General features: G+C 63.5%; 56 protein-coding genes and 2 pseudogenes (1 of these 58 only partly in view). 15 read left to right on the top strand and 43 right to left on the bottom strand.

The window, feature by feature from the left end:
* The first annotated feature begins 75 nt into the window (after positions 1-75).
* Both BMX04_RS14560 and BMX04_RS14565 read left to right on the top strand, forming a co-directional pair.
* The gene (locus BMX04_RS14560; protein WP_074787653.1) at positions 76-1,626 is read left to right on the top strand and encodes a winged helix-turn-helix domain-containing tetratricopeptide repeat protein; all 1,551 of its coding nucleotides are present in this window, start codon (positions 76-78) and stop codon (positions 1,624-1,626) included.
* A 76-nt stretch (positions 1,627-1,702) separates the two neighbouring features.
* Positions 1,703-2,314, top strand: a complete 612-nt coding sequence (locus tag BMX04_RS14565) for a GntR family transcriptional regulator (RefSeq protein WP_244888561.1) — start codon at positions 1,703-1,705, stop codon at positions 2,312-2,314.
* 107 nt (positions 2,315-2,421) lie between these two features.
* Here the strand turns inward: BMX04_RS14565 and BMX04_RS14570 are convergent, their stop codons facing one another.
* From BMX04_RS14570 to BMX04_RS14580, 3 genes are read right to left on the bottom strand one after another with little or no spacing between them, the layout of a single operon-like run.
* Entirely contained in the window at positions 2,422-3,207 is a 786-nt protein-coding gene (locus BMX04_RS14570) for an SDR family oxidoreductase (RefSeq protein WP_074787655.1), read from the bottom strand.
* A 50-nt stretch (positions 3,208-3,257) separates the two neighbouring features.
* Positions 3,258-3,614, bottom strand: coding sequence for a VOC family protein (locus BMX04_RS14575; protein ID WP_074787656.1), 357 nt, complete (start codon positions 3,612-3,614; stop codon positions 3,258-3,260).
* Positions 3,615-3,668: 54 nt separating this feature from the next.
* Complete coding sequence (locus tag BMX04_RS14580) at positions 3,669-4,649, bottom strand: NAD(P)-dependent alcohol dehydrogenase (RefSeq protein WP_074787657.1); 981 nt, start codon at positions 4,647-4,649, stop codon at positions 3,669-3,671.
* A 107-nt stretch (positions 4,650-4,756) separates the two neighbouring features.
* Between BMX04_RS14580 and BMX04_RS14585 the strand changes: the two genes are divergently transcribed.
* Positions 4,757-5,638, top strand: a complete 882-nt coding sequence (locus BMX04_RS14585) for a LysR family transcriptional regulator (RefSeq protein ID WP_244888562.1) — start codon at positions 4,757-4,759, stop codon at positions 5,636-5,638.
* 220 nt (positions 5,639-5,858) lie between these two features.
* On the opposite strand, the gene BMX04_RS19680 is transcribed toward BMX04_RS14585, so the two are convergent.
* From BMX04_RS19680 to BMX04_RS14625, 7 genes are all read right to left on the bottom strand, one after another.
* Positions 5,859-7,133: an NAD(P)H-dependent oxidoreductase gene (locus BMX04_RS19680; protein ID WP_244888563.1), complete on the bottom strand. Its 1,275-nt coding sequence runs from the start codon at positions 7,131-7,133 to the stop codon at positions 5,859-5,861.
* Between the two features lie 106 nt (positions 7,134-7,239).
* Positions 7,240-7,749 (bottom strand): YHS domain-containing (seleno)protein, encoded by a 510-nt coding sequence (locus BMX04_RS14600; RefSeq protein WP_074787658.1) that lies wholly within the window; start codon positions 7,747-7,749, stop codon positions 7,240-7,242.
* Positions 7,750-7,795: 46 nt separating this feature from the next.
* On the bottom strand, positions 7,796-8,653 hold the full coding sequence (locus tag BMX04_RS14605) for a cysteine hydrolase family protein (protein WP_074787659.1): 858 nt from the start codon (positions 8,651-8,653) through the stop codon (positions 7,796-7,798).
* 189 nt (positions 8,654-8,842) lie between these two features.
* Entirely contained in the window at positions 8,843-9,025 is a 183-nt protein-coding gene (locus BMX04_RS19135) for a hypothetical protein (protein ID WP_139194573.1), read from the bottom strand.
* 61 nt (positions 9,026-9,086) lie between these two features.
* The gene (locus BMX04_RS14615) at positions 9,087-9,695 is read right to left on the bottom strand and encodes a pyridoxamine 5'-phosphate oxidase family protein (protein WP_074787661.1); all 609 of its coding nucleotides are present in this window, start codon (positions 9,693-9,695) and stop codon (positions 9,087-9,089) included.
* Between the two features lie 11 nt (positions 9,696-9,706).
* Positions 9,707-10,171, bottom strand: a complete 465-nt coding sequence (locus BMX04_RS14620) for a nuclear transport factor 2 family protein (RefSeq protein ID WP_074787662.1) — start codon at positions 10,169-10,171, stop codon at positions 9,707-9,709.
* A gap of 86 nt (positions 10,172-10,257) precedes the next feature.
* Positions 10,258-10,806: a carboxymuconolactone decarboxylase family protein gene (locus BMX04_RS14625; protein ID WP_074787663.1), complete on the bottom strand. Its 549-nt coding sequence runs from the start codon at positions 10,804-10,806 to the stop codon at positions 10,258-10,260.
* Positions 10,807-10,973: 167 nt separating this feature from the next.
* Here BMX04_RS14625 and BMX04_RS14630 point away from each other — a divergent pair, with 167 nt between their 5' ends.
* Positions 10,974-11,576, top strand: a complete 603-nt coding sequence (locus BMX04_RS14630; RefSeq protein ID WP_074787664.1) for a TetR/AcrR family transcriptional regulator — start codon at positions 10,974-10,976, stop codon at positions 11,574-11,576.
* 42 nt (positions 11,577-11,618) lie between these two features.
* On the opposite strand, the pseudogene BMX04_RS14635 reads toward BMX04_RS14630, so the two are convergent.
* From BMX04_RS14635 to BMX04_RS14735, 22 genes and pseudogenes are all read right to left on the bottom strand, one after another.
* Positions 11,619-11,762 (bottom strand): annotated as a pseudogene (locus tag BMX04_RS14635) (transposase); the annotation flags it as partial.
* A gap of 197 nt (positions 11,763-11,959) precedes the next feature.
* Positions 11,960-12,784 (bottom strand): PhzF family phenazine biosynthesis protein, encoded by an 825-nt coding sequence (locus BMX04_RS14640; RefSeq protein WP_074787665.1) that lies wholly within the window; start codon positions 12,782-12,784, stop codon positions 11,960-11,962.
* A gap of 165 nt (positions 12,785-12,949) precedes the next feature.
* Positions 12,950-13,216 (bottom strand): alpha/beta fold hydrolase, encoded by a 267-nt coding sequence (locus tag BMX04_RS14645; protein WP_217644497.1) that lies wholly within the window; start codon positions 13,214-13,216, stop codon positions 12,950-12,952.
* Positions 13,217-13,272: 56 nt separating this feature from the next.
* Entirely contained in the window at positions 13,273-14,100 is an 828-nt protein-coding gene (locus BMX04_RS14650; RefSeq protein ID WP_074787667.1) for an NAD(P)H-binding protein, read from the bottom strand.
* A gap of 195 nt (positions 14,101-14,295) precedes the next feature.
* On the bottom strand, positions 14,296-14,583 hold the full coding sequence (locus tag BMX04_RS14655; RefSeq protein WP_074787668.1) for a DUF1330 domain-containing protein: 288 nt from the start codon (positions 14,581-14,583) through the stop codon (positions 14,296-14,298).
* 113 nt (positions 14,584-14,696) lie between these two features.
* Positions 14,697-15,749, bottom strand: coding sequence for an AraC family transcriptional regulator (locus BMX04_RS14660; RefSeq protein WP_338101072.1), 1,053 nt, complete (start codon positions 15,747-15,749; stop codon positions 14,697-14,699).
* Between the two features lie 405 nt (positions 15,750-16,154).
* Positions 16,155-17,930 carry an SLC13 family permease gene (locus BMX04_RS14665; protein ID WP_074787670.1) on the bottom strand — a complete coding sequence of 592 codons (1,776 nt, stop codon included), beginning with the start codon at positions 17,928-17,930 and terminating at the stop codon, positions 16,155-16,157.
* Positions 17,931-18,075: 145 nt separating this feature from the next.
* Positions 18,076-18,198, bottom strand: a pseudogene (locus tag BMX04_RS14670) (3-keto-5-aminohexanoate cleavage protein); the annotation flags it as partial.
* 68 nt (positions 18,199-18,266) lie between these two features.
* Complete coding sequence (dxs, locus tag BMX04_RS14675; protein ID WP_074787671.1) at positions 18,267-20,195, bottom strand: 1-deoxy-D-xylulose-5-phosphate synthase; 1,929 nt, start codon at positions 20,193-20,195, stop codon at positions 18,267-18,269.
* Between the two features lie 94 nt (positions 20,196-20,289).
* Positions 20,290-21,384 carry a photosynthetic reaction center cytochrome PufC gene (pufC, locus tag BMX04_RS14680; RefSeq protein ID WP_074787672.1) on the bottom strand — a complete coding sequence of 365 codons (1,095 nt, stop codon included), beginning with the start codon at positions 21,382-21,384 and terminating at the stop codon, positions 20,290-20,292.
* A 3-nt stretch (positions 21,385-21,387) separates the two neighbouring features.
* Positions 21,388-22,377 carry a photosynthetic reaction center subunit M gene (gene pufM / locus BMX04_RS14685; protein ID WP_074787673.1) on the bottom strand — a complete coding sequence of 330 codons (990 nt, stop codon included), beginning with the start codon at positions 22,375-22,377 and terminating at the stop codon, positions 21,388-21,390.
* A gap of 3 nt (positions 22,378-22,380) precedes the next feature.
* Entirely contained in the window at positions 22,381-23,220 is an 840-nt protein-coding gene (gene pufL, locus BMX04_RS14690) for a photosynthetic reaction center subunit L (RefSeq protein ID WP_074787674.1), read from the bottom strand.
* A gap of 123 nt (positions 23,221-23,343) precedes the next feature.
* On the bottom strand, positions 23,344-23,505 hold the full coding sequence (pufA, locus tag BMX04_RS14695; protein ID WP_050662776.1) for a light-harvesting antenna LH1, alpha subunit: 162 nt from the start codon (positions 23,503-23,505) through the stop codon (positions 23,344-23,346).
* Between the two features lie 16 nt (positions 23,506-23,521).
* A complete protein-coding gene (gene pufB / locus BMX04_RS14700) occupies positions 23,522-23,671 on the bottom strand; it encodes a light-harvesting antenna LH1, beta subunit (protein ID WP_050662775.1) in 150 nt (49 codons plus the stop codon).
* 135 nt (positions 23,672-23,806) lie between these two features.
* Positions 23,807-24,031, bottom strand: a complete 225-nt coding sequence (gene pufQ, locus BMX04_RS14705; protein WP_050662774.1) for a cytochrome PufQ — start codon at positions 24,029-24,031, stop codon at positions 23,807-23,809.
* The gene (bchZ, locus tag BMX04_RS14710; RefSeq protein ID WP_074787675.1) at positions 24,024-25,505 is read right to left on the bottom strand and encodes a chlorophyllide a reductase subunit Z; all 1,482 of its coding nucleotides are present in this window, start codon (positions 25,503-25,505) and stop codon (positions 24,024-24,026) included. Before bchZ ends, pufQ begins: the two co-directional genes overlap by 8 nt.
* A gap of 85 nt (positions 25,506-25,590) precedes the next feature.
* The gene (gene bchY / locus BMX04_RS14715; protein ID WP_074787676.1) at positions 25,591-27,141 is read right to left on the bottom strand and encodes a chlorophyllide a reductase subunit Y; all 1,551 of its coding nucleotides are present in this window, start codon (positions 27,139-27,141) and stop codon (positions 25,591-25,593) included.
* Positions 27,138-27,299, bottom strand: coding sequence for a hypothetical protein (locus BMX04_RS19470; protein WP_175477380.1), 162 nt, complete (start codon positions 27,297-27,299; stop codon positions 27,138-27,140). The genes bchY and BMX04_RS19470 overlap by 4 nt, the downstream gene beginning before the upstream one ends.
* Positions 27,286-28,287: a chlorophyllide a reductase iron protein subunit X gene (locus tag BMX04_RS14720; protein ID WP_050662771.1), complete on the bottom strand. Its 1,002-nt coding sequence runs from the start codon at positions 28,285-28,287 to the stop codon at positions 27,286-27,288. The genes BMX04_RS19470 and BMX04_RS14720 overlap by 14 nt, the downstream gene beginning before the upstream one ends.
* On the bottom strand, positions 28,284-29,225 hold the full coding sequence (gene bchC / locus BMX04_RS14725; RefSeq protein ID WP_074787677.1) for a chlorophyll synthesis pathway protein BchC: 942 nt from the start codon (positions 29,223-29,225) through the stop codon (positions 28,284-28,286). Before bchC ends, BMX04_RS14720 begins: the two co-directional genes overlap by 4 nt.
* A gap of 127 nt (positions 29,226-29,352) precedes the next feature.
* The gene (locus BMX04_RS14730; RefSeq protein WP_074787678.1) at positions 29,353-30,486 is read right to left on the bottom strand and encodes a methyltransferase; all 1,134 of its coding nucleotides are present in this window, start codon (positions 30,484-30,486) and stop codon (positions 29,353-29,355) included.
* A 5-nt stretch (positions 30,487-30,491) separates the two neighbouring features.
* Positions 30,492-31,367, bottom strand: a complete 876-nt coding sequence (locus BMX04_RS14735; protein WP_074787679.1) for a polyprenyl synthetase family protein — start codon at positions 31,365-31,367, stop codon at positions 30,492-30,494.
* Between the two features lie 95 nt (positions 31,368-31,462).
* On the opposite strand from BMX04_RS14735, the gene crtD reads away from it, so the two are divergent.
* Together crtD and crtC are read left to right on the top strand one after the other, a co-directional pair.
* A complete protein-coding gene (gene crtD, locus BMX04_RS14740; protein ID WP_074787680.1) occupies positions 31,463-33,013 on the top strand; it encodes a 1-hydroxycarotenoid 3,4-desaturase CrtD in 1,551 nt (516 codons plus the stop codon).
* Positions 33,010-33,885, top strand: coding sequence for a carotenoid 1,2-hydratase (gene crtC / locus BMX04_RS14745; RefSeq protein WP_074787728.1), 876 nt, complete (start codon positions 33,010-33,012; stop codon positions 33,883-33,885). The genes crtD and crtC overlap by 4 nt, the downstream gene beginning before the upstream one ends.
* 3 nt (positions 33,886-33,888) lie before the next feature.
* Here the strand turns inward: crtC and BMX04_RS14750 are convergent, their stop codons facing one another.
* Positions 33,889-35,466, bottom strand: coding sequence for an NAD(P)H-hydrate dehydratase (locus tag BMX04_RS14750; RefSeq protein ID WP_244888565.1), 1,578 nt, complete (start codon positions 35,464-35,466; stop codon positions 33,889-33,891).
* 200 nt (positions 35,467-35,666) lie between these two features.
* Between BMX04_RS14750 and BMX04_RS14755 the strand changes: the two genes are divergently transcribed.
* The 6 genes from BMX04_RS14755 to BMX04_RS14780 all read left to right on the top strand — a co-directional run bounded on the left by BMX04_RS14755 (position 35,667) and on the right by BMX04_RS14780 (position 41,214).
* Positions 35,667-36,005, top strand: coding sequence for a P-II family nitrogen regulator (locus tag BMX04_RS14755; protein ID WP_050662767.1), 339 nt, complete (start codon positions 35,667-35,669; stop codon positions 36,003-36,005).
* 31 nt (positions 36,006-36,036) lie between these two features.
* Positions 36,037-37,443: a type I glutamate--ammonia ligase gene (glnA, locus tag BMX04_RS14760; RefSeq protein ID WP_074787682.1), complete on the top strand. Its 1,407-nt coding sequence runs from the start codon at positions 36,037-36,039 to the stop codon at positions 37,441-37,443.
* 179 nt (positions 37,444-37,622) lie between these two features.
* Complete coding sequence (locus tag BMX04_RS14765) at positions 37,623-38,498, top strand: hypothetical protein (protein ID WP_217644500.1); 876 nt, start codon at positions 37,623-37,625, stop codon at positions 38,496-38,498.
* Between the two features lie 101 nt (positions 38,499-38,599).
* Positions 38,600-39,406 (top strand): lytic murein transglycosylase, encoded by an 807-nt coding sequence (locus tag BMX04_RS14770; protein ID WP_083398206.1) that lies wholly within the window; start codon positions 38,600-38,602, stop codon positions 39,404-39,406.
* Between the two features lie 100 nt (positions 39,407-39,506).
* Positions 39,507-40,166: a hypothetical protein gene (locus tag BMX04_RS14775; RefSeq protein WP_074787684.1), complete on the top strand. Its 660-nt coding sequence runs from the start codon at positions 39,507-39,509 to the stop codon at positions 40,164-40,166.
* Between the two features lie 88 nt (positions 40,167-40,254).
* Positions 40,255-41,214, top strand: coding sequence for a metallophosphoesterase (locus BMX04_RS14780; RefSeq protein WP_074787685.1), 960 nt, complete (start codon positions 40,255-40,257; stop codon positions 41,212-41,214).
* A 56-nt stretch (positions 41,215-41,270) separates the two neighbouring features.
* Here BMX04_RS14780 and BMX04_RS14785 read toward each other — a convergent pair whose 3' ends face one another.
* Entirely contained in the window at positions 41,271-41,993 is a 723-nt protein-coding gene (locus BMX04_RS14785; protein ID WP_074787686.1) for a heme-dependent oxidative N-demethylase family protein, read from the bottom strand.
* Positions 41,990-42,397 carry a DUF6314 family protein gene (locus BMX04_RS14790; protein WP_074787687.1) on the bottom strand — a complete coding sequence of 136 codons (408 nt, stop codon included), beginning with the start codon at positions 42,395-42,397 and terminating at the stop codon, positions 41,990-41,992. Before BMX04_RS14790 ends, BMX04_RS14785 begins: the two co-directional genes overlap by 4 nt.
* A gap of 88 nt (positions 42,398-42,485) precedes the next feature.
* On the opposite strand from BMX04_RS14790, the gene purB reads away from it, so the two are divergent.
* Together purB and BMX04_RS19475 are read left to right on the top strand one after the other, a co-directional pair.
* The gene (gene purB, locus BMX04_RS14795; RefSeq protein ID WP_074787688.1) at positions 42,486-43,793 is read left to right on the top strand and encodes an adenylosuccinate lyase; all 1,308 of its coding nucleotides are present in this window, start codon (positions 42,486-42,488) and stop codon (positions 43,791-43,793) included.
* Positions 43,794-43,827: 34 nt separating this feature from the next.
* Positions 43,828-43,986: a chitin-binding domain-containing protein gene (locus BMX04_RS19475; RefSeq protein ID WP_175477381.1), complete on the top strand. Its 159-nt coding sequence runs from the start codon at positions 43,828-43,830 to the stop codon at positions 43,984-43,986.
* Between the two features lie 72 nt (positions 43,987-44,058).
* Here BMX04_RS19475 and BMX04_RS14800 read toward each other — a convergent pair whose 3' ends face one another.
* Positions 44,059-45,219, bottom strand: a complete 1,161-nt coding sequence (locus tag BMX04_RS14800; RefSeq protein WP_074787689.1) for a M20 aminoacylase family protein — start codon at positions 45,217-45,219, stop codon at positions 44,059-44,061.
* Positions 45,220-45,380: 161 nt separating this feature from the next.
* Between BMX04_RS14800 and BMX04_RS14805 the strand changes: the two genes are divergently transcribed.
* Positions 45,381-47,462 carry a DEAD/DEAH box helicase gene (locus BMX04_RS14805; RefSeq protein WP_074787690.1) on the top strand — a complete coding sequence of 694 codons (2,082 nt, stop codon included), beginning with the start codon at positions 45,381-45,383 and terminating at the stop codon, positions 47,460-47,462.
* Between the two features lie 86 nt (positions 47,463-47,548).
* On the opposite strand, the gene recN is transcribed toward BMX04_RS14805, so the two are convergent.
* From recN to murB, 7 genes are all read right to left on the bottom strand, one after another.
* Positions 47,549-49,198: a DNA repair protein RecN gene (gene recN, locus BMX04_RS14810; RefSeq protein ID WP_074787691.1), complete on the bottom strand. Its 1,650-nt coding sequence runs from the start codon at positions 49,196-49,198 to the stop codon at positions 47,549-47,551.
* 39 nt (positions 49,199-49,237) lie between these two features.
* The gene (locus BMX04_RS14815) at positions 49,238-50,086 is read right to left on the bottom strand and encodes an outer membrane protein assembly factor BamD (RefSeq protein ID WP_050662756.1); all 849 of its coding nucleotides are present in this window, start codon (positions 50,084-50,086) and stop codon (positions 49,238-49,240) included.
* Between the two features lie 279 nt (positions 50,087-50,365).
* Complete coding sequence (gene ftsZ, locus BMX04_RS14820; protein WP_074787692.1) at positions 50,366-51,964, bottom strand: cell division protein FtsZ; 1,599 nt, start codon at positions 51,962-51,964, stop codon at positions 50,366-50,368.
* Positions 51,965-52,138: 174 nt separating this feature from the next.
* On the bottom strand, positions 52,139-53,473 hold the full coding sequence (gene ftsA, locus BMX04_RS14825; protein WP_050662754.1) for a cell division protein FtsA: 1,335 nt from the start codon (positions 53,471-53,473) through the stop codon (positions 52,139-52,141).
* A gap of 2 nt (positions 53,474-53,475) precedes the next feature.
* Positions 53,476-54,345, bottom strand: coding sequence for a cell division protein FtsQ/DivIB (locus BMX04_RS14830; protein ID WP_074787693.1), 870 nt, complete (start codon positions 54,343-54,345; stop codon positions 53,476-53,478).
* Positions 54,333-55,211 carry a D-alanine--D-alanine ligase gene (locus tag BMX04_RS14835; protein WP_244888566.1) on the bottom strand — a complete coding sequence of 293 codons (879 nt, stop codon included), beginning with the start codon at positions 55,209-55,211 and terminating at the stop codon, positions 54,333-54,335. Before BMX04_RS14835 ends, BMX04_RS14830 begins: the two co-directional genes overlap by 13 nt.
* Before the next feature lie 81 nt (positions 55,212-55,292).
* Positions 55,293-56,025, bottom strand: partial view of a UDP-N-acetylmuramate dehydrogenase gene (gene murB, locus BMX04_RS14840; RefSeq protein ID WP_074787694.1) — the 3' portion only. It continues 224 nt past the right edge of the window; the window shows 733 of its 957 coding nt (coding positions 225-957); its start codon lies off the right edge, out of view; the stop codon is at positions 55,293-55,295.

Below are 56,025 nucleotides of genomic sequence, written 5' to 3' on the forward strand. Positions count from 1 at the left end.
GGTTTGATCTTGAAACGCTTGATGCAGATCTGAAGATTTCGTGTAGAAACGCGTAAAACTGGGCTATGCTGTATCATGGCTTGGCTTTTCGGTGATCACCGGCTCGACCCGGACCTGTTCGAACTCGCCCACAAGGGTGCCGCTGTGCGCGCCGAGCCTCAGGTTCTGGAACTGATCATCCACCTCGTGCGAAATCGTGGCCGAATCGTCAGTAAGGACGAGATTGCCAGAACCGTCTGGCCCGGCCGCGTCGCGTCAGATGCCAGCATCTCCAGCCGGATCCGGTCGGCGCGGCAGGCGCTCGGCGATGATGGCGGCGCGCAGGCCGTCATCCGCACAATCCACGGCAAGGGCTTCAGGTTCGTGGCCGAGGTCAAAGAAACCAGCCCTGCCCAGCCCGACCATGCCCTGTCTTTGGCGAGTGAAACCGGCGCAGATCTGTCCCGCCCATCGGTTGCGGTACTGCCCTTCCGGCCTCTCGGCGCGTCGCCCGAAGTCACGATTTTGGCGGAAGCAATTCCGCATGAGATCATACAAGGGCTTTCACGCCTGCGCTGGATTGCGGTGATCGCGCGTGGATCGTCGTTTCGGTTCCGTGAAGGCAGGGGCGATCTGGATCTGGTCGGTACGGCGCTGGGGGCTGGCTATGTCATGACAGGTGTGATCGAAAATCTGGCCGGCACGGTATCCGTGGTCATTGAGTTGGCCGATGCAAGCCGCGGCGAAGTGATTTGGGGCGACCGGCTGACCGCCCCGATAGACGGGATCGAGGACTTGCGCCAGCGGGTCGTCGCACTCGTCGTGACCGCGCTCGACATGCACGTGCCGCAGAACGAGGTGCGCCTTGCATCACAAACCGGGTCAGACCGGCTGGATGCATGGAAGACCTTTCACCTCGGTCTGACCCAGCTTTACCGGTTCACGCCCGACGCAAATCAGGTCGCGAAAAGGCATTTTGAGCGCGCGGTCGAACTCGACCCACGATTTGCACGCGCGCATGCTGGCTTGTCGTTCACTCGATTCATCGACGCATTTCTGCATCTCGGGCCGGATGACCAGGAGGCGGCCACTGCGGCCAGACGTCATGCCGAGCGTGGCATGGAACTGGATCCGATTGATCCGTTTACCCATTACACGATGGGCCGTTCTTATTGGCTTACCGATCAGCCTGAGATCGCCAAGGGTTGGTTCGATCGTGCGATCGAGCTCAATCCAAATTACGCCCAGGGTTTTTACGCCAGCGCCTTCACTGCGCTGATGAACGACGACATCACCACAGTCGACGCGGGACTTGATGCAGCACTCCAGCTCAGCCCACTGGATCCGCTACTTTACGGAATGCACGGCGTGCGTGCGCAGGCGCTGATCCAGGTCGGAAACATGCGGGCTGCTGCCCGACTGGGTGATCGCGCAGCCTCGACGCCCGGTGCGCATTACCTCATCTCGATGGTGGCGGCAGTGGCCAACGGGCTGGACGGTCGCTTCCAACAGGCCAACCGCTGGCGACAGGACGCACGTCGGCGCAAACCGGATGCCTCGGCCTCCCAGTACTTTGCGGCCTTCCCGATCCGCAACGAAGAGGCGCGACGCCGGATCGCGGAAGAACTGAAGCGACAGGGATTCTGATAGACGACCGAGATGGCGGTGACATCGAAGAGGATGAACTTTCTCCGGACGACCGAAGAGTCATGCACTGACCAAAGTGCCGACCACGGCAGCTGTCCGGTTGAAGGAGGCTGAACTGGCCACTGAATTCGGTGTCAGCCGCACCCCGGTGCGCGACGCGCTCAGCCGGATCAGCCATCTGGGCCTGGTCGAGACCCGAAATGGCGTCGGCACGGTGGTCGTCGCCCTGACGGATACGCAGATCCGCCATGTCTATGACATGCGGCTGGAACTGGCGGGGCTCATCGGCCGCGTATCGCCGAATGCCATCACCGATCGGCACCGACAGTCGGTCAAGGCGATGCTGGCAACCGCACACGCCCTGAGCGGGCACTTCGACGTCCGCCGATATGTCGAGGTCAACCATGACCTGCACGAACTGATCGCCAGCCTGATCGGCAACGAAACGCTGCGGGCGTTCTGGTGGCAGACCTACTACCAGGCGGCCAGCACCTGGCACCGCGTCGGCACCCTTTTGGGGGCAGATGCCGCGCAGGCACTGGAGGCGGAATTGCTCGATGTCGCCACCGCGCTGGACCATGACGACGCAGAGGCCATCGGATACATCCAGCGCACCCATATCGGATACGGCTACAAACGGATCAAGACGCATATCCTCGGGTCCGAGGAGGTTTTAGGGCAGTCTTAAGGCGATGGGCTGGGACTTTCCCAGAGCGGACTTTCGCCAAGATGTCCACTGCTGCGGCTCAGCCACTCCTGAGTGGACTTTCGGCGAAGATCAAGGCCGACAACATATCATTCTGTCTTGGGCGCCGCTGCCGATCCGGCGAGCAGGCCTCCGTCGATATTGAGCTCGGCCCCGGTCATGTAGGCCGCCTCATCCGAGGCCAGCATTACCGCAAGCGCCGCGACCTCGTCGGGCTCGCCGAACCGGCGCAGGGGCGTGTCCGCGACGAAGCCCGCCATGCGCGCCTCGCGGTCCGGGCCGGTGCCCAACATCGGCTCCCACATGGGCGTCAGGACGGCGGCGGGGTGAATCGAGTTGCAGCGGATATTGAGCTCCTGTTCGGCGCAGTAGAGCGCAACCGACTTCGTGTGGTTGCGCACCGCGGCCTTGGACGACGCATAAGCCGCCGCTGCCGGGATGCCCACGAGGCCCGAGCGGGACGAGATGTTGATGATCGACCCCGCGCCCCGGGGGCGCATCGCGCGGATCGCGTAGCGGCATCCCAGGAAGGTCCCGTCGAGATTGACCGCATGCACCGCGCGCCAGTCTTCCAGGCTGGCAGTCTCGGGGTCGTGCGGGCGCAGGGCCTCCTCGAAGCCGGTGATGCCGGCGTTGTTCACCACCACGTCGCATGCGGGCCAGGCCTCGGCCAGGGCCTCCCAGTCCTGCTCGGATGACACGTCGAGCTGCCGCGCCTGCCCACCAATCTCGCGGGCCACGTCGGCGGCGCTATCTGCATCCTTGTCGGTCACCACAACGGTCGCGCCCTCCCGGGCGAAGGCCCGCGCGATCGCAGCGCCAATACCGCGCCCCGCGCCCGTCACGACGCAGGTCTTTTTGCTCAATCGCCGCATGGCCATCCTTCCCGGCTGAGTGACTGCAATTTCATCCTACCCAGTGGCGCTTAATCGGATAAGCACAGTTTGTTGCCATCAAGGTCTCTCACGTAGGCCGAAAATTTCGGCCCTCGCTGATTTGGCGCGCCCTCGCAGGTGACGCCAAGCTCAAGCACCAGACTGTGCATCCTTTCTACGTCTTCCCTGACACCAACGCAAAAGCCGACCATCGTGCCATTCCCGTTGGTCGCCGGCATTTCGTCGAAGGGTATCGCAACGGCGAAGGCAAAACCCTCGCCAAGCCAATAGGTCATCCGGTCCGAGGGCGACATGCTCTGTAGACCCGCGCCTTCGAAAAAAGCGTCGTAGAAGGCCTGGGATGCGTGCATGTCGTTCGTTCCGACGACGAAGTAGTTCATTTTCATGGTAGTCTCTCTGATAGAGTTGGTGGTTCTGGCACTGACTGTCCTGCGAGCCTATCACACCACGACGACATTGCCGCGCTTGTGCCCGGCCTCGACATAGGCGTGCGCCTCGACAAGGTCGGCAAGCGGGTAGACCCGGTCCATCACCGGGGCGAGACGATCCTGCTCGATCTGGGTCAGGATCTCGGACAGCATGGCGCGCAGGCGCTGGGGCTTTTCCAGGCCCGCCGCCGCAAACAGGGCGCGTTTCCGGCCCACAAGTCGGGAAAGCAGGATCGCGGGCAAACGCCCCAGCGTCAGCACCGGGCATAGGTAGCGCCCCGCCTCGGCCAGCGCAGGCTTGGCGGCCGAGAAGGACGCGACCCCCAGCGTGTCAAAGATCACGTCATAGGCGGCAGCGGGCTGCAAGGCCTCTTCCCTTGCGTAGTCGATCACGTGCGTGGCCCCGAGCGAGGCGACGGAGCCGGCGTTGCGCGCGCTGCAGGTGGCCGTCACCTCTGCGCCCAGGACAGCGGCGATCTGCACCGCGGCGCTGCCGAGGCTGCCGGCCCCGCCCAGGATCAGGACACGCTCGCCGCTCTGAACATGGCCGAGGTTCCGCAAGAAATGCCAGGAGGTCAGCACGCCGTCGCACAGAACCGCCGCATCCTCATGCGACAGGCTGTCGGGCTTCGGCATCAGAACCCCGTCCTCGTCAAGGCAGATGTGGCTCGCATTGGCACCGAAGCGCATCCCGGCCTCGCCAAAGACCATATCGCCCGGCGCAAAGCGGCTGACCTTGTCACCGACCGCGATCACCTCGCCCGAGAGGCCCGTTCCGGACAGCCCGTTGCGCGGACGCCGCAGGCCAAGGAACGGGCGCGCAAACAGCGGTTCGCCCTTGCGCATCATGCCGTCGGCCCGTGTCACGGCAGAGGCATGGATGCGGATCAGCACCTCGGTTGGGCCGGGCTGCGGCATGGAGAGCGTGACGGGCGTGAGGGTTTCGGGGCGGCCATAGCGCGGGATATGCCAGGCGGTGCGTGTCGCAGTCATTGGGAACCTCCGTGGTCTCTGGGTCTGCTGAAAGGAATAGAGGTTTCTTTTCGATCCGAAGAGTGACTAAGGTGGACCACAGTGGTTCATTAACGATCCGGGTGATCATGGATTGGAAATCCCTTCCGGCCTTTCTGGCTGTTGCGCGGAACGGTTCGCTTCGAGCCGCAGCCGAGCAAATGGGTGGTACCCACGCGACCCTGCGTCGCCAGGTCGAGGCGCTCGAGTCGCAGCTCGGCACCCAGCTCTTCCGGCGGGGCGCGGACGGCTTGTCCCTGACCGCCGCCGGGCAACGCCTGCTACCGCAAGCGCTTGACGCCGAGGCGGCACTGCTAAAGGGGTTCAACGCGGTACAAGGGCTCGACCGCGAGGCGTCCGGCCGCATCCGCCTGTCGGCCGACCCGATGACAGCGCATTACCTGCTGGCCCCGGTTCTGGCGGAATTCGCCGCGCTGTATCCCGAGATCGAGATCGAATTGCGCCTTGCCTACACACTGGATTCGATCGCCCGGAATGAGACAGATGTCTCGATCCGCCACGCCGCCGAGATCGAGGACGATGCGGTCGGCCGGAAACTCTTTCCCTTGTCCATCGGCGTCGTAGCCTCGCGCGACTACATCGACCGCGCCCTGCCGGAAGCGGGTCGCAAGGGGCAAGGGTTGAGCTGGATCGGATATGGCGACGTGCCCGAGCTTGCGGCCATGATCGCAGCCTCAGCCTTCCCCGAGGCGCGGATCCGCCACTCTGTCCCCGACCCGGAAATGCATCTGCACCTTGTGCGCGCAGGCGCGGGGATGACGTTCCTCGCGACCTGGGTCACGTCGGTCTTCCCCGAGTTGCAACGCGTTCCGGGCACTGAGCTCGACCAGCGGCGCGCGACCTGGATTCTCCTGCACGGCGAGCTCCGCCGTGTGCGCCGGGTTCGGCTCTTCGTCGACTACCTGTGTGACGCGCTCCTCGAACGACGCGCGGCATTCTTGGGCTCTTGATCCGGTGGGGAGTCCCCTTGGTGCCGGGTTGCATAGTCAGGCTACTTTCAGCCGCAAGCCGACCTCGTACTGCAACATGTACGAAGGTCCATGAATTTCTGATGCCGCCATTCAAGAGCAGTCTTCTTCGTTTAACTCGTGATTCTCCGGGGAGACAGCGGCACTGGTCGGCTGCCGCTGCCCCGTTTCATTAACTGGATATATGGTTCGCCTTCGGCGCCTACTCCGCTGCCTGGGCCGTGGAAGAGGTCCACACATTCGCTGCGAACGCCGGGTCGAGATCCGTTTCAGCGACATGGTTCGTGTAGTTCGACAAGGTTTTCAGTGCTGTGCCGAGAATAACTTCGAGGATGGTTTGCGGTGTGTATCCTGCCTTCAGAAACGTCCCGATCTGATCCTCGGCGGGCCACCCACGGCTTTCGTTGACTATGATTGCGAACTGGCGCAAGGCCTCCAGCTTGCTGTCCGCGATGGGTGTATCATTCCGCAGCGCCATGATGACGTCCTCAGGAACCCCGCTCATCTGTGACAGTGTTGTATGGGCGGCCATACAGTATTTGCAGCCGTTCAGCCGATTGTTGGTCATCAGGATGATCTGGCGCTCGGTTTCTGACAGATCTGTTTTGCCGAAAATGGCTGACAGCGTTGTGTACCCCTCAAGGATGGCAGGGGCTTCGGCCATGGTGGCGTAGAGGTTAGGTACGAAACCATAGCCTTTCAGGGCGGCCTGGAGGATTGGTTTTGCGTCTGCGGGAGCGGAATCCATCGTGTGCGTAGGAAAGTTTTTCATTGTTTTGTCCTTGTTTCTGGATTGGTCAGTCAGGTGAGAAATCGTTTGTTTGGCAGACCTGCCAAACTGCTGTGCCAGTGCGCGGGTCGCCTCTTTCGCTGCGATGACCGAACGGTCATGCCGTGCGTCCTTGAACTCCTGATACTCGATGGCAACGGTGTGAATGTTCGCGGCGTCGACGCCGAAGTAGTGAGCGCAAGCGGCAATGGCGGGGTCCAGTGCGTTCATGTGCGCCCGCGGCCCGCCGGGTTCAAACCCGAACTCGCCACGCGACGACAGCACGACGAGCTGCTTGTCCTTCAGGATCGGTTCAATCGGGAAATCGCCGCGCGCCAGATCAAACGAGAAGGTCCGCCCGATCCGTGCAATGTGATCGATCCAGCCTTTCAAAGCGGCAGGCATCCCGTAATTGTACATCGGAGCACCCATCACGATGATATCCGCAGCCACAACCTCGTCGATCAGCGCATCGGAAAGTGCCAGCCGGTCGGTCATCCAGTCTTCGCGTTCTTCGGGCGGGGAAAAGGCCGCGTGAATAAAGCGGTGATCGATTGCCGGAACCGGGTCCTGCCCGATATCGCGGGTAATCACCTTTGCGTCCGGATTGGTCTGCAAGAATTCGGTCGTGAACAGTGTTGTCAGCATGCGCGTCAGGGACCGGTCTTGCTGTTGAGCGCTGGCGTCAATGCGAAGCAGGGTCGTCATGGTTTTCTCCTGTGGGTGGGGGCGATTTATTTCGCGCCGGTTGCCATGAAAGAGGCGGGCGACCCAGGCATCTGTGCGGGCCGCCCCCCATTTCCGAATTTCTGGATCAGAGATCGCTCACGGGGGAGTTCACGATACCGGGCCATTTGGCGTTCGCGCCCGCGATAACCGCCTCCGGCTCTTCGCGGTATTTCGCCAGAATCGCGGCGTTCACGAAGAGATAGAGCTTGCCATCGACGATATCGGCATAGCGGACATCACCATCAAGTTTCTTTCCGACGAAGACGCCAAAGGCGCAGAATCCGCCGAATTGAGGCAGGTAGCGTGTCGGGCTCGCTTCGAACGCCTGCTTTGCCGCCGCAGAGGCGAAGTAGTAGTCGATGCCGTCATGGCTCGCGGTGAGTGAGGCGTCGCCGGTCAACGGCCCCTGGTCGCCGAACATCGACACCGGGTCGACCCCGTGCAGGCCCAGCGGCTGCCCTGCAAGGGTGTGGCCGTTGACGACGTTGTATTCGTCCGCGGCATAAGCCCATGTCGCAAGGGTGAGCGTGGCCGCCGAGGCGACCGTGAGGATGGTTGCCCAGTTCGCGATGTCCTTGATGAGTTGGGGTTTCATTGGACGTCTCCTTCTTGGTTGATTGATTGGGTATGGGGAAGAAAGCTCAGCTTGCGGCGGCGATGCGTTTCACGGCATCGTCCGTCCACCACACGCCGTTGGCGACCATTCGGAAATTGATGATGGCGGCGAGATATCCGTCGCCCTCGGGCACCTTGGCCCCCGCCGTGGCATCACGGACGACGGCCACTTCGTAGCCAAGCTCCAGCAACTCGTAGAGATGCGCCTGCGTGCAGAGGTTGGCGGACATGCCCGCGAGGATGACCTTGTCGATGCCGCGCTTGCGCATCTGCAGGTTCAGGTCGTTCTGCGCGGGGCCGTAGATCTTGTGGGGCGAGCAGACGATGGTTTCGCCGTCCTCGATGTACTTCTTGTATTGCGGCATCCAGTCAGCGCCAGAGCCTTCGAAGTTGTCGAGGTTCAGTGGGCCGAGACGGTCGAACATGCCGATCGAGTGCATGGTCTTTTCCAGCGTGCCCTCGAAGTGCCAGTCATGGTCGTGCGGATAGTAGTAGTGGGGTGAGATGAAGACCGGCATGCCGGCCGCCTTGGCGGCGGCGAAGAGGCGCTCGATATTGTCCACCGTGCCCTGCTCGGTCACGCTTTCGCCGACGACGCCCCAGGTGACGCCATCCTCGGACAGAAAGTCGATCTGCGGGTCGGTGACGACGAGCGCCGTGCGACCGGGGTCGATCTCCATGTCGATCTGCGGCAGGCCCGGTGTCTCGGGATCTGCGTAATAGGCGCGGGCCTCGTCGGTGGCCGCCGTGGCGGTCCCGCCGGTGAGAGCCGCGGCCCCGGCGGCGGCTCCGGCCGCAGCCCCGGCAAGAACCCGGCGGCGGGCGAGGTCGACATGCTCGTGCGTGATTCCGCAGCCGCAGTCGTGGTCATGGTCGTGTGTCATGGTCAGTCTCCTGTTCAGGGGTGAGGACAGCGCGGCGGCCTTGCCACGATGCCAGGTTGGCGGGATCACACCGACCGCATCAGGAGACAGCCGTCACCTGGTCGCGGTCGTGGGTCACGCCGCGGGCGAGAGGGAGCAATGTCCGCTTTCCTTCGGGGTCGGCACCGTCAGGGGGTGCCGAAATCGGGGTCAGTCCGTCGGCAATTCGGTCAATGCGAGGGCGCAGGCGGCTGTTTTCATGGGCGCGCGGTGGTCGGGGGCGGCCTCTATCCGGGCTCGATCGGGTTCCGTCATGGCCGACGGTATCGCGATGTTGCCGACGGTAATCGCCATGGCGAGGGCCGAGATGAGAAGCGAGTTTCTGTCTTTCATTTTAATAATCCACTTCCTGGCTTGAAATCCGGGCCTGCGCCCTTGGGTTTGATCCTTCCGCTCAGGTCGGGGAAATCCCGGCCTTGGTCCGTGTGTCTTCCAATGCGTCGATACGAGCCTGAAGCCGGGCAATCTCGTCGCCATACTCGGCATCGGTGCGACGCACCGGGATGTGCTGGGGGCAGTTCCAGTCATAGGCCGCGATGCGGATGACGATGGCGCGTTCGGCCGGCGGGGCATCCGCAGATGACAGCAACTCGATGATCCTGGCATCCTCGGAGATTTCAACCTCACCCCACAGCTTGAGCCGCTTGCGCGCCGGGTAATCGACCGCGATGATCGCCACGCGGGGATTGGTGCGCAGGTTTCCGGTGCTGATATATTGCCGGTTGCCGCGGTAATCGGCATAGGCGACGGTCTGCGGGTCAATCACCCTGAGAAACCCGGGCGCGCCGCCACGGAACTGGACGTAGGGCCAGCCGGTTTCCGAGACGGTGGCCTGAAACACCCCGTCGCGGGCCTCAAGGAAGCTGGCCTCGCGCTCGGTCAGGGTGCGCCCGCCATCGCGGTCGGGCGAGAGGGCACTCGCGTAGAGCGCTGCGGAGCCAAGACGCTCCTGCTCGGCACGCACGGTCGGGGTGAAGGCGATATCGGCAACTCCGAGAGGCATGGCTCAACTCCTTAGAGGCCAAGGGCCGACAGGCCGGGGTGGTCGTCGGGGCGACGACCAAGCGGCCAGTGAAAGAGACGCTCCTGCTCAGTGATCGGCAGGTCGTTGATCGAGGCGATGCGGTGGCGCATCAGACCGTTTTCGGCAAACTCCCAGTTCTCGTTGCCATAGGCGCGGAACCAAGAGCCATTGTCGTCGCGGTATTCATAGGCAAACCGCACGGCGATCCGGTTGCCGTGGAAGGCCCACAGTTCCTTGATGAGCCGGTAGTCGAGTTCGCGGGCCCATTTGCGGGTGAGGAAATCGACGATCCGGTCGCGGCCCTGAAAGATTTCCGCACGATTGCGCCACTGGCAGCCGGGCGTATAGGCGAGCGAGACTTTCTCGGGGTCACGGCTGTTCCAGCCATCCTCGGCCATGCGGGTCTTGGTGACGGCGGCGGTTTCGTCAAAGGGCGGCAGCGGGGGGCGTGTCATCGGGCGGTCTCCTGTGTGGTGGAATTCTGGCGCCCCGACCGGGACAGGGAGCGATCCGCGTGGGGGATGCCGGGGCGCCGCCGGGGTCAGGCCACCTTGGCGCTGACCACCGGGAAGTCGATCGGCGTCTCGAACGCCGAATTGATGTAGTTGGTCAGCGTGTTGAGCGCGACATGCGCCACTATCTCGACGATCTCGGCCTCGGTGTAGCCCGCCGACTTGAGCGCGGTGATATCGGCGTCCCCGATATGGCCGCGCTCGGTGACGAGCTTGACCGCGAACCCGACGGCGACATCAGCCTTGGGGTCGAAGGAGGAAGCGTTGCGGTTGGCGGCGATTTCCGCCGCGTCGAGCTGGGCCACATGGGTGCCGAGATAGGTGTGCGCGGCAAGGCAATACTCGCAGCCATTCACCTGCGCCACGGCGAGTGCGATGCGCTCGCGGGTCTTGGCGTCGAGCCTGCCCTTGGCGAGCGCGCCGTTGAGCCCGAGATAGCCTTCGAGTGCGGCGGGGCTGTTCGCGGTGATGCGAAAAAGGTTCGGCACGCTGCCGAGCATTTTATGCACGCCGTCGAGCAGCGGTTGAGCCGCAGCAGGGGCGGCGTCCGTCGAGGTGGGGAGAGAAATACGTGTCATGAGGGATCTCGCTTTGGTTAAGTTAGTGGAATATTATATACAGATCGGTCTGTACGTATGTCAATTGTTCGAGATACTTTTTGTTGCGCGACTTGTGAAACCGACCATTGAATTCCCGCACTATTTCTGTGATAAGCATACAGAACTGTCTGGTAAGGTTTATAAATATGCCGAAATCCCGCCGCGACGATCTGGTGGATACCGCCCTGAAACTTTTTTACGCGGGCGGCTTCAACGCCACCGGGATCGACAAGATCCTGGCCGAATCCGGCGTCGCAAAGATGACGCTCTACAAACATTTCCGGTCCAAGGACGAACTGATTCTCGCCGTGCTGCATCGACGTGACGAGCAGTTCCGCAATTGGCTGATGGGCGAGATTGAGAAAGCCGCACCCGACCCGCGCGGGCGGTTGCTGGCGATGTTCGACGCGTTGGCGCTGTGGTTCAGCGGGCGTGCGTTCAAAGGCATGGGGTTCTACGGCTGCGCTTTCATCAACGCCGCCGGTGAGTTCGGCGACCACACACACCCCGCGCACCGCGCCGCCGCCGAACACAAGCGCAGTATCGTGGATTATCTCGAACGGCTGTGTTCCGAGGCGGGCGCGCCGGAGCCACGGCATCTGGCCGAGCAACTGGCCCTACTCAAGGAAGGGGCCATCGCAACCGCCCATGTCCGAGGCATGCCTGAAGCGGCGCAGATCGCCAAGGACATGGCTGCCGGGATGATCGAAGCGGCCCTCGGGGAGACATCGCAGCCTGCAGAGGATTGATTTCCCTCACCCGGCGACAAATTGCGGCCTGCGACGTCACAGGCCGAAACTGAAGTCGGACCATCGGTGTGGGCGCATCATGATCACTTTCGCCGCCTGCACGAACAACATCCTCAGATAGCGGCTGCCGCGTTTGGTGATCCTACCGAGAATGGTGCGCCCGCCGGTCCTGAATTGTCGGGGTAACTCAACGGCGTGTAAGCAGCCGACACATCCCATTGCCGGACATTCGATCAAACTTCGGCGAATTACAGAGAAGAGCCCGTCTCTACCGATCCTGCGACATGTACGAATGGCAGCGAAAGCGCTGCGCCCTCGCTCTGCGCTGCCCATCGAAAAAAGACGTATACGCGGCCCGAGACTGGGAGGCGGGATGCCTGATCTTATCCTTCTATGATCCGTGTCGCTCCAGAGACGCGGATTCCCTCGCCTCGTGACTGGCCGATCTCTGCGCGCAGCAACGATGTCGCGCCCATGTCTTCGCCTTGCACGATATCGATCCCGCCTTGGTGTGGCCAGCCGATGTCGCGCAAATAGCCCGACAGCGCGGCCGCGGCCGCTCCTGTCGCCGGGTCTTCGAGAACGCCGCCGACTGCAAAGGCATTTCGGCTGTGGAACCGGCGCGGCGCTTCAACCCACAGTAGGTTTATCGTGGTCAGACCACTCTGCCGCATCAGGCCTGCGCCATCCGACAGATCGTAGGACATCTCTGCAAGCGTGGCCCTATCCCGGAGTGCAAGGATCAAATGATCGTTCCCTGCATGAGCGATCGCAGGTGGCAGGGCAGGGTCGAGATCGCAGGGCTTGAGACGAAAAAGATCAAGCGCAGCGTCGATAAGAACCGGGTCCGCCGCTGCACTACGCGTTGGGGGCGACGTCAGTGTCACACCGCCTTCGCGACCGACTTCGACGCTGATGCGGCCCGAGTTGAGTTCGAGCTGGAACGCACCTTCACCGGCGCGCTTGGCCAAAACACTGCCAAGGGCAATGGTGGCATGACCGCAGAATGCAACCTCCTCCTCGGGCGAAAAATAGCGCACACGCCAGCCGTCGCCTTCCGGTGCTGCGAAGACAGTTTCGGAATAGCCCACCTCGGCGGCAAGTCTCTGCATGTCCGCCACAGAGGGCAGCATTTCCCCGACTACGACACCTGCCGGGTTGCCCCCTGAAGGACCGTCGCAAAAGGCCGCGAGACGGAGGATTTCCATTCTGGTTCTATCTGTCATTTCCTTGATCCTATCAAAAATAGAATGATGCGACTGGCCGGAACGATCCGCAGGATGACACTCGCCACGAATTGACGAAGTCCGGCAATCACTGTTCAAACCCTTCGTTTCGGCCCCGCCGGATATAACCGCCGGGGCCTGTTTCGATCAGTCTGTGATTCGTTTCAGGAAGTCTTTCATCTCGGCGGCGATCAAGTCGCCATACTCCTCAAGGGCGAAATGGCCGGTATCGAGGAGATGGAACTCCACGTCCTTCAGATCGTCCTTGTAGGGATGCGCGCCCTCCGCTGGGAAGATATGGTCGTTTTTGCCCCAGACAATCAGTGCCGTAGGCTGATGCTCTCGGAAAAGGGTCTGCCATTTGGGATATTCGCCGACATTGGTGCCATAGTCCAGGAAGATCTCCAGTTGCACTTCCTGGTTTCCCGGGCGGTCAAGCAGGTACCGGACATGCCAGAAATTGTCAGGTGTCAGGCGGCAACCGGCCATGTACCAGCTTGCGCCGCGATCCTCGCGAATTCACTGAAATCACGGGGCGGACGGCCGAGCGCACGTTGTACGCCGTCGGTCAGGTGCGCATTACGCCCGTCCAGTGTCTCGCGCGCGATCGCGGTGAACACGTCGGAGATGAACGTGTCTCCGGATTTGGCAATCTCGGCGTGGAAGTCCTCGAAACTGATCGGGATGTGGCGGATCGGGCGGCCTATGGCATGGCTCAGTGCGTCTGCCATGTCAGCGAAACTCATCAGCTGCGGGCCGGTCACTTCGTAAAGCTCGCCCTTGTGGTCGTCTTCTGTCAGCGCGGCCACGACAACGTCGGCAATGTCGTCAATGTCGATGATCGGTTCTACGATATCGCCGCCGGGCATCGGCAGGACCCCGGCGAGGATCGGGTCACGCAGATAGCCTTCGGAATAATTCTGCGCGAACCACGCAGAGCGAACGATGGTGAAATCCACGCCCGAGTTACGCACGACCTCCTCGCCCAGACGGGCATGGTGCTCGCCCCTTCCGGACAGCAAGACCAGATGCTCGACGCCCGCGTCCTTAGCGGTTTCGCAGAGTGAATCCAGCTTATCGACGGCACCCGGAAAGGCGAGATCGGGGAAGTAGGTGACGTAAGCGGCGCGTGCGCCCTTGAGGGCTGGCGTCCAGGTTTCTGGGGCCTCCCAGTCGAAAGGCGTGGCTGAGTTGCGAGAGCCGCGGCGGACGGAATAGCCCTCGGCCTCCAGCTTGGCCGCAACGCGGCCGCCAGTCTTTCCGGTGGCGCCGATGACGAGGATAGGTTTTGTTTGCATGGTCTCTCTCCTTGGTTTGGGTTTGATGACCAAGGGATAAGCCCACTGCGCGCAGCGGTATTGACCGACGTTGCCAAGGTTTTGACCGAGGCTGCCACTGTGCCGCGCAAGCCCGTCAGCACAAATACAAAAGCGGCGCCGGTCACACCAACGCTGCCTTTGCATTTGAGAATTTCCGCGCCTCAGGCGTGTGGATCAAGCTGCCTCAAAAAGAGCGAACTGCATATCTGCGGCAGCTGTTCGGAGCGTGGCAAGCGCTTGATACTCGGGCGATGCGAACCAGGCATTTGCCGCATCGAGGCTTGGAAAACGCATGATGGCGACGGCCTGTGCGCTCTCGTCGCCGAGAAGCGAACTGGCGAACTTCCCCCGGGCGATGAACTCACCCCCATGTGCGGCAACCGTCGGGCCGGCGGCCGCGCCGTAAGCTTGCATGCTTTCAGGGTCCAGAACGTTGATCCGTGCAATGAGAAGAGCAGTCATTTGGGTCTCCTTTCGACCTTTGCGTGTGATGTGCAGAAGCGGAATAGGAGCTTGGCGACTTGCCGTATTGACCGACCCTGCCAGCTTTTTGACCAAAGCCGCCAGGGCGCGCTTCAAGGCTGGCGGCGCAGCTTGCGGTAACTCGCCGGGGTCGTGCCCGCCCAACGCTTGAAAGCGCGGGTGAAGGCGCTCTGCTCGGAAAACCCGGTCAGGAAGGCAATCTCGGCCAGCGAATGGCGCTCGTCGCGCAGCAATCCTTCGGCCAGGTCGCGCCTTGTGTCCTCGGTCAGGGTCTGGAAGCTCATCCCGTGCTCTGAGAGCCGCCGGTGAAACGAGCGCGCGCTGAGACCGAGGCGGCGCGCGATCTCCGTCATTTTCGGCGCGCCTTCGCTCAGGGACTGGGCGATCGCGTCCTTTGTCTGGCTGACGAGCGGGGTATCGCCCGCGATCTGCGACAGTTCCACATCGAGATGCGAGACCAGATAACTCGAAATGCCCTCGTCACCAAGGATGTTCGGCTGCTCCAGCGTCTCCGGCGAGAACAGGAGCGCATCGAGGTCCGCGTCGAACTGCAGTGGGCAGCCGAACCAGTCCTCATGCGCGTCGACTCTCTCAGGAGCGGGGTGCTGCACGCGAACTTCCAGTGGGGCGACGGGCACCGGGCAGACCTGACGCGCAATCGCCAAAGCACTCGCCAGCGTCGCCTCGTTTGACAGCCGCATGCCAAGGCGCCGGTCCCCCGGGCGATGCAGGATAAAGAGTGTCCCGCGCGGGTCAGGGCGCAATTCGTACTCCACCACGCTGGTCCAGAGACGGGCGTAGCGCTCCACCCGTGCATATGACGCGCCCAGGGTCGTTGCCGCCTTGAACGCGAGACCCAGCGCGCCATACTCATCGAGCCGCATCGATGCACCTGTGCGCACCGGCAGAGCGGTCACGTCGATCTGCGCTGCAATGCGTTCAAGCATGTCGTAATAGGTCGCGGCGGGGATCATCACCTTGGGCTCCCAAGGACCGTCCGGGTCAATCCCGGCTTCCGCAAGGAGCATGGATGCATCGACGCCGCTGCCCGCCGCGGCAACCATCTTCCGCGCGAACAGAGACGTGACATAACCCATACCAGGCAGCTTAACCTGCGCCCGGCAATGAACAAAGCGTATTGGCATCGGTGATCACCTGATGCAAGAGGCCGGATTGATACTTGAACTCGTGTCTCGAGTACGTCACGATCACGTACACATCGTAGAGTCGATGCAATTACCGACTGAAAGCGCACTAATAAATTCCTTTGAAATCAATGGCTTTTGGCATTGGAGAGCGATCCCTACCGCCGGAGCCAATAAAATCAAACATTTAGGATCGGCATCTTTGGCCGAACTGTGAGCGGCGCGTGGTCCCGGCAGAGTTCGGATGGCACGTGATCGCCATATCACGGCCAAGATGTCGCTCTCGGCCGACGCAAAACAGGGCATCGAACTGGCCGACGCGGTTTGCGACGGGATTTGCAAGGCGCATCCGGGGCCGCGATGATCAACGCCAGGGCGTGCGCCGGCCCGTCCTGACAGCACATTTCAGAACGGAAAGAACAGCGGGATGATGATCACCGCGACCACGGCGAACAGGATGTTGAGCGGCAGGCCCACCTTGATGAAGTCGGTGAACTTGTAGCCCCCCGCGCCGTAGACGAACGTGTTGGTCTGATAACCGATGGGCGTCGCGAAACTGGCCGAGGCCGCGAACATCACCGCCATGATGAACGGGCGCGGATCGAAACCGAGCTCGAGGGCGAGCGCGATGACGATGGGGCCGATCAGAACCGCCACCGCGTTGTTCGACACCATCTCGGTCAGCGCATTGGTAAGGACGTAGACGGCGGCGAGGATCGCCAGCGGGCCGACGCCGCCCGATGCATGCACCACCGCCTCGACGATCACGCGCGCGGTCCCGGTCGCCTCCATCCCCATCGACAGGCCCAGCATCCCGAAGATCAGGAACAGGATGCGCCAGTCGATGGCGTCGAACGCCTCTTCGGGATCGACGCAGCGGGTCACCATCACCACCACCGCCCCGATCACCGCAAGGCCCGCAATCGGCATGATGCCGAGTGCGGCCAGCCCCATCACACCAAAGATCGTCGCAATCGCAATCGGGGCCTTGGCGCGCCGCTGCGGGCGCTCGGTGGGCGCGGACAGGTTGACGATGCCGCCATCCTCCATCATCCGCTGCAACCCCTCGGGTGGCCCTTCCAGCAGCAACGTGTCGGCGAATTGCAGGCGCAGGTCCTGCAATTCCTGGCTGATATTCTGCTCCTGCCGATGCACGGCCATGAGATAGACGCCATATTTCCGGCGCAGCTTGAGATCCTTGATCGGCCGTCCGCGCAGATGCGAGTTCGGCCCCACACTCGCCTCCATCGTGATCGTCTGATCGGCGGTCACCGGCTCGACATCGTGATCGTCGCGGTCCCGAAAGGCGATCTGCCCGTCCTCCTTGAGGCCGAGGATCTCACCGGTGCCGGTCTTGAGAACCAGCCGGTCACCGACCTCCAGCACCAGATCCTTCATCGTGCGGCGCATCGAGACCTCGCCGCGCACCACGTCGAGGATCCGCGTCTCGGCCGTGTTGAACGGCAGGTCCGACAGCCGCTCGCCGACATATTTCGATCCGTTCGGGATCAGCAGGCGGGCCAGGAACCTGCGCTTGCCTTCCTGTCCCAAAAGCCCCGACAAGGACGCGCGATCGGGCAGCAGAAACCGACCCGCAAAGACCATGTAGAGCATGCCCGTCGTGGCAAAGATCAACCCCGGCAGCGTCATCTCGAACATGGTGATCATCGGCTGCCCGGCCTCCTGTGCGACGCCGCTCATCAGGATGTTGGTCGAGGTGCCGACCAGGGTCAGCGTGCCTCCGAAGATCGCCGAGAACGACAGCGGAATCAAAAGCCGCGACGGGGCCACCCCGATCGAGGCCCCGACCGAGATCATGATCGGCGTGAGCAGGATCACCACCGGCGTGTTGTTCATGAACGCCGAGGCCCCCATCGTGCCCGCCATCATCAACAGCATCGCCCGCAGGTACGATCCTCGCGCCTGCCGTTTCAGGACATCGCCGATGATCGTCAGCACCCCGGTGCGTTCCAGCGCCGCCGAGATGATGAACATCATCGCGATGGTGATCGGCGCGGAGGAGCTGAACACCGTTAGAAAATCGCCTGTCTCGATGATGCCCGTCGCCAACAGTGCCGCCGAGGCCGCCAGCGCGGTGACCTCGGGCGGATAGATCTCCTTGAAGAAGCTCAGGAAAACCACGCCGACAAGCGCGAGAACGAAGATCTGGTCGAGACTCATGTATGACCCTCTCATGGGCGATGGCACTCGACAGGTATAAACGATAAAGGGTCTCTCGGTTTCAATCGCAAACTGAAGGGTTTGCGCGATCTGATGCCGATATGTCCATGTCAGGGCAAGGAATTCCTCGCCATGGCCTCGGCGTCACGCCCATCACGAACTGAATATAGGGCGTGCCGGCCAACTGCCCCTTGGCGGCCATGTCCTGGGCCTTCAGGATATGGCTCAGATCAAACGCCTCGATCTCGGGCTTGCCGCCGTGGCTCGCGGCCCGTTGGGGCGCGTATCGCGCGGGTGCTTCAAATCAAAGCCCGCGCCATCCCAAAACCTACCCCGTCACACCCCGCGCAGCGGCACAACCTGTGCCTGGCCCGGCACCGCCACCTGTCGGATCGTCGCCGCGATATCGCCCGCCGTCATGCCCGCATCCGCGTACATCTGCGCCGGGCTCGCCTGATCTATATACCGATCCGGCAGACAGATATTGCGGATCGCCAGCCCCCGGTCGAACGCCCCGCGCGCCGCCAGCTCGTGCATCACGATGGAGCCGAACCCGCCCATCACGCCTTGCTCGACGGTGATCAGCGCCCGGTGATGCCGCACAAGCTGCATCAGAAGATCGGTATCGAGCGGCTTGGCAAAGCGCGCATCCGCCACCGTCACCGAAATCCCCTCCTCAACCAGCATGTCGGCCGCCACCTGACACTCAAAAAGATGCGCGCCGAAACTCAGGATCGCCACATCCGTGCCTTCCTCGATCACCCGGCCCTTGCCGATCTCCATCACCCTGCCCCGTTCGGGCAGTGCCGCGCCGGTGCCTGCCCCGCGCGGATAGCGAAAGGCAATCGGGCCTGCGTCATGCGCCGCCGCCGTAGCGACCATATGCACCAGTTCCGCCTCGTCCGAGGCCGCCATCACCGTCATTCCCGGCAGGTTACTCAGATAGCCAATGTCAAACGCTCCGGCATGGGTCGCGCCATCCGCGCCCACCAGCCCGGCCCGGTCAATCGCAAACCGCACCGGCAGACCTTGCAAGGCCACGTCATGCACCACCTGGTCATAGGCACGTTGCAGAAACGTCGAATAGATCGCGCAAAAAGGCCGCAGTCCGCTCGCCGCCATGCCCGCCGCAAAGGTCACCGCATGCTGTTCGGCGATCCCCACATCAAACACCCGGCCCGGAAACCGCTCAGCCATTTTCGACACGCCGGTGCCGTCCGGCATCGCCGCCGTCACGGCGACCACGCGCTCATCGCGCGCCGCCTCATCGGTCAGCGCCTGCCCGAACACCGAGGTGTAAGACGGCGCACCGCCCGAAGATTTCGCCTGCGCCCCGGTCATGGGGTCGAATTTCGACACGCCATGCCCCTTGTCGGCGGCATCCTCGGCGGGGGCATAGCCCTTGCCCTTGACCGTGCAGCAATGGATGAGCACCGGCCCCGTCGCCCGCGTCCGCGCGGCGCGCAGCACCGCCAGCAATTGCCCCATGTCATGCCCGTCAATCGGGCCGACATATTGAAACCCCAACTCCTCGAAGAGCGTGCCCGAGCCCGTGAGCCCCGTCACCAACTGCCGCGCCCGCCGCGCGCCGTCGCGCATCGGCGCAGGCAATGCGGCCTCGAACCCTTCGGCCAATGACGCCACGCGCGCCAAAGGCTCGCTGGCATACATCCGGCTCAGATAGGACGACATCGCGCCCACCGGCGGCGCGATGCTCATCTCGTTGTCATTCAAAATCACGAACAGCCGCCGCCCCTCGGCGCCTGCGTTGTTCAGCGCCTCATAGGCCATGCCCGCGCTGATCGCCCCGTCGCCGATCACGGCAATGGCGTCGCCCGTGGCCTGCCCCATGTCGCGGCCCACGGCAAAGCCAAGGGCGGCACTGATCGAGGTTGAGCTATGCGCAGCCCCGAACGGGTCATGCTGGCTCTCCGACCGCTTGGTGAACCCGCTCAACCCGTCCTTCTGCCGCAGGGTGCGGATACGGTCGCGCCGCCCGGTCAGTATCTTGTGCGGATAACATTGATGGCCCACGTCCCACACCAGCTTGTCCATCGGCGTGTTGAAGACCGCGTGAATCGCCACGCTCAACTCCACCACCCCAAGGCTCGACCCAAGATGCCCGCCGGTCTCGGAGACGGCCGAAATCACCTCGGCGCGCAACTCGTCTGCCAACAGGGCCAGCTTGTCATCCGGCATCTGCCGAAGGTCAGACGGCCCGGCGATCCGGTCCAACAGCGGTGTCTTGGGGGTCTCTTGGGTCATGTCGGCCTCCTCCTCGGTGGCGCATCGCCACCCGCGCGAGGGCGGCGCAAACTCTGCGGCGGGGGCGCAATCATCCGCGCCCCCGCGCCTTGGATCAGTTGCCGTAATCCGGCTCGCCACTCGTGGTGGCAAGCTCCGGCCAGTCCTTGATCACGTTGGTGCCCTGCAGGGGCTGCTGATAGCCCTTGTGGCAGGTCTTGCAGGCGGCTTTCGGCGCGTCGGCATAGACCGGGCCAAGCCGGTTCTCGGGCAAGAGGCCCTCGAGCGGCACCAGGTAGGTGTTGTTCAGCTCCAGAACCATCTGGATGCCCAGCATCTCGGTGCCCCATTGCGGCGTCACTTGGGACCCGTCGTAGAAGGCGCGGGAATTGTGACAGAACACACAGTTCACCCCGAGCGAATTGCTGACATAGTTCATCAGCGAATAGGTCCGCTCAGCCTGCTGAATGCCCGGATAACCATCCGTCCCCGGCACACCCGCGACGCGGCTTTCAAGGTCGTGGACATTGATCGGCTCACCGTCGAGCAGGTACTTCTCCAGCGCATCTGAGGGCAGCGAGGTATATTGCGACTGCATCGTCACACGGTTCTGATTGGCCGACCAGCCTTCGACGCTCTCGTTTACCGGGCTGATCTTGTACCAGACATCCGAGGGCACCGGCTGACCACGGTGGCAGGTGTAACAGGTCACACCCACCTCCTTGTTGGCCATCACGTGACCGGCCCATTCCTCGTTGAGATTCTGGGTCATCCCGATCATCACATGCCCGACGCTGGTCTGATAGCTTGCCGGATCGTCGAAGAGATCGGGAATGCCCGTCCATTCGCGCATCGCCGCCAGCAGCCGGTCATAGTTCTCGACCGTCAGACCCTCCAGCCCCGGCGGCACGTTCTCACGCGCCGCACCGGCCGTCTCTTCACCGCCCTGCGGCACCACCGGCGCGGAGGTCGAGGCGAAAAACGCCTCGATCCCCGGGTCCGGCTTGGCAAGATCGACCTTGAACTCGGGGCGCGACATGCCGGTGCCACGCGGGCCGGTCTGCAGACTATCCGTCGCATTGGGCTGCCCGAAGGCGATCAGCATGGTCGCGGTGAACACCGCCCCCCCGATCACCCCGATGGCAATGGCAGGGCCGTAGATGTCCTTGGGGTTCTCGCGGTTCCATTTGTCAAACCATCTTGGAAACATGACTCACTCTCCCTGTCCGATGAAGGCTTCGTAGGAGCCGTAAGCCTCGTAGCCGTAAGAGCCGTCATACATGGGCGCGAAATTATGCTCCTGTGCCCAGATGAACCAGTTATCCACCACAGTCCCCGTGAGCAGGATACCGATCCCGCCAGTTATCGGGGTCAGCACCGCGAACCACCAGGCCCACCGGTGAATGCCTTCCATCGTGGCGTTGAAGCCCATGGTCCAGCGCCAGAAGAGGGCGGCGCGCTCCGAGGCGGTGCCACGGTCGACGATCTGCTCCAGCTCCCGGTCGCCGCCGTAGCGGGTGACAGCCAGAATGGTCGCCCCGTGCATCGCAAAGAGCAGCACCGAGCCATAGAGGAACACGATCGAAAGACAGTGGAACGGGTTGTAATAGAGGTTGCCGTAGCGGATCGAGAACGCCGTGGTCCAGTCGAGATGCGGGAAGATCCCGTAAGGCACCGCCTCCGACCAGCTGCCCATAAGCACCGGGCGAAAGAGACCCAGAACCAGGAACAGCCAGATCGCCGAGCCGAACGCCCAGAACACGTGCTTGCCCATCTTGTGGCTGACTGCGAGCTGATAGCTGCGCGCCCACCACGCGAGAACCGCGACCAGCAGGAAGAACGAGGAGATGATATACCAGCCCCCGTCATTCAGCGGCGGCATCGACAGCCCATGCTCCGGCCCCGGCGGCTCCAGCGCCAGCCAGAACAATTGCCGCAGGAACTCCGGCAAGGACCAGCCCACCTGCGCCAGCATGTTCATGCCAACGATGAAGAACCACAGCAGGCCGCTGGCAAGGCTCAACACCCCCAGCATCCCGAGGTTGATCGGCCCCAGCTGCGCATTGCCCAGCCAGCCCAGCAGCTTCGAGAAGCCGGGCTTGCCGACACGTTCCTCGGTCAGGCGCCCACCGGTGTCGTCCATGCCCATCTCGGGCGTGCCCTGCACCTGCACCTGGGTGAAGATATTCTGATATTCAATCATCGGTCACATCCCTACCTGAGAGGGCCAGATCGGCAGTTCGAGCCACCAGTTCCACCATTCGGGCCAGCCCTTGGTCCAGACCGGGCCGGAGATGATGATGCAGATGGCCGACCAGAACCCGGCATTGAGCGCGAGCAGCAGGCCCACACGGTGAATCCCCAGCGTGCCGACCGAATAGCCGATGAAATCGCGAAAGAACGTGTCCTCGTGATCCGGCGTCTTCATGTCCTCGCCCTTTTCAGGGTTCGCCGCCGACAGGATCAGCCCGCCATGCAGCGCCAGCGCCAGCGTCGTGGTGAAGAAGAACGTCACCGCCAGCATATGCGCGGGGTTGTAGTGGAAGTGCAGATAGGCATAGCCGGTGTTGCTGACCCAATCGAGATGGCTGAAGATGCCATAGGGAAAACCGTGCCCCCAGGCCCCCATCAGAAACGGGCGGAACACCACCAGCGTCACATAGGCGAAAATCGCCACGCTGAAGGCAAAGGGCACGTGATAGCCCATACCCAGCTTGCGGCAGATTTCCACCTCGCGCAGCGCCCAGCTGCAAAAGGCACCGATCGCGCAGATCGTGATGATCTGCCACAGACCGCCGTCCATCAGCGGCGCCAAGCCCAACCCGTATTTCAGGTCAGGCGGCGCAATATTTATGAGCCATGGGTTGAAGGTGCCCTGTTGCGAGGCCCCCCAGAAAATCAGGATGGTCCCAAGGAGGGCGAAAAAGGCCGTCGTGACCCCGAAAAAGCCGACATAGAAAGGTCCGACCCAGAAGTCGAACAGATCGCCGCCAACGAGCGTCCCCCCGCGGACCCGGTATTTGCGTTCGAAACTGAGCAAAGCCATCGTCTTAAGTCTCCGCGTTCGGCCACGGGAGCGGAATCCGCCCGAGAGGCCAGTTTATTTTGATCTTGATAGCTGCGGGCGATGCACCGGGCCGCGCCCGCAGCGGGCTTTAGAACAGCGTGATCACCCGCCGTACTTGGCAGTCGCGATTTCAAGCCAGTTGAAACCGTCGGTGCTCAGAAGCACGAGGTGAATCATCACCGCCAGCAGAAACAGGAATACGCCCTGCGCCACGAAAACGCGGCGGGGGTCGAAGATCAGCCAGATCTTGTAAAACTTAGCCATTTTCTAACCCCTTTCTTCAGAACCACGGGAACCAGATGAAGGTTGCGATATGTGCAACCACTGCAATTGCCGAGAACAGCCAAAGGCCGCTCATATAGACAGAATGCAGCTCCTGGGCCTGCTCGTCTGTGAGACCTGTGAAGGACAGGTCGGATTTATCAGCCATGAACTTTCCTCCGGAATGTTATGCTGACGCCGCGTTCCCCGCGGCCGGGTCCTTTGGGCCCTTCGTGGTCCCTCAGGTTTCTGTCCACCCGTTGCCGGGCAGGCAGCTCGTGTCTCGGTCATGGGCCATTACGGCTCAGACCGAGAAAATCATTGGCGTCACCCGGTCCGCCTCTAGCCATGCGCGCGCCAGCGGGCCGCGCAAGTTGAGGGTGCGGTGACGGATCACGTCGCGCATCCAACGCAGGGTTGCGAAGGGGATGGCGACAAAGAAGATGCAGAAGAAATACACATGGTATTCCGCGCTGCGCGGGCGTCCCGCGCGGCTCCGCTGCGGCGGGTTGGATGTCATGTCAGTCATCGGTCAGATCCTCCTTGTCGGATGCTGTCGGAAGTGTGGAAAACGCCTGGATGGTCTCCAGAACGACACGTTCGTCGCCCTGACGCAGTGCTGCCTCCTCGGCGGCATCGCGCAGTGTCTTGGCGGCGGAAATACGGGTAAGCACGGGATGGCTGGACACGATCCGCTCCAGCTCGCGCGCGGCATCCGAATCCCACGGAAAATCGCGGCGCAGCTGCGTCGGCGTGGCCGATCCGGCGTCCATCTCGGACCCGAGGGGCAGGATGTGGAACAGCGCATCGAATAGCCCGTTGCACACCTCCTGCAACAGATACGTGGCCCCGGCATAGCCCATCATCGGCGTGCCCGTGGCGCGCCGGATGGCGGCACCGGGAAAGGATGCGGGAATGAAGGTCGGGCGCGGGCCATGCCCGGCCTGCATCTCGGCGAGATACATTTTCTCGTTGATCGACCCCATCAGGATCAGCGGGCGCTTGTTATGCACCAGCGATCGCACTTCTTCATTGTTCGTCTTGGTGCCCGCGCACCGCGCCACCGCAAAGGCGCAGGGCAGTCCCAGATCACCTTCGAGGTAGTTGCGAATCCCGCGCGCATAGGTCTCGCCCGCGACGATCCCGAAATTCGCGGTGGCAAAGAAATCCTGCGTGACGCTGCGCCACAGATCCCAGACCGGCTTCAGCGTGGAATGCTTCTCACGGGCAATGAACGGTTCCGGGTCAAGCCCCAGCATCTCGCCGAGTTTACGCAAGAACAACGTAGTCGACTCGACACCAATCGGCGCTTGCAGATAGGGCTTGCCCAGAACCTCGGCCAGACCGCGGCCAAACTCACGATACATCACGATATTCGCATCGGCGTTCACCAGGTTGCGCATCTCCGCGAGATGCGCGCCCATCGGCATCACCATGTTGACCTCAGCCCCGAGGCCTTCGACCAGACGCCGGATCTCGGCCAGGTCCGAGGGCATGTTGAACGTGCCGTACATCGGCCCGAGGATATTGACGCGGGGCAAACTGCACTCCTCGCGCTTCTTCTCGGGCGGCATGCGCCCCTTGGTCATGCCCCATTCGGTGAACAGCCAGGTCATCGCCCGGTCGGCGGCCTGCCATTGATCCTCGTCGATGGTGCGCGGCAGGAACCGCTGAATGTTGGTGCCCTGCGGCGTCACCCCCCCGCCGATCATCTCGGCAATCGAGCCGGTGACGACCACGGCAGGCAGCGCCGGGTCGAGCGTGCCCCAGGCGCGTTTCATCGCCTCTTCGGTGCCCGAACCCATTTCGCCCTCACCGAGGCCGGTAACCACGATGGGCAACTCATGCGGCGGCAGCGCGTCTGTATAGTGCAGGACGGATGTGACCGGCAGGTTCTCGCAGCCCACGGGACCGTCGATCACCACCTGCAATCCCTTGACGGCGCAGAAGGCATAGACCGCCCCCCAGTATCCGCCCGCGCGATCATGGTCCTGAATCAGCATGGCGCACCGCCTTGCCGCGCACCGACGCAATACCGACGTGATACCGACGCGATACATACAGCGATATGTTGAGCCATCCCGCGCATCAGATCATCTCCTGCGCTTTGGCCGCGCGGGCCTTCTTTTCGATCTTCTTTAGGTTGGTCGCCCGGAAATCCTCGCGGATATTCGGATCGCCTTCCCAGACACCCGCGGTGTCGCCGGTGCCCACGCCCTCGAAGAACGCACGCATCTTTCCCATGCGGTCCTTGTTGCCCATGGCGGCATTGACCACCTCGGCCAGACTACCCGGCCCTGCGGGGCCCATCAGGGGGCGCGCCGACATGAGGTTCGTGAAGTAAAGGCTTGGAATACCTTTTTCTTTTGCCTTTTGCACAACAGGCGTCGTGCCGATGGCAAGGTCCGGTTCCAGCCCTTCCATCGCGGCGCAATCATCCTCCAGAGAGGCCCGGAATTTCACCGTCACACCGCGCGACGTCAGCCATTCGGCATCCGCCGCCGACCAGGGCGTCTTGGGACAGGCGGTGCCCACATACGGCACCTCCGCCCCGCTCTCGATCAAGAGCCGCGCAACGAGCAATTCGCTACCTTCATACCCCGACAGCGTGATGCGCCCCTCGATGGGCGAATTGGCCAGCCCCTCACGGATCGCTGGCAGGAAAGCGTTCTGCGCAGCGGCAATCTTTTCCTCTGACAAACCAAACGCTTGCCCGATGTTCTTCAACCACTCAGAGGTGCCATCATGGCCCACCGGCGCAGAGCCCACGATGGGCCGACCGGCGGCCTCGAACTCGCGCACAGCAGCCGTGTAGAACGGATGAACCGCCGCCACCGCCCCGCAATCCAGCGCCGCATAAAGCTCACGCCATTCACGGCACGGCACCACCGGCCCGGCCGCCAACCCCATCGGCGCCAGCATCGCGCCGATCATCATCGGATCAGCCGGAAACATCTCGCCCAGAAGGGTAACCGTAGGCCGATCCGACACGCCCGATTCCGGCGCCGCCACCGGCCCCGCCTCGACCTCCTGCCGCGCATAATTCAGCATCGCCCCCGCCAGCACATCCTTGGCCTCGGCATGGGTGGGAATACCAAATCCCGGCACGTCGATGCCGACAACACGCACCCCGTTGATTTCATTCGGCAAAAGGCGCAGCGGCACACCGCTCGCCGTGGGCACGCAGAGATTGGTCACAACGATGGCATCGAACCGGTCCGGGTCCGCCATCTCATGCACGCTCTCGCGGATATCCTCAAAGAGCTTGCCAGTGACCAGCGTCTCCGAATTGAACGGCACATAGCCGACCGAGCGCCGCGCACCGTAGAAATGCGAGACAAACGTCAGGCCGTAGACGCAGCAGGCCGACCCGCTCAGCACCGTCGCCACCCGTTTCATCCGCAAGCCCACACGAAGCGAGCCGAAGGCGGGACACATGCTTTGCGGCTGATCATGCGGCCCCTTGGGATAGTCCTTGGCATATTGGTCGAGCAATTCGGACTGCCCCGCCATGCGCGCGGCCTTCTCCATCTCGGACCCCGAATGACAGCCCATCCCCTCCTGCGGTGCAGCCTCAGCGGCGGGATCAGTGATCACAGGCGCGTCGGCGGTGCCGTCATATGTGACTTCATCGCTCATGACGCCCGCCTTTGGGGGGTGTCCTCACCCCGGTCGTTGATCGTGCCTGCGTCATGGATATCGGCCATTAGGCGACGCAGTTGATCCGGCCGGGCGCGCGCCAGCATGCGCTGCACCTGGGTCAATGTCTCGCGGCGGGGCTGTTCAGGCGTCGTCATAAACCACCTCCAGCGATGCCTTGGGGGCGGCGTATTTGCCGCGCATGTCCTCGTCCGTCGCAGGCTCCAGCACGTAGTCGCCGCCGGTGTCCTTGCTGTCGAACAGCCCCAGAAGCCCGTCCTGATCAAGCGGCGTGGGCCGCACCGGCGGCGCGATGGAGACCGCATCGGCCAGTTCGGCGAACAGCCCGCCCCACTGGCTCTGCGATGTGCCGACAATCTGGTAATTCGCGGATTTCTTGCGCAGGTCGTCATCCTGCGGAATGGCGGCCAGCACCGGGATATCCACCGCCTTGGCAAAGGCCTGCGCCTCGCCGGAATGGTCGTCCTTGTTGATCACAAGGCCCGCGACACCGACATTGCCGCCCAGCTTGCGGAAATACTCCACCGCCGAGCAGACGTTATTGGCGACATAGAGCGATTGCAGGTCATTGGACGCCACCAGAATGACCTTCTGCGCCATGTCCCGCGCGATCGGCAGGCCGAACCCGCCACAGACCACATCGCCCAGAAAATCCAGCAGCACGTAGTCGAAATCCCAGTCGTGAAAGCCCAGCTTCTCCAGCAGTTCAAAGCCGTGGATGATGCCGCGCCCGCCACAGCCCCGGCCCACTTCCGGGCCGCCCAGTTCCATGGCAAACACGCCGCCGCGCTTGAAACACACGTCGCCGATCTTCACCGGCTCCCCGGCAAGGTTCTTCTTGGTCGAGGTCTCGATGATCGTCGGGCACGCCTTGCCGCCAAAGAGCAGCGAGGTGGTATCGGATTTCGGGTCGCAGCCGATCAGCAGCACCCGCTTGCCCTGTTCGGCCATCATGTGGCTGAGATTGGCGAGGGTAAAGCTCTTGCCGATCCCGCCCTTGCCGTAGATCGCGATGATCTGGGTCTTGGAGGTCGGTTCCTCGGTGATCAGATCGGCCAGATCTTCATGCGCCTCATCGCGCAGCCGCTGGTCGAAGTCCTTGAGATTCGGCACGTCGTCCTTCACGCTGCATCCTTCCAGTTGAGTATCATTTTCAGGCAGTCGGGGTCACCGAAAGCCGTGCGGTAGGCGCTCGGGGCCTCTACGGCGGGGGCCTGATGGGTAATCAGTCCGCCAAGGCTAAGCGCCCCCTGGTCGATGAGCGAACTCACCGCTGCCAGGTCCTCTCGCGCCCATTCGGCTGCCACACGCAGCCGTGCCTCCTTCATGAAGGCGGGCGGAAAGGCAAAGCTGAGCGCCTCGGGGTAAAACCCGGCAAGGACGATCTCGCCGCCCTTCTGAATGCGCCCGATCAGGTCATTGAGGATCGCGGCATTGCCCGACGCGTCATAGATGGTGCGATAATCGCGGCGCGGGTCGTCTGCCGGATCGATGACCTCGTAGCCCCGCGCGCCGTCCCGCCGTCCCGGCTCGGTCTCCCACACGGTCGGCGCAGGCGCGCCCGCCGCAAGGGTGAGCCGCGCCAGAAGGCGGCCAAAGACGCCGTGCCCGACGATCAGATCAGGCACCGCCTTATCCAGTCCCGCCATCGCATGCCGCGCCGTGGCCGCAAGCGCCAGAAGCGCGCCCTCTGGGCCCATTTGCGAATCGATTCGAGTAACACGCGATGCCGAGGTGACCAGACGCGACGCCGCGCCGCCAAAGAGCCCATACGCCCCGTCAAAGCAATCGGCGCCCGGAACGAACACATGATCGCCGGGGCGATAGCCCGTGCCCTGTGCGGCTTCGACCACCTCGCCGGCGGCCTCGTATCCCGGCACCAGCGGATAGCCCATGCCCGGAAAAGGCGGCATCGTGCCGTTCCAGAACAGCTTTTCGGTACCGGTGGAAATCCCTGAATGGGCGATCTCGACCACAATATCGCCCGCGCCCGGCGCCTTGAGCGCGAGGGTGTCGAGATGAAGATCCTCGGGACCGTTCAAAAAGACAGCGCGGGTTTCCATGATCGCCTCCCAGCTGTGGCCCGTTTCCTGCGCGAAAGACTCAGCAGGTGGATACGGGTTCATGATGTCAGTCTACTCGGACATGTTTATGTGTCAAGTTTGCGTTACACATTTGCCTGAAATACTGTCATTCCGCCTTAACGCAGCTCAGCGCCCCGGTGATGTAGGGGCGCGGCGCGCGCGGGATCGTGACGGTGTCAAAGCCCGCCGCGCGACACATCTCGGCGATCCGCGCGGCAGAGCGCACGCGCCCGGTGCCCATGGCCATGGTATAGAACGAGAAATATACGTCCCCTGCACGCTCGGGCCGGGCCCCGCCCGACATCGGCTCGGCCACGATCAGTCGCCCGCCGGGCGGCAGGGCGGCATGGCACTTGGCCAGCAGGTCGGTCACCGTGTCATCGGCATGATCATAGAGCACGCGGATCAGCGAAATCGCATCTGCCCCTTTTGGCAGCGCCTCGTCGCGGAACGAGCCGCCGCAAAGTTCGACACTGCCCGACAGCCCCGCCTCGGCCATACGGCGCGTGGCCTCTGGCATCACCTCGGGCAGATCGAAGAGTTGCAGGTCCAGGCGCGGATGGCGCTGCGCCACCGCGCGCAGAAACGCACCCGATCCGCCGCCCACATCCATCAGGCAAGATACCCCGCGCAACGGGATCATCCGCAGCACATCCTCGGCCACCAGAACCTGGCTCTGCGCCATCAGGTCGGAATACCGCTCCGCCACATCGGGGGCGATGTCGCCGCCGGTGCCAAACACGTAAGGCCAGAACCGCGCGAGTTCCGTCTCCCCCTCGCCACGCAAAAGCGCGACCGGATCAGCCATGTCGGCATAGAACGCCCGGTGGTGGCGAATCATCGCCTCCAGCCCCGGCACCCCCAGCAAGGCCGCCCCGCGCCGGGCCAGTGCAAACCGCCCGTCGCGCCGACGCTTCAGCAACTCGAGCGCCGCCCCCGCCTGCAACAGATGCGCCATCCGGTCAGCAGGGATGGCGGTGGCGCGGGCCAGCCCCTCGGGCGTTTGCGGGCCGAGATTGAAGAGACGGCGCAGGATATCCAGCTCGATCAGCGCGAACAGAACCTGCGATTGCACGAAGCCCTGCACGACATCAAAGAGCGCCGCACCGTCGCTGCGGGCAATCCCCCGGCTGAATGGTAACCGACTGGCAAGGCTCTGGAATCCGGGATTGGCAAGCAGCCGCGCGATGAGCCCCGCGCGCGGGCGACGCGGGGCGGGGGCTGCGTCCTGCACCGCCATGCGGCTCAGACCGAGCTTCGGGCGCGTGTGGGCACCTTGGGCATGATCTGTTGCGCCTGCTTGCGCACCATCTGCGCGAGCGCCGCCTCACCGGGGCAGGAGGGAATCGAGGCAATGGCCCCGGCCAGAATATCACCCAACCGCGCCATCGCACCCTCGACGCCCAGTTCCGCAACCGCATTGGGCCGCCCGTGGAGATCATCCTGTCCCACCGGCTTGCCAAGGCTCGCCTCATCGAGCAGCGCATCGCGCAGATCGTCGGCAACCTGAAAGGCCTCGCCGATCAGCGCGCCCAGATCGGTCCAGTTCTCGGGCGCATGCCCCGCCGACAGCGCCCCCATCTCGGTCGCGGCCATGAACAGCGCCCCGGTCTTGGAGCGGTGATAGGCGCGCAGATCGATTTCGGGCTCGCTCTCCCATCCCTGCCCGGCGCAGATGCCGTTGGGCATGCCGGTCCGGTCCGAGAGCGCGCGGATCAGCCCGAGCGCACGGGCCGCATCGTCCGCGTCGGCGCGCGACAGCACGTCGAAGGCCATCACGATCAGGCTGTCGCCGGTCAGCACCGCCAGCGGCTCGGAATAGGCGCGATGCACGGACGGCTTGCCGCGCCGCAGATCGGCATCATCGAAACAGGGCAGATCGTCATGCACGAGGCTCGCGCAGTGAATAAGTTCCAGCGCCGCCGCTGCCCGATCGGTGAGCGCGGGGCGATCGTCGCCGCAGGCCATCGCGACAGAGACCAGGATCGTCGGCCGGATACGCGCGCCGCCGGGCGTTGTGGCGTAGTCGAGCGCCGAGGCCAGTTGGCGCGGGGCAAGCCCGCCCTGACCCCGCCTGATGGCATCGCGCAACGCGCTGTCGATCCGGTCGCTGAGTGGCATGCAAGCCTCCTTCGCTCTGCGTATGTCACTAATGTATGACATATCATGTGTAAATCATACTGGACACATTGCGCATTCGAGTCAACAATCGCCCCATGAGCAAAAGAAATTTCCCGGAGCACAGCACCCCGCCCGTGATCGTCGTGGGCGCGGGCGTGGCCGGGCTTGCGGCGGCGGCGCGGCTGGCGCAGGCACGGCTCCCGGTCACGGTGCTGGAGCGCCACGCCGCCCCCGGCGGCAAGATCCGCGCCCTGCCCTCGCGCGCCGGTCCGGTGAATACCGGGCCCACCGTGCTGACCATGCGCGCCGTCTTTGACGATCTCTTCGCGCAGCTTGGCACCCGGCTGGAGGATCACGTGACCCTGCATCGGCAAGACGTGCTGGCGCGGCATTTCTGGCCCGATGGCAGCACGCTCGACCTCTATGCCGACCACGAGCGCAGCGCGGCGGCGGTGCGCGATTTCGCAGGGTCCCGTGGCGAGGCGCAGTTCCGCCGCTTCTGCGCGCGCGCGAGGACGCTGTTCGACGGGTTCGACGGCCCGGTGATGCAGTCTGCCACGCCATCGCCCGCGCGGCTGATCGCGCATGTGGCACGACACCCGCATCTGATACGCGCAATGGCCCCCGCTTCGTCGCTCGCGGGGATGCTCCGGCGCAGCTTCGACGACCCGCGCCTTGCGCAGCTGTTCGGGCGCTACGCCACCTATGTCGGCGGCGCGCCGGACAAGGTGCCCGCACTGCTCGCGCTGATCTGGGAGGCCGAGGCGGCGGGGGTCTGGGTGGTCGAGGGCGGCATGACGCAGCTTGCGCAGGCGCTCGCCGATCTGGCCGTCAAACATGGCGCGGTGTTCCACTACAACGCCCATGTCGCGCAAATCGAGACGGAAGAGGGACGCGCCGCGCAGGTGGTGCTGGCAGACGGCTCGGCGATGGCCGCACAGGCGGTGCTCTTCAACGGCGACCCCCGCGCGCTTGCCACCGGCGCGCTCGGGCCGGATGTGGCGCGCGTGGCCCCGCAGACCGCCCGTGCCGCGCGCTCGCTCTCGGCGGATGTCTGGGCCTTTGCCGCCACCCCGCACGGCCCCGATCTCGCCCATCACAACGTGTTTTTCCGCGAGGACGCGCAGGCCGAATTCGACGCCCTCGCCAACGGCACCCGCCTGCATGACCCCACGCTCTATGTCTGCGCGCAGGATCGCGGTTTGCCCGCGTCGCCGCCAGAGATCGAACGCTTCGAGATCATCGCCAACGCGCCGCCCCTGCGCCCCGGCCTTGCCCAATCAGAGGATATCCACGCATGTCAGACACGCACCTTCCAGATGCTGCGCCGTTTCGGGCTGCGCTTCGATCCCGCGCCGGGGCCGGAGTGCCTGAGCACCCCGCAGACCTTCGAGAAACTCTTTCCCACGACACTCGGCGCACTCTACGGGCAGAGCCCGCAGGGCATGTTCGCGGCCTTTCAGCGGCCGACGGCGCGGACGCAGGTGAAGGGGCTCTATCTGGCGGGGGGCGGGGCGCATCCGGGGGCGGGTGTGCCGATGGCGACCCTCTCCGCGCGGCATGCGGCCGAGGCGATCTTGAGCGACCGAATTTCGACCTCGACGTGCCCGAGAACGGCTATGCCTGGTGGTATGTCGACGGCCTGAGCGACGACGGTAGCCGCGCGATCAGCGTGATCGGCTTCATCGGCTCGGTGTTCTCGCCGTGGTATGCGTGGTCGGGGCGCAAACGCCCGGCGAACCATGTCTGCATCAACGTGGCCACCTATGGCCCCGGCGGTCGCTTTACCATGACCGACCGGGGCGAAAGCGCCCTGCGCCAGAGCCGCGACTGCCTGACCGTCGGACCCTCCTCGATGCGGTGGCAGGGCGACCGGCTGGTGATCGACGTGAACGAGATCGGCGCGCCACCGATGGTGTCCCGCGTGCGCGGACGGATCACCGTCACACCCACGGCGCTGACACAGGTGGAACTGCCCCTCACCCCCGATGGCAGCCATATCTGGCGCCCCTTCGGCCCCACGGCAGATATCGAGGTCGATCTGGAGACCCGGGGCTGGCAATGGCGCGGGCATGGCTATTTCGACGCTAATTTCGGCACCCGCGCGCTGGAACAGGATTTCGGCTTCTGGACCTGGGGGCGCTACCCCGCGCGCGGCGGCAGCACCTGTTTCTACGATGCCACCCGGCTTGACGGTTCCGACCTCGCGACGGCGGTGCATTTCGATGCTCAGGGGCGCGCGCAGGTGATCGACGCAGCCCCCAAGGCGCGGATGCGCCGCAGCCTATGGGCCGTGGCGCGCGAGACGCGGGCCGATCCGGGCTATCAGCCAAGGCAGATCAAGCCGATGCTCGATGCGCCCTTCTATTGCCGCTCCGCCGTGCGGACCTGTCTGGATGGCGAGGAAACGGTGGGCGTGCATGAGGCGCTCGATCTGCGCCGGTTCCGCGCCGCCCTGCTCAAGCCGATGCTGGCCGTGCGGGTGCCGCGCCGGGCTCAGTGGCAGTTCGAGGACTGAGCGTCAGGCCCCGAGCGCGCGCAAGACCGATGGCAGTTCCTCGGGCAAGTCCTCGGCGATCAAGCCGGGACCAAAGGAGCGCGCGCATTCGACATGCAGCCAGGCCGCAGTTTCAGCCGCCTGCATCGGATTGAGCCCCCGCGCCAACAGTCCAGTGATGAACCCTGCCAGAACGTCGCCCGATCCCGCAGTGGCAAGCCAAGGTGCTGCGCGCTCATACTGCGCGGAGTTGATGCTGCATCGCCCGTCAGGCGCGGCGATCACCGTATCGGGGCCTTTGAACAGCACCACGCAGCCCGCCCTTTTGGCCGCCTCTCGGGTGGCATCCACCTTGGAATAGGCCGGGCCCTTTGTGGCCGGGGCGTTCAGCTTTTCAGCGATATCCGGGAACAGGCGGGCGAATTCCCCACCATGGGGCGTCAACACACAGTTCTCGTGAAGCATATCAAAGAGCGTCTCCGGCGCGTCCTCGAAAGCGGTCAGAGCATCGGCGTCCAGAACCGTCGGACGGGGGCCATTCCCGCCAAGCGCGACGGGCACCAAATCCCGCGCGCGCTCCACGCCCATGCCCGGTCCCAGACACAGCGCATTGATCCGGGTGTCCTCAAGCACCTCAGCAAGGGCTACGCCATCGTCAACCCGTCGCAGCATCAACGCGGTGATCTGCGTCGCCACCTCCATCTGTGCCGCCCCCGGCACGCCAAGCGTCACCACCCCCGCCCCGACCCGCAGCGCGCCGCGCGCCGCCAACCGCGCGGCACCGGCCTTGCCCGCACCGCCGGACAGGATAAGCGCGTGGCCGTGGGAATACTTATGACCCGCGCGCTTCGCGACGGCGCGCAGCGTTTGGCATGCCACAGCGTTCACAATCTCCGGCCCGGCCCGGTGCCTCAGGCCTATGTCCTTGACTACGACCTTGCCGCAGGCAATGGGACCGTCCTGCAACACATGGCCCAACTTGAGGCAATGAAAGCTCACCGTCAGATCACTGTGCACGCTTGCTGCTTCCAAACGATCGGGAAGACCAGTGAACTCCTCGGACGCCAATACCCTGCCGCTATCGCTGCACAGACCGCTTGGCAGATCGACCGACACGATCACCGGGGTCCAGTCCAGCCTGTCACCTTCGGTGATATGCGCGCCCCAGCCACGGCTGTCGCACAAATCCAGAAGCACGCCTCCAAGACCCCGCACCGGGCGAGTGAGACCCGTGCCAAAGATCGCATCGACGACCAGTGACGGCTTGCGCATCGAAGGCTCAAGCGTGGCGGTCAACGTTGCCACCTCACCCATCTCTAGCCATTTCTCGTAGTTCACCTTCGCATCGCGCGACAGCTTGGCAGGCTCACCGTAGAGATACACCTCTACCTCCCAACCCCATTCCTTCAGCAGCCGCGCCACCACAAATCCGTCGCCGCCATTATTTCCCGGCCCGCACAACACAACCGCCCTGTACGGCGCCTTGGCAAGTTCCGGCCATTCCTCGAACACTGCCTCGACCACGCCGCGCCCGGCGCGCTCCATCAGTTCCAGCCCGGTGACCGTACCCGACTCGATTGCCGCCTGTTCGATGGCGCGCATTTGCGCGGCTGTGAGGATTTCGAGCAATACCTGACCTCTAGTGATTCATTTTCGCCTCAAAATGAGGCGATATGCATAATTATTAGGCAAAACACATCCGGCGACGCCTGGAACCTGCCAGTTGCAACCGTAACCGATTGAGCCCCCCGCTGAGAAGTGGTCTGCACGTTGCGAAACGACAGCCGAGGAGGCCCGCGCCCATGAAAAAGATCGAAGCGATCATCAAGCCCTTCAAACTCGACGAAGTGAAGGAAGCGTTGCAGGAAGCTGGTATTCAGGGCCTTTCGGTGATCGAGGTCAAGGGGTTCGGTCGCCAGAAGGGCCATACCGAACTTTATCGCGGAGCCGAATACGTGGTGGATTTCCTACCCAAGGTGAAGATCGACGTCGTACTCGACGACGATCAGGTCGATGCCGCCATCGAGGCGATCATCGACGCCGCGAAGACCGACAAGATCGGCGACGGCAAGATTTTCGTCAGCCCCGTCGAACAGGCGATCCGCATCCGCACCGGCGAGCACGGTCCGGACGCGCTCTAACCCATTTCCCAGCAAGAAAAGGAAAAAGAGAATGAGCAAAGACGCGATTCTCAAGCAGATCAAGGACGAGGATATCGAGTATGTCGATATCCGCTTCACTGACCCGCGCGGCAAGCTGCAGCATGTGACGGTGATGGCCGATCAGGTCGACGAGGACTTCCTCGATGAAGGATTCATGTTCGACGGCTCCTCCATCGCAGGATGGAAGTCGATCGAAGCATCGGACATGAAGCTGATGCCAGCATTCGACAGCGCCTATGTCGATCCGTTCTACGCCGAAAAGACGCTTTGCATCCATTGTTCGGTTGTCGAGCCCGATACCGGTGAACCCTACAACCGCGATCCGCGCGGCACTGCCGAAAAGGCCGAGGCCTATCTGAAGGCATCAGGTATCGGCGATGTGTCCTATTGGGGCCCTGAGGCGGAATTTTTCCTGTTCGACGATGTGCGCGTCTCGAACTCGATCAACAAGGTGTCCTATGAGGTCGACGCGCTCGACGCATCCTGGAACACCGACACCGAATATGAGATGGGCAATACCGGCCATCGTCCCGGCGTCAAGGGTGGCTATTTCCCGGTGAACCCGATCGACGACGGTCAGGACATCCGTTCGGAAATGCTGTCCACGATGAAGCGCCTCGGCATGAAGGTCGACAAGCACCACCACGAGGTGGCCTCGTGCCAGCACGAGTTGGGTCTGATCTTCGGCACGCTGACCGAGCAGGCCGACGAGCTTCAGAAATACAAGTATGTCATCCACAACGTGGCGCAGGCCTATGGCAAGACCGCGACCTTCATGCCCAAGCCGATCTATGGCGACAACGGCACCGGCATGCATGTCAACATGTCGATCTGGAAGGACGGCAAGCCGCTCTTTGCCGGTGACAAGTATGCAGATCTGAGTCAGGAAGCGCTGTGGTTTATCGGCGGCATCCTGAAGCACGCGAAAACGCTCAATGCCTTCACCAACCCGTCGACCAACAGCTACAAGCGTCTGATCCCCGGCTTCGAAGCCCCTGTGCTGCGCGCTTATTCAGCCCGCAACCGCTCGGGCTGCGTGCGTATCCCGTGGACCGAGAGCCCCAAGGCCAAGCGCGTCGAAGCGCGTTTCCCCGATCCGTCGGCGAATCCCTACCTGTGCTTTGCCGCGCTGCTTATGGCGGGTCTCGACGGTATCAAGTCGAAAATCGACCCGGGCGAGGCCATGGACAAGAACCTCTACGACCTGCCCGCCGAAGAGCTTGAGGGAATTCCCACCGTCTGCGGGTCCCTGCGCGAGGCGCTGGATGCGCTGAAGGCGGATCATTCGTTCCTGCTGGCCGGTGACGTCTTCACCAAGGACCAGATCGACGGCTATATCGACCTGAAGATGGAAGAACTCGAACTTTATGAGCACACGCCGCACCCGGTTGAATTCCTGATGTACTATAGCTGCTGAGGCGGCCGGTCGGTCACTAGCGGCCACCATGCTAACCAAGAAGGCGTCCCCATCCGGGGGCGCCTTTTTTCAGTTCGGTGCCATCGTTGCCGTTCAGGAACCAAAACCACCAAAAAGTAAGGATTGCCCCAATGTATCCTCATTTGAAACAAACTGGTTCCGTTTTCTTGGGTCAACTTATGAGTGTGAAAACACGAATGGACCCGACCATGACCCATACCACTCACAAGGTTACGGCAGGGCTAGTATTTCTCGGTATGAGAGCACTCGACATCACTGCGATCACCAAGCGGATCGCGCACACGCTGGACCAAATCGGCGTGGAATTGACCGCGCAGCGATGTCTTTCAGAAGAGGCGGCAGTCTTGCGAACGCGCGACTTCGACCTGCGCGTCACGATCGAACGCAAGCGGCATATCCCGAAACTGGATTTGCCGGCGGATCACTATATCGGCCTGACGCTGATGCGCGAAGACGGCCCGCTCTGGACCGATCCGGAAGCATCGCAGACGGTCTTGGCGCAGACACTTGCGGCCCTGCATGTGCCACTTGCACCCGACTTCGTGCAATGGACAGAGCCGGACGCGCTGTTGACACGGGCCGAATTCCGCGCCGCCATCAGCCCGCCACAGGACGCGGAAACACGGCGCGCTCGCAGGCGCCCCGGACGAGAGCGCCTGCCGGATGTCGAAACCGCCTATTCCGGGCTACAACACAGCATTCCCGGTGCGGGAGATTACAGCGAAGCGGATGAAGCGCGCCTGCGCGCACTGCACGCAGCGTTCTGCGACCCGGAGCCCGAAGAGGTCGACGATCCCGGTGAAGGGATTCGCGAGCCAACGGCACCATTGCGACTGAGCGTCTGGATGATGACGATCACGCTTGGGCTCTTTGCCCTGCCGGTGGCCGCAGCCCTGACAGTGTTCAACCTCTTGCGCGGAGAGAACCTTCGGCTTGCCTCGCATACCGCCGCCCTCACCGGCATGTTCATGGCCCTTCAGGCACATGGCGCAGTGGCAGAGGTTCTAGAGATCGTGCAGGGCATCGGAACATGACCCATCCAGGGGCCTCATGCCGCTTTGTGATGTGCCACGGGCGCGGTATGCTGCACCCCGAACACAGTCTGTTTGGGAGAATTCGGATGCTGAAGACCGCTATGATCCGCCGCGTCGTTCAGGGCCTCGGGCTCGGGTTTTGCCTGATGGGGGGATCGACCGCACTGGCCGCCCCCTGCGGCAATACAGGCCAGGGCTTCGAGAACTGGAAGGCAGCGTTCGCCCGTGAGGCCGCCGCCGAGGGCGTGGGGCCGCGCGGGCTGGAGGCGTTGCAGGGCGCGCGCTACGCAACCCGTACCATCGCGGCGGATCGCAATCAGAAAAGCTTTCGCTATAGCCTGGAGAAGTTCATGCAGGTGCGCGGGGCCGACACCATCGTGGCGCAGGGCCGCAAGCGGCGCGCCCGCGACGCGGCCTTCTATGATGCGCTCGAGCGGCAATATGGCGTGCCCTCCGGGGTTCTCATCGCGATTCACGGCATGGAGACTGGTTTTGGGGGCTTCATGGGCGACACCTCGGTGGTCTCGGCTATCGTCACGCTGACCTATGATTGCCGCCGCTCTGACTTTTTTCGTCCGCATGCCATCGGCGCGCTCAAGCTGGTGGATCGCGGGTCGATCACGGGCCAGACAAAGGGCGCGCGACATGGCGAGTTGGGCCACACGCAATTCCTGCCCGGCAATGCATTGGCTTTCGGCGTCGATGGCAATGGCGACAGGCGTGTCGATCTCTACAACCTGACCGATGCCATGGCCTCCACCGCGTACTTCCTGCGGCAGAAGGGATGGCGCCCCGGTGCGGGATACCGTCAGGGCGAGCCCAACTTCGCAGTCATCGAGCAATGGAATGCGGCCACCGTCTACCAGCAGGCCATCGCCCTGATGGCGGCGCGGATCGACGGGGGCTGATCCCCACAACACAGGTCGGGCATGTATGTGCGCCCGGCCACTGGTTTCAGAGTGCCAAATACGTGCGGTTTAAAAGACCCAACGATAATCGAGGCATGACATGAACAAGCAGAACTTCGGCGAAATCGCCGCCTTGGAATATCACCATCCACCCGAGATGGAGTTCCCGGATATCGTCGAGGAATTCGACATCGCCTCGCATGCATTGGCGACGCAGGTGCGCCGTTTGACATGGGATGGCGAGGATGTGGCGATCATCGACCGCGAATCCGTGCGCATCGCCCTTGGCTGGTTGCCACCGGAACGCGCGCAGCGCCCGCATTATCTGGTGATCGCCGTCGGCCCGCCGGGGCGCAGGGCCCGCGCCACGCTTGATCCCTCAGCCTATGAGATGCTGTTGCGCCGGGCGGTCGAGCGGGTACGCGATTACCTGCCCTATGACGCAGAGCTGACCGGCCCTGCCGCACAACCGATCGGCTCGGCCCTGCTGGACAGGACTTTCGAACTGTTATCGGCGACCGCACCCAAGACCGCGAAGGCCAGCACCCGCAAGAAACCCCGCCAACCGAAAGGAGAAGACTGGTCCGACGGGGCAATGGATGCTAACGAGGCGCGCAGACATCCGCCACAGGCCTCTGTGCCCATGCGACTGACAATCATCACCTTCGGTTTGACGCTTTTCATCCATGCGCCGCCAGTAGGGGCCGCGCTGCTGACATACACCACGCTGCGCGAGGCGCAGCCGCTGCTGCTTGGCTAGACGGGCGCGGTTGCGCAACCGACATTGAACTGTCGCAACCAGCGGATATGCTACTAGGCGAATTCTTCACAGACCGCCGAGGGTCCGCATGCTCAAAGCCGCGCTACTCGCCGCTGCCGTTTTCGCCCTTCCGCACATGGCGGCCGCGCAGCCTTTCGATCTGGTCATCCTCGGCGACATGCCCTATGGCCCGCCCGAGGCCAGCTACCCGCCTTTTGAGGCGCTTATTGAACGGATCAACGAAACCACACCCGATCTCGTTATCCATGTGGGCGACACCAAGTCCGGCGGTAGCCCCTGCACCAACGCAGTACTGGCAGAACAACTCGATTACATGCAGCGGATTACCGCGCCCGTACTCTACACACCCGGCGACAATGAATGGACCGATTGTCATAGTGCGCGGGCCGGTGGCTTCGATCCGCGCGAACGCCTCGCCCATATCCGCAGCACCTATTTTGCCACACCCGGCCAGAGCCTGGGTTCCCGCCCGTTGCCCGTCGATAGCCAAGCCGAGGCCGGCTATCCCGAGAACGCCCGCCTGATGCTGCAGGGCGCGATGGTGGTGACCGCGCATATTGTCGGCTCCAATAACGGGTTTGAACCCCATGACGCGGAAACAGCACTTGAGGCGCTTGCCCGGGATGCCGCCAACCGAGCATGGCTGACCTCCGCCTTTGCCGCCGCGCAAGAGGCCGGGGCGGGAGCCTTCATTCTCGCCATTCACGGAGACATGTTCGAATTCGGCTTTGGCCCGCCATGGAATGCCGAGGCCTTTCTGCGTCATTCCGGTTTCGCCCGTTTTGCGGAACTGCTCATTGAGGAGGCCAACCGCTTCGCTCGTCCGGTCCTGCTGACCTATGGCGACAGCCACCGGTTCCGGATGTTTCGACCCTTTCCCAAAAGGGCGCCGGGGATCATGGCGCTGGAGACCTTCGGGGCCGCGCATATGCATGCGGTCGCGGTCACGGTCGATGCATCCGCGCCCTATCCGTTCAGCGTGCGACCCTTGTTGAACCCGGCGCAACCCTTGGGGTCACCCGAATGAAGCAGCCCTTCTGGCGGCCATTCATAGGCAGCATCAGGCCAACACTTGCCCCTTTTTCACCGCGCCAGAACGTAACTATGGATCGAGAAGACACAGGCCCGCGTCTCGGGAAGGCGCAGCACACATTGCCGCTCGGTCCGCAGATAGGGCAAGTCCGCGGTCTCGCTCGGCTGCACGCGAGAGCGCGGTTGGTGTAGCACCGCATCAGCATAGTTGAGCGCGTTGAACCGCCAGAGCGGGCGGCCTGGCTGCACGCCGTCAAAAAGCCGCTGCACCCGCCGCGCGATGCCGTCGTCATATTCGGGTACCGGCACATGAATCCCGGTCAGGGGGCGGCCGATCTTTTCAGCCAGCCGCCAGCTTGCCGGAAAACACAGCACCGCCGCGCTCAGAACATGCTCATCGCCACGCTTTTCCAGCAGGCACAGATCCTCCTGCACCAGATGCCCCAGCGTGCCCATCGGATCATCGCGGTCGATGGGCACGGTCACACCATCGGGCCGCCGCACCTCTTTTGCGGAAATGACGTAGCCCACAGCATTCTCTGCCAGCCAATCCAGCACATATTGCAAAAGCTCGGCCGTCGCAGGCCACGCCCCGTCGGTCACGGCCAGTACATCATCGCGCCGCTCCGACAATAACCGCGCACGTTCGGCCATTTGCGCGCCGAATGCCTCGTCCACCAACAGCCACTCCGCCATATCAAGCGGCGCGATCCCCGGCAGCGGGCGCTTGGCCTCCACGTCATAGGGCAGGCGTTTCTGCAATATCTCCGTCATTCTGCCTCCGATCTGTAGCGTGTCACCATGCGGTAATCCTTGCGCGGGCCGTGCACCCGCCATGTCACGGTGAACTCCGGCCAATTGCCAAAATCATAGAAGCCATCATACTGATCCGGGTCGCACCAATGCGCAGTCTCGCCGCCCTCGGGTGGCACATGATGGAAAAACCTCCCATCCTCGAAAGTCACCGCCAGATCGCTGCCCCAATGATACCGCCGCTCCACCTGCATCGGCGCATGGCCCTCGATCCGCATCTCGCCGGTCTCGGTATAGGCCAGCCCCGCGTCATCAGACATCCAGAGCGCGCGCCCCGTAACGGTGGCCCTGCGCCCATCTGCCTCGACCACTTCGCGGGTGAAACCCCACGCCCCCTCGAAATCCTGCAATCGCCTTGGCCGCATGCGCCGCTTGCCCCCGCCTTGCCGTGCTGTCCCTTAGCCACTACAAGCGCGCTCAACCGCTTTCCATACCAATCTGCAAGGACCGCCGATGATTCCCCGCTATTCCCGCCCCGATATGGTCGCCATCTGGGAGCCCGCCACCAAATTCCGCATCTGGTACGAGATCGAGGCGCATGCCTGCGACGCCATGGCCGATCTGGGCGTGATCCCGCGCGAGAACGCCGAAGCCGTCTGGAAAGCCAAGGCTGTGGAGTTCGACGTTGCCCGCATCGACGAGATCGAGGCCGAGACCAAGCATGACGTGATCGCCTTTCTCACTCACCTGGCCGAGCATGTGGGCAGCGACGAGGCCCGGTTCGTGCATCAGGGCATGACCTCGTCGGACGTGCTCGACACCTGTTTCAACATTCAGCTGACGCGGGCCGCCGATATCCTGATCGCGGATATGGAGGGATTGCTCGCGGCATTGAAACGCCGCGCGTTCGAGCACAAGGACACAATCCGCATCGGGCGCAGCCACGGCATCCATGCCGAGCCGACCACGATGGGGCTGACCTTCGCGCGCTTCTACGCCGAGATGGACCGCAACCTCACCCGCCTGCGCACCGCGCGCGACGAGATCGCGACCGGGGCCATCTCGGGCGCCGTGGGCACTTTCGCCAATGTCGATCCGCGGGTTGAGGAACATGTCTGCGCGCAGCTTGGCCTCGCGCCCGAACCGATCAGCACGCAGGTCATCCCGCGCGACCGCCACGCGGCCTTTTTCGCCGCGCTTGGCGTCGTGGCCAGCAGCATCGAGAACGTCGCCACCGAAATCCGCCACATGCAGCGCACCGAGGTGCTGGAGGCGGCAGAATTCTTCTCGATGGGGCAAAAGGGCTCGTCGGCGATGCCGCACAAGAAGAACCCGGTGCTGACCGAGAACCTGACGGGGCTTGCCCGCCTCGTGCGCATGACTGTGGTGCCCGCAATGGAAAACGTGGCGCTTTGGCACGAGCGCGACATCTCGCATTCCTCGGTCGAGCGCAATATCGGCCCCGATGCCACGATCACCCTCGATTTCGCCCTCGCGCGGCTGACCAATGTCATCGACAAGCTGATCGTCTATCCCGACAACATGCTGGCCAACATGAACAAATTCCCCGGACTCGTAATGAGCCAACGGGTGCTTCTGGCCCTTACGCAGGCCGGTGTCAGCCGCGAGGACGCCTACCGCCTCGTACAGCGCAACGCGCTCAAGGTCTGGGAGACGGGCTGCGACTTCAAGACCGAGTTGCTGAATGACACGGAAGTCACGGCGGCGCTGTCACCTGCGCAAATTGATGAAAAATTCGACTTGTCCTATCACACCAAGCATGTCGACACGATATTTGGCCGGGTTTTCGGGGAATCGTGATATAATATGACCCTGTCCAACAGGGAGACATATCATGAAGTTGAAATTCGGACTTGCCGCCCTCGCCCTCGTCGCGATGCCGTCACTGGCCATGGCGGCCTGCAGTTACGGCAAGGAGAAGCAGGCGTTTTCCTGCGCCCAAGGCTCCATCTGGGATAGCGCGACCAATACTTGCGTGCCCACATCGAGCTGATACAAAAAAGGGGCGGGATGATACCCCGCCCCTGCTTCATCTTTCCATAAACACGCAGCTACCTTGGCACGTTCAGGCTGGCATGCGCTCTTCGACAATACCCGCCCACCAGCTGCACCCGGCCGGAATGGCGTCGTCGTTGAAGTTGTAGTCGGGGTTGTGCACCATCGCCGTGTCACCATTGCCAACAAGGATATAGGCCCCGGGGCGTTCTTCCAGCATGAAGGCGAAATCCTCGCCGCCCATCACCAGCGGGGCCTCGGAACACGCGCCGCTCACCTTGGCCGCGACCGAGGCGGCAAAATCGGTCTGCTCCTCGTGATTGACCATCACCGGATAGCCTCGATGATAGGTCACCTCGGCCTGCCCGCCAAAGCCCGCCGCGACATGCTCGGAAATCGCGCGCAGGCGGCTCTCGGCCAGATCGCGCATCTCCGGGCTCATCGTGCGCACCGTGCCGCGCAAATGCACCGATTGCGGGATCACGTTGAACGCGTTCGAAGAGGTCTGGAATGAGGTGACCGAGACCACGACCTGATCTACCGGGTCGGCATTGCGGCTGGCGATGGTCTGCAACATCGTCACCATATGCGCGGCCATCACCGTGGGGTCGACCGTCTCCTGCGGCTTGGCGGCGTGGCCGCCCTTGCCGGTGATTTCGATATCGAACTGATCGGTCGCGGCGAAAAACGCGCCGGGACGGATGGCAAAGCTACCCACCGGACGGCCCGGCCAATTGTGCATGCCGTAGACCTCCTGAATGCCAAAACGCTCCATCATGCCATCGTCGCACATCGCCTTGCCGCCGGCGCCGCCCTCTTCGGCGGGCTGGAAGATCACCACGACGGTGCCGTCGAAATTACGTGTCTCGGCCAGATAGCGCGCGGCACCAAGCAGCATCGCGGTATGCCCGTCATGCCCGCAGGCATGCATCGCGCCGGGGGTCTTGGAGGCATAGTCGACTCCGGTCGCCTCGTGGATGGGCAGCGCGTCCATATCGGCGCGCAGCCCGATCACCTTGCCCGAGCCGGTCGCCTTGCCCTTGATCACCCCCACCACGCCGGTGCGCCCGATGCCGGTCACGACCTCGTCACAGCCAAACGCCCCCAGCTTTTCAGCGACCAGCGCGCTGGTGCGGTGCGTCTCATAAAGGATCTCGGGATGGGCGTGGATATCGCGTCGCCATTCGGTGATGTCGCCATGCAATTCGGCAAAACGGTTCTTGACGGGCATGCTCTGCACTCCTGTTCGCATTTCGGGATTGCCAGCAAGGTGGCGTATTCGCGCGGGGTCTACAAGGGGGGCGATTTGCGATATACATTGGCGCGCGGCTCAGTTATGCGTCGCGGCTTGCGCCACGGGCGCACGACTCATGCTCAAGGCCCTTTTCTCTGATGATCCCCCAGACACTTTCCTCCGCTCTTGCCGCACGCGGCTATGACACGCTCACCCCCGTTCAGGAAGCCGTGACCGATGCAGCCCTCGGGCAGGCCGACCTTCTGGTTTCGGCGCAGACCGGCTCGGGCAAGACGGTCGGCTTCGGCCTCGCCATCGCTTCGACGCTGATGGGGGATGAGCCCCGGCTGCCCCCTGCCGCCGCGCCGCTTGCGCTGATCGTGGCACCCACGCGGGAACTGGCGCTCCAGGTGATGCGAGAGCTGAGCTGGCTCTATGCCGAAACCGGCGCGCGGCTGGTGTCCTGTGTGGGCGGCATGGATGCCCGCGACGAGCGGCGCGCGCTGGAGCGAGGCGCGCATATCGTGGTGGGCACGCCGGGGCGGCTGTGTGACCACATCAACCGTCGCGCTCTGGATATGACGTCCCTGCGCGCCGTGGTGCTGGACGAGGCCGACGAAATGCTCGATCTCGGGTTTCGCGAGGATCTCGAATTCATGCTGGCAGCGGCCCCCGAGGGGCGGCGCACGCTGATGTTCTCGGCCACCGTGCCGCCGATGATCGCCAAGCTGGCCGAAAAATTCCAGCGTGACGCGCAGCGCGTGACCACTCTGGGCGGCGGCAAGCAGCACAGCGATATTGCCTATCAGGCGCTGCGGGTTGCCCCGCAGGATGCCGAGGGCGCGGTGATCAACCTGCTGCGCTATCACAATGCGCAGAATGCCATCGTCTTCGCCAATACCCGCGCCATGGTGGCGCGGCTGACCGCGCGGCTGGCCAATCGCGGCTTTGCCGTGGTGTCGCTCTCGGGTGAGCTCAGCCAATCCGAGCGCACCCATGCGCTTCAGGCGATGCGCGACGGGCGGGCACGCGTCTGCGTCGCCACCGATGTCGCCGCGCGCGGCATTGATTTGCCCAATCTCGATCTGGTCATCCATGCCGAACTGCCCACGAATTCCGAAGGGCTGCTGCACCGCTCGGGCCGCACGGGCCGGGCGGGACGCAAGGGCGTCTCGGCGCTGATCGTGCCGGTGAAAGCGGTAAAGAAGGCCGAACGCCTGCTGAAATTCGCCAAGATCACGGCAGAATGGACCACCCCGCCCACAGCACAGGATATTGAGGCGCAGGACCGCGCACGGCTTCTGGCCGACCCGGTCTGGTCCGAGGCCCCGTCCGAGACCGAAACCGCCTTTGCCGACGAACTCCTGACGCTGCACAGCCCGCAAGAGATCGCCGCCGCCTATCTGCGGCTCTATCAGTCCCGCTGGTCCGCGCCTGAAGATCTGAGCCCGCCCGACGCGGCCCCTCCGGCACGCGAGCGCACAGCCTTCGGGCCGAGCACATGGTTCGCGCTCTCGGTCGGGGCCGGCGACCGGGCCGAGGCGCGCTGGCTTCTGCCGCTCCTGTGCCGCGCCGGAAACCTGGACAAATCTGCCATCGGCGCGATCCGGGTGCAGGACAAGGAAACCTTCGTCGAGTTGTCCGACGCGGCAGTACCCGGTTTTCAAAGCGCGCTCGGAGCAGATGGCGCGCTTGACGAAGGGATCACCGCGCGCAAGATCGACGGCGCCCCCGATCTGGGCCCTGCCCCACGCGCCCCGCGCGAGGAACGGGACACGCGCGCGCCACGCCCAGACCGTGCCCCGCGTGGCAAGGACACCTCCCGCCCCGCGCCCAAACCGCGCGCTCGACCGGCCCCCAAGCCTGATCGTCTGGAAAAGGCAGTCGAGAGCGGCGCGGTGACGCCCGCGCGCAAGCCCCGGTCAGATGCGCCTAAACCGGCGGAGAAAAAGCCATGGGCCGACAAGAAGCCGGGCAAACCCGCTTATGACAAGAAGCCCGGCAAGCCGGGGGCCAAGCCGTTTGACAAGCCGAAGGCCAAACCCGCGCCGCGCCCCGAGGCCCCTGCCGCCCCGGCCAAACCCAAACCCAATCTAGCCGCTGACACCTCCAAACGCTTCATGCCGCCGGGCAAGCCTGGGAAACCCGGCAAGCCGGGTAAACCCAAAGCCAAAGGCGCACCGGCCAAGTCACGGGCCGGGTTCGGCGGCAGCACGCCACCGAAGCGGCGCAAACCGTGAGATAGAGTGCACGGTGAAAGACGGTCTGAAGCGGTCACCCGGTTGAAGCACCCGCGCGCTACACGGCCGTAAGGCTGGCGCGCTTGCTACCCCGCCATCAACGCCCGCGCCGCCGCGCGGGCCTCTTCGGTGACCCGGTCCCCCGAAAGCATCCGCGCGACTTCGTCGATGCGATCCTGCCCGGTCATCGCGCGGACGGTCGAGAGTGTCATCTCATCCTCAACACGTTTCTCGACGCGCCAGTGATGCGTGCCGCGCGCGGCAACCTGCGGGGAATGGGTGACCACCAGAACCTGACCGCCATCGGCCAACTGCGCCAACCTGCGGCCGACGGCATCTGCCGTGGCCCCGCCGACGCCCCGGTCGATCTCGTCGAAGATCATGGTAAGGCCGCTGTCAGTGCCAGTCAGACAGACCTTGAGGGCCAGAAGAAATCTACTGAGTTCGCCGCCCGAAGCGATCTTGTTCAAGGGCCCAGAGGGTGCGCCGGGGTTGGTGGCAACGGTAAAGGTCACCTCGTCACGGCCCGTGGGGCCGGGCTCTGCAGGCCTGATGGCGGTGGTGAAGATCGCGCGCTCCATCTTGAGGGGCGCCAACTCCTCCATCACAGCCTTATCAAGCGCGTGCGCCGCCGCGTGACGCGCGGTGTTCAGCACCCCAGCCTCGGTGTCGTAAGCGCAACCCGCCGCCTCGAGCGCCGCCCGCAGGTTTGCCAGATCGGCATCACCTGCATCGAGTGCTGCGATCTGTTCGCGCAGGTCTCCGGCAAAGGTGCCCAGATCATCGGGCAACACCCCATGTTTACGGGCAAGGGCACGGATGGCGAAGAGACGCTCCTCGGCCTGCTCCAGTTCCAGCGGATCAAAGCTCATCGCCTCAAGCGCACGCTCCACCCCGCGCCCAGCTTCGTCGAGTTCCACGAGCGCGCGGCCAAGGGCGACGACGGGACCGTCGAGCGCACCTTCCGCCTGATCGGACACCCCTTCCAGCCAGCGCAAGGCATCACCCGCCGCGCCTTCGGCACCGTCCGAACCAATGAGCGTCGCGGCGCGCGCGATATCCTCGCGGATGCGCTCGGCCCCCTGCATCAATCGGCGGCGGATATCCAGTTCCGCCTCCTCGCCCGGCTGCGGATCGAGCGCGTCGAGTTCCTTGACGGCGTGGCGCAGGAAATCCTCCTCAGCACGCACTTTTTCCAATTCAATCTCGGCCTCTTCCAATGCCTTGCGTGCCTTGGACCGGGCACTCCATGCTGCGCGCACCGCATCACGCTGAGGCCCAAGGCGGCCGTAGGTGTCGAGCATGTCGCGGTGACCTCTGGGGTCGAGCAGCCCGCGATCATCCTGTTGACCGTGCAATTCCACCAGCGTTTCAGACAGCCGACGCAGCACCTCGCCCGAGGCGCGGCGGTCATTGACCCAGGCGGTCTTGCGCCCATCGGCTGTGTTGACCCGCCGCAGGATCAACTCGTCGCTGTCGGGAAAACCCGCGTCCTCCAGAACCGCGCGCGCGGGATGACCAGGGGCGAGATCAAACACCGCAACGACCTCTCCGCGCTCGGCCCCGGCGCGAACGAGATCGGCCCGGCCGCGCCAGCCCAGCACGAACCCGAGGCTGTCCAGAAGGATGGATTTGCCAGCCCCGGTTTCACCGGTCAGCACGTTGAGGCCTGGCTGAAAGCTTAGTTCAAGCCGGTCAATGATCAGCATATCGCGGATTTCAAGCGCGCCCAGCATCCAGTCCACCCGTCGGGCAGGGTATGTCCCCGCCGCCCTTTACAGCCAGCGCCCCTGAACCGTCTGACGATAAATCTGTCGCAGCCAGTTATCACCCGCCGCCTCAAGCGTCAGGCCACGCCCGGTCAACAGCTTATAGCTGTCCTCGTACCACTCGGTGCTGCGGAAGTTATGGCCAAGAATGGCCCCTGCAGTACGCGCCTCATCGACGAGGCCAAGCGAGAGGTAGGATTCTACCAGCCGGTGCAACGCCTCCGCAGTATGCGTCGTGGTCTGGAAATCCTCGACCACAACACGGAACCTGTTGATCGCCGCCGGGAAATGATCGCGCTTGAGGTAATAGCGCCCGATCTCCATTTCCTTGGAGGCCAGATGATCGAAGGCAAGATCGAATTTCAGGATCGAGGCATTGGCATATTCACTGTCGGGATAACGCTCAATCACCTCACGCAGAGACTGCAACGCCTGAAAGGTCAGACCTTGATCGCGCCCGACCTCGTCGATCTGGTCATAATAGCTCAGCGCGAGAAGATACTGCGCATAGGCCGCGTCCTCATCGGTCGGGTAAAAGTCGATAAAGCGCTGTGCGGCGGCACGGCTCTGCTCGTAATCCTTGTCCCGGTGATAGGCAAAGGCCTGCATGATCACCGCCCGTTTGGCGAGATCGGAATAGGGATAAAGCCGTTCGACCTCGGCAAAGCTCTTGGCGGCCAGAGCAGGATCGTTCTGCGCGAGATCGTATTCTCCGCGCTCGAAAATCTGCTGCGCGGTGTAATTCTCGTAATTCACCGTGCCGCGCTCGACGCTCTCTTTATCCCCGCATCCGGCCACCGCCAAAGCCACCAAGGCGGCACCGATCAGCGTGGCCCGGGACTTGCCCTTACTCATGCGCGTTCTCACTCCAGATTCCTGTAGGCGGGTCCAACCCCGCACGTTGCCTTGGTCCTAGCACAGAAATTTCCGGTGCAAAACGCCTTTGGCGCATTTCGCGGCGCATGCGTGTCAGGCGACTCACGAAATTTCACCTACATGCGCCCGGCTCCCGGCAAACAGGCGGCAATTTCGGCGTTGCATGCCTTTTCGCCCAACCCTGTGGCCCGTTTCGATCAATCAAAAAAGGGCCACCCTCATGGGCGGCCCTTGTTCTGGGGTTCCGTCGGCGAGAGGTCAGTTGGCCTGACGCCTCAGAAACGCCGGGATCTCAATCTGCTCGTCCTCATCCTGCGCGCGCGGCGAGGGCTGAGGCGCGGCTGCGGATTGCACCTGCGGTTGCTGGCGTGCCGGACGCGGTGCTTCGGCAGCGCCGCCATGCCCGGTCATGCGATTGATCAGCGAATTGATGCCGAACCGCTGCTGGCGTTCTTCGCTCGCTGTCGGCTGGGGTGCGGGCGCAGACTGTTCGACGCGACGCGGGGCCGGCTGCGCCGACGCCCGACCGACGGCAGCCTGCAAGCGTTGCAGCGCCTCGGGTGAGGGCGTTCCGGGAGCCGGTGCACGCGGAGCCACAAAGCTCTCGGCCTCATCTTCGGCTTCAAACTCTGCGGCGGGCGCAAATTCCTCGACCCGGGGCTGGTAGGCGGGCAGCGGCAAACCGGCGTCATCCTCTTCAAAGATGTCTTCCATCTGATCCTCGGCGGCGGCGCGCTGTGCGTCTTCCTGCTCGAACAGCGACGGCTCTTGCGCGTCCGTGCGGGCCGCGACGGGTTCTACAGCGTGGTCGGCTGCGTCCACTTCGACTGCCTCGGGCTGTTTCAGCGGCTGCGCCAGGGAGCGGCGCGGCAGCGGCGTCTCGAGCGTCTCGGTCGCATCGATGCCGGTGGCCACGACGCTGACGCGCATCGAGCCTTCCATCGACGGATCGAGCGTCGAGCCGACGATGATATTGGCGTCGGGGTCCACTTCTTCGCGGATGCGGTTGGCGGCTTCATCGAGCTCGAACAGCGTCAGGTCATGCCCGCCGGTGATGTTGATCAACACGCCCTTGGCACCGCGCAGGCTGATCTCGTCCAGAAGCGGGTTCGCTATCGCCTTTTCGGCAGCCTGGATGGCGCGATCCTCACCACTGTCCTCGCCGGTACCCATCATCGCCTTGCCCATCTCGTCCATGACGGCGCGCACATCGGCGAAATCGAGGTTGATGAGGCCCGGACGCACCATCAGGTCGGTCACACCCTTGACGCCCTGATAGAGCACGTCGTCGGCCATGCTGAACGCCTCGGTGAAGGTGGTCTTTTCATTGGCCAGACGGAACAGGTTCTGGTTGGGAATGATGATCAGCGTGTCGACCATCTTTTGCAGTGCCTCGACCCCGTCCTCGGCCTGACGCATGCGCTTGGCACCTTCGAACTGGAAGGGCTTGGTCACCACGCCCACGGTCAGCACGCCCAATTCGCGCGCGGCCTGTGCGATGATGGGTGCGGCCCCGGTACCGGTGCCGCCGCCCATGCCCGCCGTGATAAAGCACATATGTGCACCCGCCAGATGATCGACGATTTGCTCGATGCTTTCTTCGGCGGCTGCAGCACCCACTGTGGCCCGTGCGCCCGCGCCCAGCCCCTCGGTCACTTTCACGCCAAGCTGCACGCGATGTTCCGCGTTTGACTGGCTCAGCGCCTGCGCGTCGGTATTGGCCACCACGAAATCCACACCATCGAGCTGTTTCTCGATCATGTTGTTCACGGCATTGCCACCCGCCCCACCGACACCAAAGACGGTGATACGGGGCTTGAGCTCGTCATGTCCGGGCATTGAAAGGTTGAGTGTCATTGCTCTGTCCGCCTGTCGCTATGGCCACGTTTTCGGGCCGATTTCTGCCTGATTGGTTCCATTCTTACCGATGGATACCCCAATCGTCACCAAAAAAACACCGTTTGACCACCAAATATGGCCATTTTTCTATCGTTTTTCGCGGGATTTCGCCGATAACGCCATATATTGCGGTTACCAGTTATCCTTGAACCACTTGACTGCCCGCTTGAGCGAGCGCGCCGGGTAGCGATCCACGGGAATCTCGAAATCCCACCATTCGTCCTGCGGGTTGGCTGCGAACAGGCACATGCCCACGGCACTGGCAAAGCCTGCGCCAGTCGCTGCCTGCGGCAACCCATGCACCCGCAAGGGCCGCCCAAGCCGCACCTGCTGTCCCAAAATCTTGCTCGCCAACCCGTCGAGGCCGGGGATCTGGCTGCCACCACCGGTCAGCACGATCTGTTGGCTGGGCAGGTGATCAAAGCCCGCCGCATCGAGCCGGGCGCGCACCTCTTCCAGGATCTCCTCGACCCGGGGGCGCATGATGCCGATAAGTTCGGCGCGGCTGACCTGTCGGCGATCATGTTCGTAATCGCCGGTATCGCCGCCGATCTCGATCATCTCACGGTCATCCATTCCGGTAGCGACGACGCCCCCGTAAAACGTCTTGATACGCTCAGCCGTGGCCTGCGGCACCTGCAGACCCATGGAAATGTCGCTGGTGACGTGATCGCCGCCCATCCGCACGCTGTCGGAGTAAATCATATGCTTCTTGATGAAGATCGAAACCCCGGCCGTACCGCCGCCAAGGTCGATACAGGCCGCGCCCAACTCTTGCTCGTCCTCGACAAGGGCCGAGATGCCCGAGACATAGGCCGAACTTGCCACGCCCGCGAGTTCCAGATCGCACCGCTTGACGCAATGCGCGAGGTTCTGGATCGCAGCGCCATCCACGGTCAGCATGTGCATGTCGGTGGACAGCACCTGCCCCATCTGCCCGCGCGGATCAATCAGCCCGGTGCGATGATCGAGCGCGAAATTCACCGGTTGGGCGTGCAGCACCTCGCGCCCGTCACCGTAATCGGGCACGTCGCAGGCGCTCAGCACGCGGCTGATATCCTGCTCGCTGACGGTGTGACCCTCAAGCTCCACCTGACCGGCAAGGCCGTAGCTGCGCGGTTCGGCCCCGGAAAAGCAGGCGATGACATGATCGACCCGGATATTGGCCATTTTCTGCGCCGCTTGCACGGCTGTGCGAATGGCGCGTTCGGTTTCGACCATGGCGTCGATCTCGCCAAAGCGCACCCCACGCGAACGGGTGGTCGCGGCCCCGATCACCCGGAACCCGGCCTGCCCGGCCATGCGGCCCACCTCTTCGGCCTCACCAAGGCGGCCGGTGCCATCGAACCGCAGTACAAGACAGGCGATCTTGGAGGTCCCCACATCCAGCACCGCAACCACGCCCCGCTGCAAGGCTGCCTTGCGCATCGCGCGCATTGCCCTTTGGGATTCGTATAGCTCGATCATCTTCAGTTTGCCCCTGCCGTCATGCTTGTTATCCGCCACCATTCCTCGGTGGCATAGTCGCTGAGGCGGACCGTCGGACGCGCACCGATCCGCATGTCGATGGCAACGAGGTCGCGTTCCAGCATATCATGTGCCGCGTTGAGCACGATCACCCGTTCAAGCGCGCGCACCGGCTCTTCTTCCGGCAAGAGAATGCGCTTGCCATCATGCAGCACAAGATCCCACCGCCGCTCGCCCATGCGCACCAGTCCGCGAATGTCCTGCCCGAGCGGGCGCGCCGCCTGCAATATGTCCAGCGCCTGCGCGACATGCGCGGCGGCTCCGTCTCCGGTCATCACCGGCAGGTCGGGTCGGGCCGCGCGAGAGGTCACACTGGCGATGCTCTCGCCCTCAATATCGACCACGTCGACCCCGTCCCGCGTCCGCCACAGCGCCACCGGCTGACGTTCGGCGATCTCGACCGCCAGCACGCCGCCTTGCCGGATGCGCACATTGGCCTGCGCCACGGCGGGCAACTCCTCGAGCATGGTGCGGATTGCAGGCAGGTCGAGGTCGAAGGAACTGGCGGGCAGGTCGTAGGGGAAAATCTCGTGGATATCCGCCTGAACGCTCTCGCTCGCGCCGTCGATCGCCATGAGGCGCACCATGAATTCCGGCCGCGTTTCGATCTGGCGGCGGATCTCGGCGATCTGATCGGTCAGCGCCACGCGCCGCGCCTCATCCGCAAGGTAGCCGGCGCAAAGCCCCGCCACCACCAACACCGGCAGCCCCACGCGCAACAGCCTGCGATAGACGGGCGTCAGCATCAGACGCTGAAACCGATAGCTCAGCCGCGACGGTGCGGGATCGACACGGGGAATTACCTGGCGCATGAGGCATCCTCCACCATCCAGCGGCACAGGTCGGGAAAGGAAAGACCCATCACCTGCGCCTGTTCGGGGCTGAGCGAGGTGGGCGTCATGCCCGGTTGCGTATTGGTCTCGAGCAGGATCAGTCCGCCAAGGCCACGCGTCTCGTCCCAGCGAAAATCGGTGCGGCTGAGTCCGCGACAGCCCAGGACTTGGTGCGCGCGCAGCGCGTACTCCATGCAGGCGTCGAAAATCTCTTGCGGGACCTCGGCAGGCACAACGTGGCGTGACCCGCCCGGTTTGTATTTGGCGTCGTAATCATACCAGCCGTCGGTCAGGATATCCGTCACCGTCAGCGCGCGGCCCCCCATCACCGTGGTGGTCAACTCGCGACCCGGCGCATACGCTTCGACCATCACCGTTTCGGGCATCTCATCTGACAGTTGCGGCGGGCCGTTCGCGACCTCCTGCACTAGGTAGACGCCGACGGACGACCCCTCGTTGTTGGGCTTGACGACGTAGGGCGGGGCCATGACGTGACGTGCCCGCACCTCGTCGCGCAGGGCTAGCACACTCTCGACCACCGGCAGCCCGGCAGCGCGGTAGGCGGATTTGGAGCGTTCCTTGTCCATCGCCAGCGACGACGCCAGAACGCCTGAATGGGTATACGGCAGGCGTAGCCATTCAAGTAGGCCCTGCACACAACCATCTTCGCCCCAGCGTCCATGCAGGGCGTTGAACACGACATCGGGGGATATCTCGGACAGGCGCGCAGGAAGATCGCGGTCTGCATCGACCTCGACCACTTCAAACCCTGCCTCCTTCAACGCGGTGGCGCATTCGCGACCCGTGGACAGCGACACCTCGCGCTCTACCGAGGGGCCACCCATGATCACCGCAATTTTGGAGGCTGTTCTGCTCGAACCAACCACCTTGTGCCTCAATCTTCGGACCGTTTCAGACGGTCTCGGTTATCGTTTTGTCTGGTCTGCCTGAAGGCTTTCGCCCGGGGCCGGTTCACCGACCCTCATGATTTCCCACTGTAACGCTATTCCACTGTTTTGGAAAACCCTTTTTCGCACCTCTTCGCCCAGTCCTTCGAGATCGGCGGCGCTTGCCCCGCCAGTATTGATCAGGAAGTTGGGGTGCTTCTCGCTCATCTGTGCCGCCCCGCGCCGCGCGCCGCGCAAACCGGCCTCATCGATGACCTTCCACGCCTTGAGATCATGGACATCATCGGCACGACCCGTCGAGGAAAACCCGGCGGGATTGCGAAAGGTACTTCCGGCGCTGCGGTCCTTGGTGGGCTGCGTGGCATCGCGACGTGCGAGTTGTTCCTCCATCCGCGCCAGCAGGACCTCGGGTGCGCCAGACTGCCCCTTGAACGTGGCCTCGGTGATCACGCAGCCCTCGGGCAGGTCGCTGTGGCGATAGGCGAAGTTCAGATCCTGCGGGGTGAGGGTCAACCACTCACCGTTGCGCGTCACCGCCCGCGCCTCGATCAGATGATCGGCCACGTAAGCGCCGTAGCAGCCCGCATTCATCCGCACCGCGCCACCGATGCTGCCGGGGATGGTGCGCAGGAACGTAAGATCCACCCCGGCCTCGGCGGCCCGCCGCGCCACATGCGCATCGAGCGCGGCCGCCCCGGCGATCACCCGGGTGCCCTCGATGCGAATATCGTTGAAGCCGCGCCCGAGGCGG

It is taken from the genome of Roseovarius tolerans (genome assembly GCF_900109855.1).
Taxonomy (GTDB): Bacteria; Pseudomonadota; Alphaproteobacteria; order Rhodobacterales; family Rhodobacteraceae; genus Roseovarius; species Roseovarius tolerans.

Excerpts from the sequence above, each read along its gene's own strand:
- bchY (WP_074787676.1), bottom strand. The coding sequence starts at position 27,141 with ATGAGCGATGAAGTCACATATGACGGCACCGCCGACGCGCCTGTGATC.
- bchZ (WP_074787675.1), bottom strand. The coding sequence starts at position 25,505 with ATGCTGATTCAGGACCATGATCGCGCGGGCGGATACTGGGGGGCGGTC.
- dxs (WP_074787671.1), bottom strand. The coding sequence starts at position 20,195 with ATGACCCAAGAGACCCCCAAGACACCGCTGTTGGACCGGATCGCCGGG.
- pufQ (WP_050662774.1), bottom strand. The coding sequence starts at position 24,031 with ATGACTGACATGACATCCAACCCGCCGCAGCGGAGCCGCGCGGGACGC.
- BMX04_RS14575 (WP_074787656.1), bottom strand. The coding sequence starts at position 3,614 with ATGAAAATGAACTACTTCGTCGTCGGAACGAACGACATGCACGCATCC.
- BMX04_RS14730 (WP_074787678.1), bottom strand. The coding sequence starts at position 30,486 with ATGGCGGTGCAGGACGCAGCCCCCGCCCCGCGTCGCCCGCGCGCGGGG.
- pufC (WP_074787672.1), bottom strand. The coding sequence starts at position 21,384 with ATGTTTCCAAGATGGTTTGACAAATGGAACCGCGAGAACCCCAAGGAC.
- BMX04_RS14790 (WP_074787687.1), bottom strand. The coding sequence starts at position 42,397 with ATGCGGCCAAGGCGATTGCAGGATTTCGAGGGGGCGTGGGGTTTCACC.
- crtD (WP_074787680.1), top strand. The coding sequence starts at position 31,463 with ATGAGCAAAAGAAATTTCCCGGAGCACAGCACCCCGCCCGTGATCGTC.
- BMX04_RS19470 (WP_175477380.1), bottom strand. The coding sequence starts at position 27,299 with ATGACGACGCCTGAACAGCCCCGCCGCGAGACATTGACCCAGGTGCAG.
- recN (WP_074787691.1), bottom strand. The coding sequence starts at position 49,198 with ATGCTGGGCGCGCTTGAAATCCGCGATATGCTGATCATTGACCGGCTT.
- BMX04_RS14735 (WP_074787679.1), bottom strand. The coding sequence starts at position 31,367 with ATGCCACTCAGCGACCGGATCGACAGCGCGTTGCGCGATGCCATCAGG.
- BMX04_RS14660 (WP_338101072.1), bottom strand. The coding sequence starts at position 15,749 with ATGCCAATACGCTTTGTTCATTGCCGGGCGCAGGTTAAGCTGCCTGGT.
- purB (WP_074787688.1), top strand. The coding sequence starts at position 42,486 with ATGATTCCCCGCTATTCCCGCCCCGATATGGTCGCCATCTGGGAGCCC.
- BMX04_RS14755 (WP_050662767.1), top strand. The coding sequence starts at position 35,667 with ATGAAAAAGATCGAAGCGATCATCAAGCCCTTCAAACTCGACGAAGTG.
- BMX04_RS14775 (WP_074787684.1), top strand. The coding sequence starts at position 39,507 with ATGAACAAGCAGAACTTCGGCGAAATCGCCGCCTTGGAATATCACCAT.
- BMX04_RS14815 (WP_050662756.1), bottom strand. The coding sequence starts at position 50,086 with ATGAGTAAGGGCAAGTCCCGGGCCACGCTGATCGGTGCCGCCTTGGTG.
- BMX04_RS14835 (WP_244888566.1), bottom strand. The coding sequence starts at position 55,211 with ATGGGTGGCCCCTCGGTAGAGCGCGAGGTGTCGCTGTCCACGGGTCGC.
- BMX04_RS14800 (WP_074787689.1), bottom strand. The coding sequence starts at position 45,219 with ATGCCCGTCAAGAACCGTTTTGCCGAATTGCATGGCGACATCACCGAA.
- BMX04_RS19680 (WP_244888563.1), bottom strand. The coding sequence starts at position 7,133 with ATGACGACCCTGCTTCGCATTGACGCCAGCGCTCAACAGCAAGACCGG.
- pufB (WP_050662775.1), bottom strand. The coding sequence starts at position 23,671 with ATGGCTGATAAATCCGACCTGTCCTTCACAGGTCTCACAGACGAGCAG.
- BMX04_RS14785 (WP_074787686.1), bottom strand. The coding sequence starts at position 41,993 with ATGACGGAGATATTGCAGAAACGCCTGCCCTATGACGTGGAGGCCAAG.
- ftsZ (WP_074787692.1), bottom strand. The coding sequence starts at position 51,964 with ATGACACTCAACCTTTCAATGCCCGGACATGACGAGCTCAAGCCCCGT.
- BMX04_RS14600 (WP_074787658.1), bottom strand. The coding sequence starts at position 7,749 with ATGAAACCCCAACTCATCAAGGACATCGCGAACTGGGCAACCATCCTC.
- BMX04_RS14780 (WP_074787685.1), top strand. The coding sequence starts at position 40,255 with ATGCTCAAAGCCGCGCTACTCGCCGCTGCCGTTTTCGCCCTTCCGCAC.
- BMX04_RS14580 (WP_074787657.1), bottom strand. The coding sequence starts at position 4,649 with ATGACTGCGACACGCACCGCCTGGCATATCCCGCGCTATGGCCGCCCC.
- ftsA (WP_050662754.1), bottom strand. The coding sequence starts at position 53,473 with ATGATCGAGCTATACGAATCCCAAAGGGCAATGCGCGCGATGCGCAAG.
- BMX04_RS19475 (WP_175477381.1), top strand. The coding sequence starts at position 43,828 with ATGAAGTTGAAATTCGGACTTGCCGCCCTCGCCCTCGTCGCGATGCCG.
- BMX04_RS14625 (WP_074787663.1), bottom strand. The coding sequence starts at position 10,806 with ATGACACGTATTTCTCTCCCCACCTCGACGGACGCCGCCCCTGCTGCG.
- bchC (WP_074787677.1), bottom strand. The coding sequence starts at position 29,225 with ATGGAAACCCGCGCTGTCTTTTTGAACGGTCCCGAGGATCTTCATCTC.
- BMX04_RS14655 (WP_074787668.1), bottom strand. The coding sequence starts at position 14,583 with ATGACTGCTCTTCTCATTGCACGGATCAACGTTCTGGACCCTGAAAGC.
- BMX04_RS14630 (WP_074787664.1), top strand. The coding sequence starts at position 10,974 with ATGCCGAAATCCCGCCGCGACGATCTGGTGGATACCGCCCTGAAACTT.
- BMX04_RS14560 (WP_074787653.1), top strand. The coding sequence starts at position 76 with ATGGCTTGGCTTTTCGGTGATCACCGGCTCGACCCGGACCTGTTCGAA.
- BMX04_RS14640 (WP_074787665.1), bottom strand. The coding sequence starts at position 12,784 with ATGGAAATCCTCCGTCTCGCGGCCTTTTGCGACGGTCCTTCAGGGGGC.
- BMX04_RS14770 (WP_083398206.1), top strand. The coding sequence starts at position 38,600 with ATGATCCGCCGCGTCGTTCAGGGCCTCGGGCTCGGGTTTTGCCTGATG.
- BMX04_RS14665 (WP_074787670.1), bottom strand. The coding sequence starts at position 17,930 with ATGAGTCTCGACCAGATCTTCGTTCTCGCGCTTGTCGGCGTGGTTTTC.
- pufM (WP_074787673.1), bottom strand. The coding sequence starts at position 22,377 with ATGATTGAATATCAGAATATCTTCACCCAGGTGCAGGTGCAGGGCACG.
- BMX04_RS14765 (WP_217644500.1), top strand. The coding sequence starts at position 37,623 with ATGAGTGTGAAAACACGAATGGACCCGACCATGACCCATACCACTCAC.
- pufL (WP_074787674.1), bottom strand. The coding sequence starts at position 23,220 with ATGGCTTTGCTCAGTTTCGAACGCAAATACCGGGTCCGCGGGGGGACG.
- BMX04_RS14570 (WP_074787655.1), bottom strand. The coding sequence starts at position 3,207 with ATGCGGCGATTGAGCAAAAAGACCTGCGTCGTGACGGGCGCGGGGCGC.
- BMX04_RS14620 (WP_074787662.1), bottom strand. The coding sequence starts at position 10,171 with ATGACACGCCCCCCGCTGCCGCCCTTTGACGAAACCGCCGCCGTCACC.
- BMX04_RS14605 (WP_074787659.1), bottom strand. The coding sequence starts at position 8,653 with ATGACACACGACCATGACCACGACTGCGGCTGCGGAATCACGCACGAG.
- BMX04_RS14650 (WP_074787667.1), bottom strand. The coding sequence starts at position 14,100 with ATGCAAACAAAACCTATCCTCGTCATCGGCGCCACCGGAAAGACTGGC.
- pufA (WP_050662776.1), bottom strand. The coding sequence starts at position 23,505 with ATGGCTAAGTTTTACAAGATCTGGCTGATCTTCGACCCCCGCCGCGTT.
- BMX04_RS14805 (WP_074787690.1), top strand. The coding sequence starts at position 45,381 with ATGATCCCCCAGACACTTTCCTCCGCTCTTGCCGCACGCGGCTATGAC.
- BMX04_RS14830 (WP_074787693.1), bottom strand. The coding sequence starts at position 54,345 with ATGCGCCAGGTAATTCCCCGTGTCGATCCCGCACCGTCGCGGCTGAGC.
- glnA (WP_074787682.1), top strand. The coding sequence starts at position 36,037 with ATGAGCAAAGACGCGATTCTCAAGCAGATCAAGGACGAGGATATCGAG.
- BMX04_RS14615 (WP_074787661.1), bottom strand. The coding sequence starts at position 9,695 with ATGCCTCTCGGAGTTGCCGATATCGCCTTCACCCCGACCGTGCGTGCC.
- BMX04_RS14585 (WP_244888562.1), top strand. The coding sequence starts at position 4,757 with ATGGATTGGAAATCCCTTCCGGCCTTTCTGGCTGTTGCGCGGAACGGT.
- BMX04_RS19135 (WP_139194573.1), bottom strand. The coding sequence starts at position 9,025 with ATGAAAGACAGAAACTCGCTTCTCATCTCGGCCCTCGCCATGGCGATT.
- BMX04_RS14750 (WP_244888565.1), bottom strand. The coding sequence starts at position 35,466 with ATGCGCGCCATCGAACAGGCGGCAATCGAGTCGGGTACGGTCACCGGG.